Origin of the sequence: Paenibacillus sp. FSL P4-0081 (genome assembly GCF_000758565.1) — a bacterium.
GTDB classification, from domain to species: Bacteria; Bacillota; Bacilli; order Paenibacillales; family Paenibacillaceae; genus Paenibacillus_AQ; species Paenibacillus_AQ phytohabitans.
Genome location: NZ_CP009280.1, coordinates 7,292,501 through 7,350,171 on the forward strand (window position 1 = coordinate 7,292,501; position 57,671 = coordinate 7,350,171).

The window sequence follows — 57,671 nt, forward strand, 5'->3', positions numbered from 1 at the left end:
TCTTCTCCCGGATATACGCCGATACCAAATGAAGCATTTCACGTTTCTGTTGTTGTGAGAACGAAAGTATGGATTCATAGCTGTCTCTCAGCAGCTTATAGAACCCCCCGGGTGAACAGGAGCAGTCTGCATACCGATCGTAATCGCCTTCAGCTGTAATCGGGACAATCTGATCGCAGAACAAGCAGTGTTTTTTAAGCATAACAATTTACCACCTCTTATGAATAGCTATCATCCTACCTTACCAAGATTGTTATGAAAAGTAGACAAGCAGATGTTTCCTTAAATGGAATAGTCCCTTCCCCGCCCAGCCGGATTTGCTCCCATAAGCTGCTTTCCAAGCTGAATCCCGCCTTTACCACGCTGGAGAATATCGCCCAGGCCCTGAAGTAGAACATCTCAGTTCCACCAAAAACGTACGGATGTCGATTGTAGAGTTTCCTCCCGGTGCCATGATCGGGGATGCCCCTCATGCGCATGAAGGACAGGAAGTGCATGTGGTCATTAGAGGAAGAATATACGCCGAGCAAGGGGAAGACGGAGCTGAGTTTGCTGAGGGTGATTCCTTTAGCTGGAACGCCTGTACACCTCACTTAATCAAAAATATTGGCGAGGAGACAGCAATCGTGCTGATCTCCATCTATACAGAGAATGAGAATGATCAGGAGCTTATATGATGTAAAAGCCCGCTCCCAAGCCAGTTAGGCCACGGGTGCGGGCTTTTGCCAATCAACAAGATGTAAATCAAGGCCGCTTACATAACTATATTACTGCTGTAAAAAAATCTTATACAGAACCTGAGCAGCTTCTGCTCTGGTTGTCGTCCCGCCAGGACTCAGGCTTTCATTCCCCCGCCCGTTGACGAAGCCCCTCTTAACCATTGCAGCCATATCGCCCGCTGCGTACTTTGCTACATTAGAGCCATCTGTAAATTTCTTGAGATCCTCAGCTGTACCGGCCTGCAGGGTTCTGCCTGCTGCCCGCAAGGCCCGCATGGTCAGCACAGCCATATCCTGTCTTGTAATTTCCGTGTCCGGCTGGAAGCTGCCGTTCGAGCCCAATGCGATTCCAAGCACTTTGGCGATTCCAATTTCATTATAATAGCGGTCTGTACGCTCAACATCACTGAAGTTTGTGCTATATTCCGCAGTAAGCTCCAGTGTCCTTACCAGCCAGGCCAGATACTCACTTCTTGTAATCTTGTTGCCGGGATTGAAGGTTGCCTCAGATGTTCCTTCAATGAAGCCTTTGGACGCCATCGTTTCAACCGCTGCCGCATACCACGAATCCTTGATTACATCATTGAAGCTCTTCCTGGTATACACAATTGCATATTCACCGGCATTTGCCGCTGTAAATACCATGACCTGCCCGGCAGCATCGTATTCAGCATTGTCGATCTGAACAAGCTTGCCGTTTGCATCAATATACGATACAGCTAAATATTTGGCGTTTGCCAATTCTTCAGCACCTGAAGCATATGGCAGTCTGATCTCTGCCGGTGCATTCAGGTTATTGGCTGCTACTGCCACCCCATCCATTTGGACAGCCCATTCAATAACAGGTCTGCTGCCAATCATGGCTTTTGCCGCTGGATCAAGATTGGAAGCATCCGCCCGGCTAAGTGTCAGTTCCACACCCTTGGCGCCCGCTCCTATACTCTTCAGCATATTGGAGGGCACTATAATTGTGCCGATTTCCGTAGCAACTTCTATCCTGATATTGCCTATAGCAGAGGCTAGTGCAGCTGCGGGAAGCTCAACCACATAGGCACTTGCTCCCTCCGCTTCCGGTATTTCCACTCTAACCGTCTTAACATTCCTGCTGTCTGCTTGCGCATGCTCCAGCGCCTTATTAATATCAGCCTGCCGGATTGTGGCCACTTTGGCTATACCGGATGCCGGATCCGCCTTTGGTGCCTCAACCTTAATCAAATGTCCTTCGACTTTGATGGTTACAGGAGTGGGCGATGGTGTCTTGACCGGTGCTGCAGCATCCGCTGGTGCAGATGTAGGCGCCGGTTTTGGCGTTGGTGTAGGGGTTGGCAATGGGGTTGGATCCGGCGTTGCAGTCGGTCCAGGGTCTACAGCAGGATTGCTGATGACGACTGTAAGGGATGGACTCGCATAATGAGTTGCCGTTTCCTTCATTCTCACTTCGTAGGTTCCGCTGCCAAGACCTGTAACCTCTACACCTGTGATGGCCGTCCAGCTGCCAGCGTCTCCTCCCTCTCGCCGGTATTCCATCGCCGGATTCACACCGGTGATCTTGCCGTCCTTAGCGCCGCTTGCACTGACATCCACACCTTTGACCTCTGTCCCGGCCGGCGGATTCTGTTCCTGCTTGGTTCCGTCAGGAACTACGATCAGGATCACAGAGCTTGGATTGCTGGTGTCCGTCCCGGCGTACCGGAGCTCATAACTCCCGGCTTCCAGACCTTCAATGCTGGTTCCGCTGACCGGGATGAATAGGCCGCCATCCACCCTGCGGTATTCCATATCGGCAGTCACATGGTCAATCTTCCCGTCGTTGCCGCCTGCCGCTGCAGGCGGCGTAATCACCAGGCCATCTGCTGATGGGGCATCTCTGTCTTCCTTGGCTTCATTGCGGATGTCCACAATTACCGGCGGGCTTGCTTGCAGCCCTTCTGCCGCCGCGTACCGGATCTGATAGCTGCCCGGCTCCAGATCACCGATACTTGTACCGGTAACAGGCACATAGTTCTCATCGCCAAGCTTCCGGTATTCCATGGTGCCGTTTACGCCCTCGATGATCCCCTTTGCTCCGTTATCCGAATTGGCGTGCGTGATCACCCACCCTCTTGAATCCGGTGCGTCCTGTTCCTGTATCTGCCCTTCCGGAATGATAACTTCCTTATCCAGGCTGGCACTCAGCGAACCGGTCTCCATATACCGGACATAATATTTGCCGGCGGTGAGGCCCGTAATCTCGGTTCCAGTGATTGCAGTATATTCTCCTGCGCCTTCCTTCTTATACTCCATTTCTGTGGTCACACCAGTCAGCTTGCCGTCATCTCCATGGAGAATAGATGGTGCAACCCCTGCGGGAGTTACCGGTGCAGGGCGATCAGGATTGGATGCGGCCTGTATAACCTCCCATTCCCACAGGCCAACGCCGTTATCGCCTGCCGCGGATTGCTTGGTCAGGGTAACCCGCAGTGCCTTAACCTCCAGTACGGAATCAAACGTATACGGGTTCGAGGATTCCCCCGGAGTATGGTCAACCACCTTGATGCCACCGGTTACCGTACCGGCTGTCACCCATTCATTGGTGACACTATCAAGCGGGATATAGGAATACACAACCTTAGTAGGCGGCATGATCCCGCCCGCATCAGACCACAGCACCAGGTTGGAGCTTTGGATGGCAGCACCCTGCGGCCATTCATATTGCACCCATTCCTCTGCACCTTCGTGGCCCCATGTTCCCCAGTGCGGGATGCTGCCGCTATCTTTCTTCCCGTCATTTACCGCAGCCAGACTCTCCCACGGTGAGGTGTAACTGGAAGAAGGATTCGCCAAGAAAGCCATATTGCCATCACGCGGACTGAGCAGACGCAGATCGGCCAGCAGTTTCTCAAGTGCCTGGGAAATTTCCCCGGCTGTGGCATTCATATTCTTGATCACAGCGGAAGCTTCCGCCTTCGCTGCATCAACCGGCGCAAGACCCGGATCTATAAAGTTTGAAGCATTTAATGTATTTACATAGTTATATACCTTAACCAGCTCTGACTTATCTGCCGCCCCTGTGTATCCGTATACCTTCCATTCCAGAATACCGGAGCCATTAACAGAAGGCTTCATGTCGATGCGGACCCCTGTAATATAGCCAGGCTCAAAGGTGGTTGTATTGTATTTATTAAGCTCGTTGCCAAGTCCCTTCAAGCCCCTCGGGGTATACCATTTCCCGTTCTCATCGCGAAGCATTAACTGCATATCCTTCGGACGGAAGTTTCCGCCGCCGTCCTGGAACACATAGACATCCATGGAAGAGGCCAGGAATGGCTGATCCCATTCATACGTCACCCATGCCGGATCTCCTTCTCTTCCCCAGTTATGCCATGCGCTGTTCACGGCACCGCGGTTCGGTGAGAAATCTGCCGAGCTCTTAGGGTCAATGCCGTTATTCATCGCTTCCGGATACCCGTCGCCGCCGGAGAAGCTGGCAGAGGCTTTGGCTGTCGGCGCCGCATTCTGCAGCCCTGTATTCACGACATATACGGTGACCCGTACCTCCAGCTCACTGCCTTGGACTGTACCCTTCGCTTCGAACTGGCCTGTACCCGCATAGCTGCCCGGATCAATTGCCTCCCAGGCAATTTCCCTCTCACTATATCCGTCCCCGGACAGAATATTCACCTGTCCGGGAAGTACCGGGGCGGTATCCTTCCTGGTCACTACACTGAGTGCACGGTAGGCATCAACGGTATCTTCCTTAATCTCAATCGTTACATCCTTGCTGGCTGACTTGTCTCCGTCTGCCGCAGTGAAGGTAAACACATACGTGCCTGCCTTGCTTACACGGGCATAAGCCACTGCTTTGTCGCCGCCTACAAAGGAAATGTCCGCTGCGCCATCCGGCTGTTGCTTAACAGCCCATGTATACGTCAGCTTGGACTCAGCTTCCGCACTGTGTACCGGATCTGGAGTTGCCGCGCCGGACAACACCACAATACTGTTATTGGCAACATCCTGGGCCGCAGTCACCTGGCCAATAGCCGGAGGCTGTTTCTCCGGCGGTGCAGCCAGCTCGAAGGTCACTTGGCCGGAACCGCTCTTCTGCCCGTCACTCACACTAAGCTTAACCGTATACGAGCCTTCTTTGGAACCGGTAGCCTGTGTAATGCTTGCCTTCGGATGATTGAAGCTCAGCTTGCCGCCTTCAGGCGTGCTGACGACTTCCCATGTGTAGGTCAGTTTCCCTTCCGGCGCGCCGTCATCGGTCACAATCCCGTTCAGCATAAATGGAATCAGTGCCTGCGGAGTTTGCGTCGCCAGCTCTGCAGTCATCTGCGGAGCTGCATTTTCGCCACCGGCTGACTTTTCAATGGTCAATTCAGCACTCGCCGCCCTGTCCATCTGGAACATCGCCACGCCTTTATTGCTCTTCACATAGAACTGCCCGGCAGCTGCGCCATTCAGCTTGAGGTTATAATAGCCATTCTCCATTCCTGATCCGTCGAACGTAATCCGCGAAGCATGCTCCTTTTCAGTAGGATTCAGGAGCTGCAGCGTAAATCCCTTGCCGTCTTTTTGAATTTGTGCACGTTCAATTTTATCGCTTTCCAGAGCCAGATAGATGTTCTCGTCGATCAGATTGATCCGCTTACCGAAACCGTCCTTAGGCGTAATGTGGTAGCTGACGCCATCGTCAGTGACCTGAGCGCCATATCCGAACAGTCCGAATACCGGATCTGTCACAATATCGGAGCTGATGCTTAGCAAAGAGCCATAGAGGCCTTCCTCAGATTCACCGGAAAAATCATTCCAGCCGTTATGCATGACGCGCGAGCCGCCATCGTATACGTCCTTGGTGCCGGTGCCTCCTTTATACATCGAATATCTCCAGGAGGTGCTGCCAACAGAATCCGCCGTGATTTGCCCCATGTTGACGGCATTGAAGTTCGAAAGCTTCGCCGCATAGTTGCGCTGCTGCGCAATCGCGGTCTGCTCCACGGACCTGCCGTCATCCTCATAGCGGAGCCAGTCATCCATAATGTATCCGGCTAATGACGCCGTATATTGGAAATTCCACCAGCCTTCGCCGCCGCGGAAGACCGGCACAGAGTAATGGAACCAGGTAGGCTGAATACCGCGCATGGCACGGGTTTTCCAGTCGGCCATTTCCATACTTGCCTCAGCTGCTTCTGCACGCCCGTCCGCAGGGTAGTAGGTACGCAGCGCCTTAGCTGCAGCATAGGCCCCTTCCTCGCCGGTATTATCATATTCAAATTCCGACCCGTAAGGATAATTGGCGTAAGTCATATTCCGTCCCTTATCGAGGGCAAACTTCTTCTGCAGATTGGCTGACTCGGCCGGCATTCCTTCTTCTTTCAGGGCTTCAATGATATCCGGAATCTGCTGCTCGCCATAGAAGCCGATGGCTCCGGTGGAAACACGCTTATAATAGATGTTATAAGCCTTCTCCAGATAGAACTGCGGAGATTCCCGGTACTCGATCAGATTGGGATACGCCTTCTGAATCCGGTACATATTGAAGAATCCGGTCGCTTCCATGATCTCGGAGAACGTTCGTGTATAAGGCTTGTCTTTATCGGTGTACGCACCGGAATCCTTCAGCCAGTTCGCAACGATATAACTGTCCTGCGTATTCTTCATGAACCGTTCCCACATGAAGTCAATCAGGTAATTCTCAATGGAGCGGATTTCATCGGGATCCGGAGCAAGGTAGTTCTTCATGGTCATGAAGTTGATGTTATCATGGCTCCAGTCATCTCCCCAGTGGCTTGTACTCAGGTCAATACCGCTTGTAAGATACCAGTCGAAGTAGTTGCCGTAAGTCGCACTTTCCGGGTCCTTGTCCTGTGTTTGCCCGGCCATAAACCCGGAATGGGCTTCAGAAGTGGCATCCAGCTCGGCCAGAACATTGAATTCATACTGGGTGAATTTATCCACCCATTCATTACCGGCCTTCAGCTTATACTCCACACGCACGCTGTTATTGCCGATGGAGCCAAACTGAAGGGAATAGATATGATGCTGTTCGCCATTCACAATCTTGGTCTCCACAAACTGGGACGATTCTGCGTAGCCCGCATTCCCGTCTGGAAGCCCGCGGCCGGTCCGGGAATTATCGACCATATCCTCCCTGCTCTTGCCGGGCTTGATATCCGGGATATGCGCTTCGTCAAACGGGTCATTCTCGTCCACATTCTGAATATCGATCGACTGTACGTCAACGATACTGTCATCATAGTGCAGATCCAGCTTCACAGGCATATTGATCGCTGTCTGGAAGCCCGGCACCGCTACGGCATCAATGATGCCTGACTTGTACAGGATGGACCGGAGGTTAGTCTCGCGGTCTTCCATCGAAGTTGAACGGTTATTCGGACTTTGGGCACTTTCCTGCGGCGTGTTGTCGCCGGCCCGCACCGCTGAGAATTTGAACTTATACGTCTTCTCCTCATCCGGTCCCAGCACCAGGCTGGAAGCATCGGTGAAGTATCCGCGGCCGGTTTTCTGGATGTCCTTGGAGTGGATATACAGAACATTCAGCCCCGGATACCAGCCACCGCTGTCGCCTGTCCAGTTCGCGAATGTATCCGCAGCACGCTGTTCCCCTGCTTCATTCATCCAATAATCTACATACTCGATGCGCGCGCCGCTATCCGGCACCGGGGTGAACAGCATGAAATTCCCTTCCCCGCTGGTGCGGATAGCATAGGAATACCCGCTGTCGGCGCCAGCGAAATTATGCACAGTCACACGGTCATCATAGGTATCAGATAAGGTCTGGTATTTATTATTCCAAGGCATTGGCAAGCCGATATCCCCGAATTCGATATACTGGCTGCTCTTGTTCTTCACGGTAATTTCCCATAGCAATGAACCGTCATCCGTCTCCATATCGAAGACAGACTTCACATCGAAGCCTTTCATCACCCGCTGGGCGGTAGAGTCCAGGTTCTGTCCGATATAATTGACTTCGACCCTTTTCCCGTCTGCTGAAGCCGTTTTGTCTATATAGGGGTTATCCGGATTGATGGCCGAATATTGCGTAGATCCCCCGGCGGCCAGTGTTTTATTGGTGTCTACTTCTACGAAGCCATCCCTGTTATCAGGAAATACTTCACTGGCACCGGTACGGTATGAAAAGAGCATTTCACCCATCCACTGGTGCTGGATCCCATTTTGCGGCGATGTAGTGTTAGGCAGCACGAAGTTGATTGGTTCCCCCTGTTTATTGGCAGGGTTATTGTTAATATACAGCTCCTCAATTTGTCCCAGATCTCCGACTTTGGCAGACAGGCTGGCATTGGAGATTTCATCCTTTACTGCGGTCACCGAAGCCGAAGGCGAAGCACTAACCTCCAGAGGCAGCGTTTGAAAGACCAGCAGCAGCGCGATCGCCAGCGGCCTCATTTTCTTAGAAATGATGGTCATCATAACCTCCTGTATACATGTCGTATGAACAATCCTTTGTACAAGGGGAACGGACTAATTCTTTAAGCCGGTAAGGGTAATACCCTCTACGAAATACCTTTGACCGATTAAGTAGAAAATGACGCCCGGAGCGAAGGATAAGCAGGTTGCAGCCATCGTTAAAGACCAGTCGCTCTTCAACTGGCCCCGGAAATTGGTAAGTCCAAGGGCTATCGTATATTTATCGCTTGAATTAATATAAATCATCTGCTGGAGCAGATCATTCCATAGTGTGATGAAGATAAACAACGCGACGACGATCATAGCCGGCTTGATGGCAGGCATGATGATATTGAACAGGATGCGGAAATATCCGGCACCGTCGATGGTTGCTGCTTGATCAAGCTCCCGCGGGATCGACATAATAAACTGGCGGATCAGGAAGATATTGAACGCACCGCCGCCGCAGAAATACGGAAGTATCAAAGGCCAATAACTGTCACTGAAGCCCAGCCCCCGCGTCCAGCCGATATAGAGGGGAATAAGCGTAACCATCGCAGGCAGCAGCATGGACCCCACACATAGTGCCCAGATCAGGTTTTTGCCGCGAAAACGCAGTCTTGCAAAGGCATATCCGCAGAGCGTAGCCGTAAATGTACCTGCCAGACAGGAAGGGACGATAATCACCATCGTATTCCATAGGTACTTCCAGAATTTAAATACCTGCAGGGTCTTCTCATAATTGGAGAACAGCCAGTTGTCCGGGATCAGCGAAGGCGGATATTTGTAGATCTCAGCGTTCGTCATAAGCGATGTGCGGAAAATCCACCAGATCGGGAAGATAGCCAGGATGGCGAAAAGGATGACGATGGCAAAAGTTATAATGTTCAGGGTTCTGTCTCTGCGTTTCCTGCTTCTAAGTCTGCCGTATGCCGCTGTGCTCATTTGTCATCGCCTCCTTCATTGTAGATCCACCGGCCCGATGTCTTGAACAACACTGTGGTAAAGACCGCCAGTATGGCAAAGATAATCAGCGTCGTTGCGCAGGCATAACCCAGCCTGTAATTTACAAATGCCTGATCATACATCAGATAGGTCAGGAACCGCGAAGAGTTGCCCGGACCGCCATTCGTTAACGCCAGCGCAGGTGTTACAACTTGAAGGTTGGCGATCAGGCACATCAACAGGTTGTAGAAAATAATCGGTGTCATACACGGAATGGTAATGTGCCGGAAGCGGTGCCATCCGCCCGCACCGTCCATTTCCGCTGCTTCATGGTAGACCACCGGAACGTTCTGCAGCCCCGCCAGAAAGATAACAATCAGGTTCCCCGCCAGCCAGACTGAGATCAGGGAGAGAGAAGGGACGACAAAGCTGGAATCAGCGATAAACAGAATTTTGTTCAGTCCCAGCTCAGAGAGGACATAGTTAAAGAATCCGAAATTCCCCTCGTACAGCCAAGACCATCCTACGTAAATCGCTGCAGCCGGCAGCACATAAGGCACATAGAACACAGCTCTGAAAAATCCCCTCGCCGGAATTTTCCGGTTCAGCAGCAGCGCAATAAACAGGGAATAAATCATGCTTCCGGTTACAGATAGCGCTGCAAAATAGATCGTCGAGATAATCGAGTCTTTAATGTAAGGATCGGTGGTGAAAATTTTGATGTAATTGTCCAAGCCAATGAACACAGGGCTCTTGAGTCCGGTCCAATTCGTCAAGCTGATGCCCAGCACACCGACAAGCGGCAAATACGTCAGGAAGATTAATCCCAGAAAAGCAGGAATCAAACAGATATAAGCAACACGCGCCTCGGCTGAAAAAATCCGGGAACGCCGCTTCTGCAGTGGATTAATGGTTTTCATCTTAATGGTTTCCATACCTTGCTCCCCACCTCATGGTTAGGGGGATAACCACCGCTTCCAGAATACCGGCGGTTATCCCCCTGCCCTATTATTGATTGCCTGTATGAGCCGCCTTCAAAGCCTCCAGATTCTTGGAGATCGCATCCTTGGCCGTTGTCTTACCGGTCCAGACATCTCCCAGTATTGATCCGAGCAGCGTATTAAAGTCCGTTGTATAGTTCGTATAGAACCATGCAGCAGGTCGCGCGGCAGGAGACTGCGCATAATCGACAACGGCTGACTTATATTCGTCATACGGAGGGAAGTTTGGATTCTCTACCCATTTGCGGGTAAGTGCTTCATCCTTATACCATTTATCCAGCGTTGGCATCCAAATACCTGAAGAGATGAGTTCCCAGTTGTTTTCTTCGGAGTTGTACCATTTCAGCCATTCCATCGCTTCTTTGGGATGTTTGGTTTGGGAGAATACCACATTGGCACCGCCTGTGCTGATGGTGATTTTATCCTTCATATATGGCAGTACAGCTACGCCATAGTTCAGTCCTTCTTCTTTTGCCGTATTCAGGCTGGTTCCTACATTCCATTGTCCATTAGTTGCCATAGCAACAGTACCGGCAATAATCGTGCGCTGGATTCCATCATCGGTCTGTCCGACGGACAACGGGGCAACATGATCCTTCAGGTACAGATCAGCTACCCGCTGAATAGCTTCAATGCTTGCATCCTCCCCGACCTTAACCTCTGTGCCATCTTCGGAGTAGAAGCCCCCGCCATTACTGAGTGTCCAGGCTTCCAGCTGCCACGGAAGATTCTCCACAGAAGCCCCAAACTGGACGATGCTCTGTGCATTGAAGCCATCCTCACCGGGATGCTTGCCGTTCTTATCATTCGTCAGCTTCTTCGCGGCATCTACGAATTGATCCCATGTCCAGGCCTGATCCAGTGCAGATGGAGGATACGGTACGTTCGCTTTATCGAACATGTCTTTATTATAGTAGAGCAGGAGAATTTCATTGGCCGCCGCATAGGCTACGGGCTTGCCCTGATATTTGTAGGCCAGGCTGTCCAGCGGCTTGCTGTCGCTTCCCTCGTACATGGCACTTACATCATTCAGCATCCCTTCAGAGGACCATTGAATGACTCCGTCTTCCTTCAGCATCCCTGTATCCGGCAGCTGTCCGGCTGTTGCAAGCGTATTCAATTTCGTCATGTAGTTCTCCCAGGGAATCGCCTGCACCTCCACTTCAATTTTATCCTGGGAAGCATTGAACCGGTCTGCCACCGCCTGGGTTGTATTCCCTTCAGCTGCGCTGCCCCACATAGAGTAAATAATTTTGACCTTTTCGGCAGATGCTTCAGGTGCTTTGGTAGCTTCTGATCCGGGTGACGATGTGCTTGTGTTATTGTCTGTATTAGCCTCATTGCCCCCGCATCCAGCTGCACCTACTAATAGTGCAGTCAGGATAAGACCTGCCCCTAGTTTCCTTCCTGTTCTCATAGCCTCTGATCTCCCTTCGAAATTAGCTTGAATTTGTATGTCTATCCATTTAACCCGGGCTTTAAAGTTAAACGTTTAACATAAAGTCTAAAACCATTCGAATAAAGTGACTTTTCAAGACATTCTTTACGCTGTTAACCACTCACCGTATAAATAACGCCAGTTTATTTTAAAGCCAATCTTTTAAGGAAGCGCTTACTTTATTATATCACCCGTAGTTTAGATTGAAAAACGACTATTTCAACCTATATTTATGAATTTTCAATCAGTGTAATTAGTTAAACGTTTAAATTTATGCTCGTTCAAACTTCCCCCCGGTAAACAATACACTCTTGAGGCTTTCCCCTGCCGTTGAAACGAATGACAGCCCTTGCTCCAGCATCACATATCTGGCCGGATATGCAGCATAGCTTGTAATCTCCCAGCCCTTCTCTGCCGGCTCAATCAACCCATTTACACATCGCAGCTCTCCTTCGCTATCTGTGTACAGATAGGTGGTTGAGCCAAAGCCGAGCAGATATGCGACGAGCTCCTCTCCCATATCCCAGTCGTCCCCTTCAATATTGGAGAACAGACTGCTGAATAACGGATCACTCGACTTCTTAAATATGGATTGGCCAAAGCGGTTACGGGAAAGCTCCGGCATATTTAAATTCGGGGCGGCAATGCTATACGTAGAAGCTGCCTCACCGGGCTTAAGCTTGCGGGTTGTTGAATGTACATTCCAATCATAGCAGTTAAACATCGCCATTGTTGCCCGGTAACCGGCTTCCAGCAGGCGTGCATCTCCAATCGTTTCATAAGAAGACCGGGCGGCACCCGCTACCAATCCTCCCCATAACGAATGCGTCATGAAGGATAAGGCCTCCCACCAGCGGTCCGGAGCATTGGCTCTATAATCATTGCTGAATCCAATATTGGCAATAATCAGCGGGGCATACCGTTCAGCTTCATCTGTTAAACCAGCCAGGCATAAGGCTTCACAGGTAAGTCCAAAACCGGCATTATCATAGAAATGCTCCGTCACGGCTCCTTGATACGCCTGCGCACCCTGCTTCAGCCCTTCCACCAGCGCTAACCATAGTTTGCTAAGCTTATCATGCCAATACGTTAATGCGTTCTTCCTCAGGTCCGCTAACAAATCTGCAATATACAGAATGAATACCCCTACAAGCTGCGATTCTTCCTGCTCACGCTTATTCCGGTGACACTCCGGGTCCAGCCTCATAGACATGACCTGAGCGGCCCAGGTCAGATACATTTCCGGACTTCCGTAATATAAATATGATTGATCAAATTTGGACAATAAATAATACACGTGGCCGATATAGTCAAAATCATATATACGGTAAAAGGACCCGTAAAGCGGTTTGGGATGCAGGAAATCCCCCTGTTCAAACCAATGGTATTTTAGATCAAGGAAAGCAGACAGCTCTACTTTTCTGACTTGTGCCGGTACAGGGGGCGATAGAAGATTCTTCATCAGAATGAAAGCTAATTTACCAAGCGATTCTCCTTGATTGGATAAAGGCAGAAATGAATAGGGACGGGTTACTGAGGCTGTATTAAAGCTGTTGTCACATAACCATTCGGCCCGTCTCTCAAGAATCTTATGAACAGGCTCGAGGACATTGCCGATTAGCACATCACATTTGCCGTTACTGAGCTGAGCAACCAGCTTGATCTCCCCCGCTGACTTCAGCGGCAGAACTGCGCGTAACCGATTAGATTTTGCTGCGGGAACGATTGTGAATTCACTTGAGATATCCGTCTCGTTAACAACGCCTGCTTCACCGGTTGCGCTATACATTTTTACCGACTGCAGCGTTTCCTGTTCCGGCAATTCTACTTCGGCAATAAATTTCCCTTCAGTAGTAGTAACGGACGAGTAGGTCCAGCCCGGATGTCCGTACTTGAGCGCTTTAGTATAGAAATCCGCCTGCCCATTAAATGTTGTAAACACAAATGACCATTCTCTTTCGCCATAAGGCTCTAAGGTGACAGGTGCGTAGCCGCCATAGATCCAATCACTGTCTGCCGACTGCTCAAGCGAGCTTCCATCCTCAATAAATGACAACCTGTGGTAGAGCATTCCATCCAGTGACGGGGAGACCTGTTCCAGAAAACGATTGACATAACTGCAATATGTACCAAAGGCAGCAATACGTTCCCCCGTACTGTATATAGCCAGATGAGGTGCCTCATTACTTCTGCGTACTGCTGCAAATTTGCTGAAATCCCCGCCGATATGCGGAAATACTGCGCAGGAATGCCTGATATTCCTCATGACATCACGATCACGGAACATGATATAGGCCAGAGAGAACCAGCTGTGAAATCCATTGATTCTGATGGCTGCTGCAGCTGGATTTGAACAACGGATCTTCCATGTCCATTCTCCATTGTTATTCAGCAGATATTCATATTGAACTTTAAATTTATCATGCACAAAGGTTACAGTAGCCGATGTATCACCTGCAACTTCAATGTAGGGCTGCAGGTTAGCGCTTTCAATCCGTTCATCATTAACCATAGCCGTCCACTGTCCAAAAGGCTTATGCTCCTGAGCGTAGCCGGCCTCCTGGACATAACCTGCATCAATTACCCAGTTCATCCTTACGGGATCATCTGTCATACGGAGGGATTCGACCGTTCCTTCTGTTGAGAGGTTTACTTCAAACGTATCATTACGAAGCAGTCTCAAGTTCTCACTCCTATCGGTTTAATTTAAACGTTTAGATTTCGGGTTAATATTACCACAGTGTAAAATTGCCAGCAAGCCATTTATCGCTGCTGCAGGTAAAGAGACTGTCCACTTCATGTGAACAGTCTCTTCCCGCAATTATTATTTAATAGAGGTTCTTGGCCCGGCTACAGAATCCCGCTCAATCAGTTTGCATAACGGAGGTTCCTCTATTGTCTCCTCATTTCCGCTAATCCTATTACATAGAGCCTTCATCGCCAATATTCCCATATCATGCAGCGGTAAATCCATCGTTGTAATTCTGGGATTCAGATAAGCGCTGAATTCCCGGTTATCAAAGCCGACAACCGACAGGTCCCTAGGTACGGAGATCCCGCGTTCAGCTGCAGCTCTCAGGGCACCGGCAGCCATCAAATCGTTCATCACAAGAATAGCCGTAGGCGGATCGGGCAATTCCATAAGCTCACCTAATAGCTGATAACCCGACTCTCCCCCCCAGTCGCCTACTTTGATAAACTGCGGGTCGAAATACAGCTGAAATTCCGTCAATGCTTTGTAATACCCGTTAAACCGCAGTCTCGAAGGGATCGAATCCATTAAGCCGCTGATGACCGCAATCCGGGAATGCCCTTTGCTGACTAAATACTGGATGGCATCATAGGAAGCCTGTTCATCATTATACTGAATAGAACACTCATTCTGCGCGTAGCAATACGTATAGACAATCGGCTTGTCATTCGTATGAATTAATCCCGTTAAATCACGGGGATGCACGCCAATATATACGATTCCTTCAACCTGATTGGATACCAGGTCTGATACCGCATTTTGTGCATGCTTCTGGTAGGCAGCGGTATCCGCATAATTGTAGCCTACCTTTTTTTGCAGCCGCAGGTTGGTTAACAGGATATGCATATCATGTTGCTCCGCATAATCATTTATTCCATCAATAATTTCCGGTGTATTAAAGACCGTTATGTCTTCCGCAATGACTCCGATCGTATTCGTTCTTCTGCTCTTTAGGCTTTGGGCAATTGCATTAGGCCTGTAATTAAACTCTTCAATTACCTTCAAGACCCGCTCTTTCGTCTCAGGCTTCACATTACGGGTACCATTCATCACATATGATACTATCGCGGTGGATACATTTGCGCGCAAGGCAATATCTTTAATTCCGATTTTCTTCATACCTTCACCCTATTTAAACGTTTTACATTGCGCACACATTGTATCATTAACACGACTTGACATTCAAATGTAATTTTAAGCCATGCAGAGTCTAGCCCTCCCCCGGTGTTCCGAAACATTCCGGCCCTCCCTTCAGAAATTCTTTAGAATTCTCCTACCTAATTCCTCAGAAATTTTAGTTAGTATTTCTGTATCGAAGTGAGCGAAGGAGATTCTTGCTGGCTAAGAACCCAGAAATCAATAGAGGAAAATCATATGGGAGTAAACGAAAATCACTTATTCTTACGAAGCTTTATCCAAGATCCAAAACAGGTGGGCAGCGTTACACCAAGTTCCCGATTCCTTGCACGCAGCATGGTAAATCAAGCACCTTGGTATGAGATTAAGGCAGTTGCAGAGCTTGGATCAGGCACAGGTGCGATTACCCGTATAATGAATACTAAGGTAACGAACACAACTAAAGTCCTGCTGTTTGAGATGGATACCACGATGAGGAATAACTTGAAAGCGGAATATCCTAACTATTCATGCCATCGTAATGCTGCTCATTTAGTAGAAACAATGAAAAATTCGAATATTGATGAGCACAGATTTATAAGTCCCTCAAACCTGGAGGATTATTTATCGCCTTTCAATATTCACTTCAAATGAAGAAGCAGATGGGCAGGAGGCGCTGGATGCTATAAAAACAACACCTGTCCAACTGGTCATTCTGGATGTCATGATGCCTCAAATGGATGGTATCACAGCCTGCCTCAAAATAAGGGAAATATCCAATACTCCAATCATTATGCTATCCGCCAAGCAGGAGGACATTGATAAAATTACCGGTCTGACTACCGGGGCAGATGATTACATGATCAAACCGTTCAATCCACTGGAGCTATTAGCCCGTGTAAAAGCCCAATTACGCCGTCAGTCCTTAACCGGGAAGGATGAATTCAATTCGTTACTTATCATAAAAAACCTGATCATCGATAAAAATAAACATTCCGTGAAATTAAACGGACTTGATATTTCTTTGACTCCAATTGAGTTTGCCATTGTAACTTTGCTTGCTACCCGGCCGGGACAGGTTTTTAGTTCGGAACAGATTTATGAGAGTGTATGGAAAGAGCCCTATGGATATTCTGACAATACCGTAATGGTTCATATTCGTAATTTGAGAGAAAAAATAGAGGAAAAAAAAGATCCAGCTCAATATTTTAATCAGAATGATACTAAGCTTAATTATAGCCGTTGCTATGAATAACACCTTTATTCATTTCGTCTTTAAGGTTGGAAATGGTATGGAAACGGAGTGGCTGGTAAATATATTTCCTTATTTTATTACTCCCTTCTTTACAGTCATATTCATTTCTACTTTTTTGTTGTTAACAAAGCGTATTGTAAAAGACTTAAAGATTTTGGAGAGAGGGCTTCAGCTGATTACCGAAGGTGACTTGAACTATCGGGTACCGGTTAACCGTCAGGATGAGCTTGGCCGGGTAGCTGTTAACATCAATCTAATGACCGAGCGTCTGCAACAGCAAATTGAGAAAGAACGGGAAGTTGAACAATCCAAGATGGAGATGATTACGGGGATTTCGCATGACTTACGTACACCTCTTACAAGTATTATTGGATATATTGAACTTCTTCGTGTTCAGAACACTTATAACAAAGCGTTTCATTTGAAGAAGCTGCTGGATGATTTATTTGAATACACCCGGCTTACTTCGGTTGACTCCCGGTTAAATCTAAGGAGAGTTGATTTGGCACAGCTATTGAATCAATTATTGTTTTAATTTGAACCGTTAGCTGAAGAAAACAAAGTATATCTTATCAAGGACATTCCTGTTAACCCGGTCGTTACCTTCATAGACATTGAAAAGATCGCCAGGGCCATAGATAATTTGCTCATGAACGCCTTAAAATACTCCTACACCCAGGGCAGCATTCATGTACGGCTAATAGCTGATGCTGAATACAGCATGATCGAAATTGAGAATAAAGGGACCCCTCTATCAGAAGAACAAGTGGACCGGCTATTTGAGCGTTTTTATAAGGTTGATTATTCAAGAAAAAGCGAGGGAATCCAAACGGGAGCTGGTCTCGGCTTGTCCATTGCCAGAAATATTGCCGAGCTACACCGAGGCGCTTTAACACTTAGACATATCCGTGATGTATTCACATTTCAATTAAGGTTGCCAATGTGAGACGACTATTGTGCTATTTTTTATCGAAGGATAACTGGGCACTATGCCATCTGATTACTCCAGAGAGCGCTAATCCATAGCATCAGCCTGTTTACTCCTTAAGAGTGACCAGCAGCACCTTGACGGTTGACTCCTGACTATCAGCATACCAGACTCTCGCGGCGTGCATGCTGCCCGCCTCCCCGTCCGGTAATTCCATGATAGCGCTGAGTTCTCCGGGCTTTTTCTCCTCATACCTGCTGATAATCTTAAACTTCAACAGACCATCCTTCTCCACACGAACATACTCAAAAAATATCCGCGTCGCTGCATCGATTGAAATCCTGTGATTCTCGGTTATGTACTGGGGTAATCCACTGTTCTCCTGGTCACTGGCCATAACTGTTTCAGATTCCGTCGATAGTTCAACATAATGCTCCTCCACCGCTGCCAGACTGCCGCGTAAATCCCCTTTGGTATATACATCTATCCCATCCAATTCAGGTTTATCCTCGGTTACATACTCTACTCCTGTATCCAGAAATGGCAGTAGTTCAGGTTGGACCAGCCCGACCGCCACGATCCCGCTGATACCTGAGATCAGATAGAAGACGACAATCGCCCCTAATATGCGTTGCCGCGAATGTAACACCAGGCTGATCCCCTTGTAGATAGCTGATCCCATCAGCCCGCCTGCAAAATTCAATATTATATCATCAATATCGCTGCTGCCCAGAGCCAGGACATATTGAATAATTTCTAAGGCCAGAGGAACGCTCAGCAGAATAATTGCTTTAGCACCAAACGATTTGCTGCTGCCCTGATAAGAAACCAATAATCCCAGCGGAATAAAAATAACGATGTTCCCCAGTATATTCGCAGCCGCCCTCATCCCGCCTGTTGTTCCATTATGGATAAACCCGGAAATCGTGTGGAAGGGAATGATATTGATGCTTCTCAGATTATTATCCATGTCAAACATAGCGGTTACCGGAATCGTCTTGAATAGAATAATTTGTATAACTGACAGCGCATAAGCCCCAAATAATAGAACCATTACAAGCTGCAGTACCCAGCCGCTTTTCCGTGTAGCTCTCATCGCATATCCTCTTCCCTTCCAACTAGAGCGGTTGCTTGGATATTTAACAATAATTCTGCGGCCTGCCTGACCTCTGCATACCCGATACTGTTAAGCGTATCCGTAATCTGCTGCATATCAAGCTCGTAGGAGAGCAAAGGGGAGCCAAGAATGAAGTGTTCCACACATTCCTCCAATAACCCGTGCACATCCAAACTGCTGTGAAATTCACATGAGCTGTAATAATCCGCATACTTTTTCTTGTTTTTTTCAACCATACACCCAATATTGGGATCATTGACCAAACTGCAAATCGCCGTGTTAATAACTTCGATAATTTGGTGCGGAGACTGTACTCCCCGGTAAACAACCCTAAATTTGCAGAACTGCTGTAAATTAATGAAATTGATGAACATTGCTGCGAAAAAATCCACCGGACAACCGACAGACCTCAAAGCTTCGCTACAGACGGTATCCAGTTGTTCAACAAGAATATTCCGCAGCAGATCACTCTTCAGGGTAACCTCCACCTGGTCCGTGTGCTTCATGTAAATCTCAAGCAGGTTCATATCCCCCACAGTAAATAATTGTTTGGTTAACCGTTGACTCTGGGGGGAAGGATATTCTGCCGGCATGCCAGTATCTCTTGAATCCTTATGGCTTTTGTCCGCACAGAATAACTCAGAGAATATGGCTATGATCTCTCGCTGTATCTCCGTGTGATTCACCGCCCCAACGACGAAGACCGCCATTCTGTCCGGTTTGTACCATCGTTTGTGAAACGCGGTAACCTGTGTGTGGCTTGTATGCCGGACGCTTTCTGCATCGCCTGCAGGTATCCTTGACTGATAGAAGGCGTGTTCGAAAATAGTCTGTTCGGTCTCACTTTTGCCGGCTTGGCTCCGGGAATGAATTTCAGCCGCTATATCTTGTTTGATCGCTTCCAGAAACTCGCTTCGGATATAGATCCCTTCAGCAATCTGCCGCAGAATGAATAAACATTGCCGGATACTGTCTTCATGATTGCGGCAGCTAAATACATACACTGTCCGGTCAAAATCAGTCAATCCATAACTCGTATACTCCAGACACTGCTTATAATAACTATATTTATCAAAGTTCATATTCATGTGTTCAACGATATGAGCTATTCCGTTCTCATCTTCCCGCTGCTGCAGTGATCCTGTCTTCAGCACCAGACACAACTGAACCTCTTCAGCATCCAAATCCGTCTCCCGTACACCGTAAACCAGCCCATTGCTCAGCGTACCTGTGTTAATACGATCCTTCATGGACAAACAACCCTTCATTGTACATTTCAGCCTGAAATTTATATAGACGCGCATATTCGCCGTCATACCTCAGCAGGCTCTCATGGTCCCCGCTCTCAATAATTCCTCCATCCTTAAGCACAAATATTTCATCCACCAGTCGGATGGTGGAGAACCTGTGTGTGATTAGAATTGTTGTTTTGCCCGCCATCAGGGCTTTGAATTTCGTGAATAGCTCATACTCAGCGCTTGCATCCAGTGAAGCTGTCGGCTCATCCAGGATAAGAATACTGGAATCTGCCATGAAGGCGCGGCTGATGGCAATTTTTTGCCATTCCCCGAGCGACAATTGGGTAGCATTGGACCATTCTTTATTGAGTCTTGTGTTATATTGCTCGGGAAGCTGTTCTATGAACCGGTCCGCTCCAGCCTGCCGCGCGGCTTCCTGTACCCGCGCGAAGTTATCCGCGTCGTCAATTTCACCAACAGCAATATTTTTCTCAATAGTGAAGGGATATTTGATGAAATCTTGAAAGATGGCACCTATATGCTTACGGTAATTCTCACTTGAAATCTGTTGTAACGGAATCCCCCCCAATCTGATTTCTCCCTTGGTAGGCTGATATAATCCGAGAATCAACTTGATCAACGTCGTTTTCCCGGAACCATTTAAACCTACAATAGAATAGCTTTTACGCACAGCAAGGGTCAGGTTCACATCCTTCAGCACAAACTCTTCGCTGCCCGGATACTTGAAGTAGACGTGATCGAATTGTATGGTCTCAAAATTAACCGGGAAGGGATATTGTTCTGTATCAGAGGATTCCGGGCGTTTCTTCTCTAATAAAGAGAACAAATTCTGGATATACAGCCCATCTTCATACAGGGAAGAGAAAGAACGGAGAATGCTTTCCAGTGAATTCTGAAAATTGGAAAGTGTATTCACAAATAAAGATAAATCCCCGATCGTTAATTTCCTGGAGATCACCGTGATCAGAATATATATTTGGAAGCTGTAGGAGATTACATTCTCCAGCAGATTAGTAATACTGCTTTGAATGGAGAAATTTCTTCTTATTTTTTTATCTTCTTGCAGATAGTTGTCGAAATCAGACAGAATCACTTTTTTAAAGTACGGGTTCAGCCGGTTCACTTTAATTTCTTTAATATTCTCATAGGTGGTAAGTATGGATTTAAGATTGCCCAGCAATCTTAAGCGCTCGAACCGTTTCGTATAAATAGCGTAAAATTTGGCAGACATCTTGATGTTTAATAACAGAGAGGGAAGACAGGCAAAGAAACTTACCACAAGAACAATAGGCCCGAAATTCAAAAAAATCACTACAGCTCCTGCCATAGATGATACGTTCTGCAAAAAGGTAATCAAGGTTCTAAGAATATTCATCGAATGCTGCGATGATTCGTTATTCACTTTCTGGATATGGTCGAATATCTCCGCATCATCAAAATCAGCCATTTCCATTTCCGCTACTTTATCTAAAGTTAATTCAGTAATGTGTTTATTCATATAATCCGCTTGGTTAGATTCGAAGTATTTGCATATATTGTAAATCACATGGTTGAATTGTGTATATAACATATGGATCACGATCCATAATACCGGAGTGGATATGTTACCGCTCTGCAACGCCACAACAACACTGTCCAGGAAATACTTCCAGATTACCGTAGTGACAGGAACAGCCAGTCCCGCAACCAGATTAAATATAAATAAGCAGATCAGGGTAGTAGAAGAGCTGCCCCATAGGAGCACAGTAACCTTCCCCAGCAGCCTGCAGTAATCCCGGCAAATCTTAAACTTGGCAGATACTACACTCATACTTAATCTCCTATGGTAAAAATTATTAAACAGAGCCCCTACCTCATCTCAGGAATAGTGGCTCTGTTTCATATGATGCTGTGGAATAAATTAGGCCTGACGCGCTACTGCACTGTTAGCTGAACTATTTTCGCTTCCTCCAGAACATTGACAGTTACAATTTCCGCCATCAAATTTTGCTGCAAAGAACGAAACTACTGCAAACCCAGAACAAATACAGCCTGACATAGGGTCCATGCCATAGAATGCTTGTGAATCCATTTTGGTTGTTCTGCCTACCGGATTAATCAGTTTCATCTTGATCACAACTCCTCAGGTCATTGAAATTTATAGGAATAACACCCTGCCTGTCGTCACATGAAGAGCGTTATTGCTACCATGTTTACCACAATTACGATACGGTTAGCTCATTGAAATACTCCAGTTTCTCAGGACTCTTCTCGATTAATTGATGATACCGTTTCAGCGACATTTTCATGGAGGCCCTTTCGCCGTAACATTGAGATTGTTTCTTCTCCTCATCCAAGCCGTTTTCCTGATAACAAGGCGCATAACAGATACTGCACAGGCGGGCTGCCCAGCAATTGGAGCAATGCTTAATAGATTTTTCTGTGTATTCTTCGAAGTAATATTTATTTAAGGCATCGATATCAATTCCTGCCTCCACATCCCCTATATAGGGTGAATTAGCCATTTTTTCGCACACCTTAAATTTACCGTCAGTGGTTACATAGAGCCTTCTCCGGCCGGGAATACAGCATCCATTCATGCGGATTCCCAATAAGGGTTCATCGGTAATCACTCTGTTGTGAATTCTCAGCAATTTATTCTGGCTTAGCTCTTTGGCCAGGCCTCTTTCATCCTGATCAGAATCCAGCGTATATTCAGCCCATTTGCCTAATGGATCGGTTCGTTCATCATCACTATAGAACTCCCCATCCCCTAGAGTTGTCTTCACATGTCCCAGCTTGGACCAGTCAAGCGTTCCCGTATCGACATATGAACAATCAATTTTAGTGTCCTTGGGCAGCCACTCCAGCGTCTTGAAGAAGTCATTCACCTCATCAAACCGTGGCTTACTGTAGGGCGGACAGAGAACCGCATTAATCCCCAGCTTATGCCGCGCCTTCCCCTCGAATGCCTTAACTAACCGTTTAAGCCCCCGTAGAGCCTGATGAAACGAACCCTTTCCCCCCACCGTTACGCGGAAGTAATCATGAACATGCTCCGGTCCATCCAGGCTGCACAAGACCGAACACTGATCCAGCGTTGCCAGATAAGCAGCAATTTCATCAGTGACCAGTGTTAAGTTGGTAGTGAAAGAGACAGGGATGTTCACACCAGGCATAACGGATTTGCTATATTCGATGCATTGCTTCATCAGCTTAAAGTTAACCAGCGGCTCCCCTCCGTAAAATGTAAGCGCCAGCTCTTTGCCCACGTTATGCGAGATATAATCGAGCGCTTTCCGGGCAACCTCCCAATCCATGTCCTGCTTGGAGAAATTGCGGGTGTCCACGTTATCTTCCTGATAAAGACAATATTTGCATCTCAGATTGCATTTCTCAGTCAGTTCTATAATGATTTGTTCAATGCCGCCCTGTATGATCCCCGGCAGCTCAGCTTTCTCCGGTATGACAAAACTTTTGAATTCAGGCGCCTGCAGGATTTTTTCTTGCTCCACCAGCAACAATATAGTATCCAGTGCCTTCGTCAACGCTCTCTCCTCCAGCTCCAGTCCGGTTATTTCAGCAGGGTCTGAGGTATTGAGCAAACATGCAAGCACCGCATATTCCGCGGGATCACAGGCAAATACTTTACCTGTCCCCGTATCATAGAAATACTGATTGTCTTCTGTTTCAAAGACGGTTCCTAAACGGGACCAATAAGCCGTATGTAAGTTTTCCAAGAAAGCAATTGCGTTCTTTGTTTCATAGCCCATAGTGAGATAAATGCCTCCTTCATAATCATGGGTTTTTGGTGAATTATTTCACAATATTAAGCTAAAACCATCTATTCATTTGCGTAACACTCTGTTTTTCTATTATTAGCGCATATTACTTCTTAAATAAAACATTTTTGTGCGAAATTGTATTTTTTGCAGCTATCTACATAATTCAGATACTCCTTCTTCACCTGCTGCTTCACACGGCCTTCCGACCCTATACATATCGTTTGCCCATCGGATAATTGAAAGAAATCCCCACGCAGTTCCTCAATATGAACAAGATTAATCAAGTGTGACCGTGAAGCGATAATGAAATTCGGGTTGTTGATCAACTTCTTATAATAATTCAAGGTATACTGCAGCAGCTCATAATTTCCGTGCGGAGTGGTCATAATAACCCTCCTGTTTTTTTTGTACAGCTGAATGATATCCCGTTCACGCACGCTGATATAATCATAGTCTTCATTATTAAGGTACTTGAACCTGATCAGAGGCTCCCCCTCATTCCGGCTTCCTCCAATCAGGATATCTAAGCTGTGAATGGCCTCGGCCACCCCACTTCGCAGATTATTTTTAACAATCCACCTGTAAGCCCCATATTTATATCCTTCAACGGCTTGGTCGCAGCTGGTTGAGACCAGAATCAGAATATAATCATGATCTCTGGCATTGAGTATTTCGGCTGTGCGAAAGACTTGCCCGGAATCACTGTCTATTCCCAGAAAGATAATATTACAACTCTTATTCCGTACCTCAATATTACCCAGTATAGTTTGTGGATCACTCCATTTCTCAATACTGTATTCGCACTTCATCTTGCCCAAAATTCCGATTAGAGTCTGTTGCAGTTTCTCCAGGAAACTATCATTTTCATCATAAAGCACTATGTTATACATACAATTTCACCTCTAGTATCCATTTTAGAGATCCCTATATTTATTATTTATACCATTTTTACTCAAAAATGCAATTAGATATAACACCAAGTGGGGAATATCTCCCTATATTTCGACTGCAAGAAACCAAAAAAAATCCTGATGACTCAAGGGTTTCTTGAGCATCAGGACTACATGTATAGGTCCGTTCCAATGTCTAACTCATATTTTTCAATCTACTTTCCGTGGTTCCCCCGCTGCCGCATCCCCTCAAACAACAAAATCGTCGCTGCCATCGCCGCGTTCAGCGATTCGGCGCGGCCGGCCATCGGGATGATGATGCTCTTGTCGACAAGGGCTGCCGTCTCCGGCGAGATGCCTTTACCTTCGCTGCCGATCAGCAGCCACTGGCTGCCCTGGAAGTCATGGGTGTAACAGGAATCCTCACCCGTCAGCGAAGTGCTGACCAGCAGCGCGCCGCGTTCCCGCGCCTGCGGCAGAATCGTGCCGAGATCTCCCTCAACTACCGGGAGATGGAACATCGAGCCCATCGTGGAACGGATGGTCTTCGGATTGAAAAGATCGGCGCAGCCTTGGCCGAGGATCACCCCGTCCGCACCTGCCGCATCGGCACTGCGGATGATTGTGCCCACGTTGCCAGGGTCTTGGACCCCGTCCAGCACAACAACCAGACTATCCGGCTTCGCCAGGATGGCCTCCACGCCCTGCTGTTCCTTGCGCACAACCGCAAACACCGGCTGCGGTGTATTCGTGCTGCTGCACTTCGCAATCACCGCTGCTGACACGCCAATTACCTCCATGCCCTGCACGGCCTGAAGCAGAGGCTTCAGCTCGGACGGCATGCCTTTATCCAGATCAAAGGCCAGGCATTCCACATCTGCTTCCGCCTGCAACGCCTCCTGCACCAGATGGATGCCTTCTACGATATATTTACCGGACTTGTCGCGGTGCTTCTTCTCCTGCAGTCCAGCCCATTCCTTCACCCGCGTATTCTGCGGCGACATAATTTCCATGAGGTCCTACCTTTCTGTTGCTTGAAGATTCCTGATCTTAAGTATGCTACCTTAACTGTAGTTAGTACAACTAAAAACAGCCTTTACGCAGCAAATCCCCGTTTAACTGCACTCTGTACAATTAAAAGTAGCGGTTGGAGTAAAATTCCGCCATTTGTGTGATTTTAGTTGTACCAGATACATCTATTTGCAAATAACGTATTAATTCATTTAAAATAACTGCACAAAATACAACTAACCCTACTACCTGTACTTGTATCTGTACTTGAACCTGGCCTGTACCTGTAATCACTCATCCATACAGCCCTATTGATAAGCCATTTCCAGCTTCGTCAGGTTGTCCTTACGGCCGACGATGACAAGTACATCGCCCTCGCTCAAACGATCTTCCGCTCTGGGGGAAATATTCATTTCCTCACCCCGGCGGATAGCCATCACGTTACAGCCATATTTGGCACGAATGTTAAGCTCCTGCAAATTCTTGCCGAGCATCGGCCCGGAGACTTTCATATCCAGAATGCTGTAGTCCGGCGACAGCTCTATATAATCAAGGATGTTCGGCGAGGCCAGATGATGCGCCACCCGCATGCCCATATCCCGTTCAGGGTAGATTACCTTATCTGCACCGATTTTACTCAACACCTTGCCGTGCAACTCGCTTTTGGCCTTAACCAGAATTGCAGGTACGCCAAGATCCTTCAGGATCAGCGTGGTTAGAATACTGGCCTGAATATCCTCGCCAATCGCGACAACCACCACATCGAAGTTACGGATACCGAGTGCACGCAGTGCCTCTTCATCGGTCGAATCCGCGGATACGGCATGAGTAACAATATTCGATATTTCCTGGGTGCGCTGCTCATCCGCATCAATGGCCAGTACATCAAAGCCCATACCGCTGAGCGCCTTGGCTACACTTGAGCCGAAACGTCCCATTCCGATGACGGCATATTGTTTTTTTGCCATAATTGTTGTACCTCCCGCCCGCATTTTGCATCTCAAACAGTATAGCATAAGCCGTTATAAACTTGAATTTTCAGCGCTGCCGCAGGGCACCTTATTAAAAGCCTATGCTAACAAAACCTAAGCCCCTGCTCCCGAAGCCAGTTTTGCGAAGCTGAGCCAGGAAGCCTATGCCAACAAAACTTAAGGAGGTCGATTATGCCAGTCACCATTGATTTGCGCCAGGCTATTGTACACAAGATTCACGGACAGACCGAAGAAGGTCTGCGGGAAGTGATCGAGAACTCCGTGGACGGGCCGGAAGCCGCGCTTCCCGGACTCGGCGTTGTCTTCGAAATGATCTGGAAGGACCTTGATCCCGCCAAGCAGGACCGGGTGCTCTCCATGCTGCACAGACATCTGGAGAAACTCACGCCAGGGTCCATCACGTCCTAAAGAGGTTCATTCCGCCAAAAACCTCCGCCTCCACATGTGCAGCTGCACAGTGGATCGCGGAGGTTTTTTATAACAAACAATCGATAAGCGGTCAGCTTATCCTACTTCAACAGTACATCTCAAGGCGCGGTTTCCAGGAATTTAGCCGTCGGATTCTTCTCCATGGCGGTCCGCATGGCGTATTCGTTCTCGAACAGCACTACATAATTCCCCTTCTTATCGGTAACCAGTGTGGAGTTGATCCGGAATTTGCTTGCATCCGGCTTGGTGTCATCCACAATCCAGCGTGCGAACTGGTAGCTCATCCGCTGCAGCTGGACATCTACGCCGTACTCGCCCTTCATGCGGTACTCGAACACCTCGAACTGCAGCTGTCCGACGACGCCCAGCAGGATATCATCGAAGTTAACGGTGCGGAATACCTGGATCATGCCCTCTTCAGTTAACTGGTCAATGCCCTTCTGGAACTGCTTCGATTTCAGCGCATTCTTAATGCTCACTTTGGAGAAAATCTCCGGCGAGAAGGTCGGCAGCTCATCGAATTCGATATCCCCTGCCTGACTCAGCGTATCGCCAATCCGGAAGATACCCGGGTCGAACAGACCGATAATATCACCCGGATACGCCTCTTCTACAATATCGCGGTCCTGGGCCAGGAACTGCTGCGGCTGGGACAGCTTGATGTCTTTGCCGGCACGCACATGCTTCACGCTCATGCCGCGCTCGAACTTGCCGGACACAATGCGCAGGAAGGCAATGCGGTCACGGTGAGCCGGGTTCATGTTAGCCTGGATTTTGAACACATAGCCGGTGAATTTCTCATTTGTCGGTTCAACAGATCCAGCTGTACTGCGGCGTGGTTCAGGCTTCGGTGCAAGATCCAGGAAGTTATCAAGGAAGGTCTGCACGCCGAAGTTGTTGATCGCACTGCCGAAGAATACCGGAGTAATCTCTCCGCGGAGTACTTTCTCATAGTCAAACGGATCGCCCGCTACATCCAGCAGCTCCAGATCCGCACATAATTGGTCATGCAGGTATTCTCCGGCCATCTCGCGGATGATCGGGTCGCGGTAGCTTTCCACTTTTTGTACTCTGATCACGGAATGATCGTCGCCCTGGAACAGCTCAACCTGATTCTTCATCCGGTCGTATACGCCGCACAGCTCACGGCCCATGCCGATCGGCCAGTTCATTGGCACAGAGCGGATACCCAGTACATTCTCCAGCTCTTCCATCAGCTCAAAGGGATTGCGGCCTTCACGGTCCAGCTTGTTGATGAAGGTGAAGATCGGAATGCCCCGCTTGGCACAGACCTGGAACAGCTTGATCGTCTGAGTTTCCACACCCTTGGCTACGTCGATCAGCATGACCGCACTGTCAGCCGCAGTAAGCGTACGGTAAGTGTCTTCACTGAAGTCCTGGTGACCCGGGGTATCCAGAATGTTCACCCGGTGATCCAGGTAATCAAACTGCATGACGGAAGAAGTGACCGAGATTCCGCGCTGCTTCTCAATTTCCATCCAGTCACTTGTGGCGTGCTTGCTTGCCTTACGGGCTTTAACTGTACCTGCCAGACGGATAGCGCCCCCGAAGAGGAGCAGTTTCTCGGTCAGCGTTGTTTTACCCGCATCGGGGTGGGAAATAATCGCAAAGGTTCTGCGTTTGTCTACTTCACTCTGAAGCTTGTGGTCCGGTGCCTTATTCATTACACATATCCCTTCATATATAAATTCATCCATGCTTCTGCTTCAATTACCGGATTTCATCAAATCGGTGCACTACTCATTCGTCCAGATCCTTTCACGTAGAATTCATCGTTACATCGTTGAAGTACGGTTTATAGGATATTTTATGGCGCCTTGCCTAGAAATTCTTTATTTTGAAAGCATCCTTTTTAGTATAGCAAAATCCGGCAAACATTATCTACAAAAAAGCTCCGCAAGTCAAATATCTTGCAATATTATGTACAGAAACTCCGACTTTAGCGCAAATTCGGCTGGCAGGTCCGCAGGAAATCCGTTATTCCGCAAAAAGATCCCCCTGCAGCGTATGCAGAGGGATCTCCAACAGTTCTCTTATTCAGGGCTTAGCGGTTAACCTGCCATACCACATTGTCTTCATCCTGGCCGTTGACCGGCCACCAGTGGAAGCCTTCGCCAGCCAGCAGCTGATCGGCTTCGACCGGCCCCCAGGAACCGGCAGGATAGGAAGCGAGATCGTTGCTCTCTTCCTTCCATGCCTTGGCGATACGGTCCACGAAGGACCAGGCAGAGGACACTTCATCCCAGCGGGTGAAGTAAGTGGAATCCCCGCGCGCAGCATCATGCAGCAGACGCTCATAAGCTTCCGGCGAATTGATGCCGATCATGCAGCTCTGGCAGAAATCCATCGCCAGCGGCTGAATTTCCGATTCGGAGCCCGGCTTCTTGGCATTGATCTTCACGTAGATGCCTTCCATCGGATTCACACGGATTACGAGCAGGTTCGGCTCCAGATTATGCTTCTGGCCCAGATAAACATTGGTCGGCATTCCTTTGAACTCTACAACCACTTCCGTAGTCTTCACAGGCAGACGTTTGCCGGTACGGATATAGAAGGGAACCCCTGCCCAGCGGAAGTTGTCTACAAATACACGGGCTGCGAAATACGTCTCCGTATTCGATTCCGGGTCCACCTTATCTTCCTGGCGGTAAGCCGGAAGGGTCTTGCCCTTGTAGAGCCCTTGCGTGTATTGACCGCGCACTACGTTCTCGCGAACCTCTTCCGCAGTAGCGTAAGGACGCAGCGAACGGAGCACCTTCACTTTCTCATCACGGATATCTTCAGCCAGCAGACGGCTTGGCGGTTCCATAGCGATCATTGTCAGCAGCTGCAGAATATGGTTCTGGCCCATATCGCGCAGTGCTCCGGCATGATCGTAATACCCGCCGCGCTCTTCCACACCCACGGTTTCCCCGAGTGTGATCTGAATGTTGGCGATATGCTTGTTGTTCCATAGCGGCTCGAAGAAAGCATTGGCGAACCGGATCACTTCAATATTCTGCACCATTTCCTTACCGAGGTAATGGTCAATCCGGTAAATCTCTTCTTCCTTGAACACCTGGCGGATTTGCTCGTTCAGCTGTTCAGCGGATTCCAGATTGTAGCCGAATGGCTTCTCGATCACCAGACGGTTCCAGCCCCGGGTCTGCAGCATGCCGCCAGCCTTCAGGTTGAAGGAGACACTGCCGAACAGTTCAGGTGCAAGCGCCAGATAGAACAGGCGGTTGCCCGGAATATGGAACTTCTCTTCGAGCGCTTCCGTCTGGGCATTCAGCTCACGGAAACCGTCGATATTGTTGATGTCCAGAGACTTGTATTCGAAATGCTGCACGAACTCGTTCCATTCCGCAGCATCTCCTGCCTGGTAGCGGCAGAACTCGCGGATGGATTCCTTCACATCTTCCCGGAATTCATCCTGGGTACGGGGACGCCGAGCCACGCCAATTACCGCAAAATCATGTGTCAGCTTGCCTTCACGGTACAAACTGTAAATCGCCGGGAAAAGCTTACGCCGGGCTAGATCTCCGGTTGCCCCGAAGATAAAGAATACAGCACCGGGTGTATGCAGTGCATCAAGGGTTTGATTTTCAGCCATGGCTCCTCATCTCTCTGTATGTAATATAGTTGACATTCATTCTCAGCGGCGGTCATGATATAAAATACGCATGACGGCGTGATGTCATTTTATCATAATTGCACTAAGGATGCTATCACATTCCTGACAGTTTTTCTCGGGATTTCGTAATTTTCCATTACTCTTTCTTATGCTTTCACATGTTCCCGCTTATACTACCGATATTATACCGCCCCGCCAAAAGCTCCGCAACGTGGAGCCGCTGCGGAGTAAGCCCGGAAATCTCCGGCTTCAATATTCGATCGTAATCAGCGGAAGTCCGAGGGTCACACGGTTTCTGTCCTCATTCCCGTCCCTGTGCACCGCCAGCTGGAGCGCAAGCTCATGTCCGCCGCTGCTGACGGTGCGCTGCAGGCCGGGCACGCTATACGAACGGCTGGATGTAGTTTCATCTGCGTAATTCTCTTCCGCATGAATGCCGGGGAGCTGCGCTGCAAGGTTCTGCTCTGTGGCCAGGAGCGCGCCCTGAGGTCCGCTCTGCTCCTTCGCCGGAGCCTGCAGCGAGACGTTCCACTCTGCCGCAATACCCGCCTGAAGCATCGCCTTTCCCGCGTCTCCGGCTGCTGCCGGAAGCTTGGGCGAGCCCAGAAGATCCGCCGTCTCGAAGGTGACGATGCAATAACTCCGTCCGCCGCCGAGCTCGCTCCAGAACAGGGAGACCTGCGCTCCTCCGCTGAGTTCTGCGGAGGAACGTAAGGTTAGATGCCCGTCCTCATCAGAGGAGCTGACTTCACCGAGTCCAAGCCGGGAAGACAGGTTCTGTACAGTAGCGTCTGCCGCAGCTTCTCCGCTATATTCTCCCTGCCACTTCAATACGAGCCGGAGCGGAGCCCCGGGAGCAGATACCTCGCGGCCGAGTGTAGTCAGCAGCGCCAGAGAATCCTGAAGCTCTCCCGCACCGGCCGTAGAAGCAGTGACCGCAGACACAGCAGATACTTCCTGTAAGCCATTTCCTCCGGCTGTCCCCGCGCTGCGGAAGCCGCTAAGCAGCATAACCGCCACACACAAGCCCGCCAGCACCAGTATCACTCTGCTCTGTCCTCTGTTCCCCACTCTGCATCTCCCTCTCAATCCGTTCTAGTAATCTACTAGACAGGATATCCAGCTTCAGAGAAAGATATACCCCGCTGAGAGAGACTGTCTGAGACTCCCGATCCGGCAGCTGCATAGTTCACTCGGAATGTAATGAGATTTTAATCATTTCTATAGAAGTATTTATTAGTTTATATTTCCATTAATAGGATTCATATTATAAACATAGAAGAGGTACTCAATCAGCATGCTTAAAAAGTGGTTTCACCGAAACAGCGCTGACTTCCGGCTTATCAACGATCTGGTTGTCCCTATGCTTTTCCTCCAGATCCTCCAGCTTCTCTTTCAGCTCGGCGACCAGGCGATTATCGGCAGGCTTGGCGTTGAAGAATTTGCCGCAGTGGGCATCGCCTCATCTTTTATTTTTCTGATCACCGGAACGATCGGCATTCTATGCGCAGCCTTCAACATCATCGGCGGAAGATTCTTTGGCAACAATGATATTCCTAAGTTTGGCCAAGCTTTTAATACAAGCATGACAATGTCCATCATGATCGGCATCCTGTTCGAACTGCTGCTGTTAGGGACTGGCAGATGGATATTGGGCACGGTCTATGATCTGAATTTCGCACCTGCCACTCATTATTTGTATATCAGCGGAATGACCATGGGCATGAATATGGTTCTGTTTAATTTCTCAGCCTATTTCAAGAACATCAATCAAGCCAAGCTGTTAACATTCAGTTTCGCGGCAGCAGGCATCGTGAATATATTCTTCGATTATGTGCTCGTCTTCGGCAAATGGGGATTTCCTGCGCTGGGTATGAGCGGCGCCGCTGTCGGCTCTGTCGCGGGCTATGGTGCGAGCATTATAGTCTGCATCTATTTTTTCCGCAAAAGCAGCTTATTCAGCTTCTCTCTTCAGATCAACTGGCCCATTGCCAAGCAGCTGCTAAAACTCTATTTCCCGATGGCCCTTCAGGACCTTATAGAATACACTTTGTTTGCAATGGGCATCATGGCGATCATCTCCAGAATGGATTCTGAATTCATCGCGTCATACACCGTTGTGACAACTTTGCTTGAGATCATTATGATTCCCATGTACTGCTTCGCGGGCAGCTGTATGACAATTACCGCCCAGGCCTACGGCAAGCAGCAAGCAGGGTACACCAAATATTCGTATTTGTCACTCCAGCTTATGTTAATGATCAGCATTCCGCTAACCTTGATCGTGATCTCCTTCTCCTATCCGCTTATCGCCATCATCACAGACAAGGCCGTTGTCATCTCACTAGTGGAACATGTTCTTCCGCTGGCGCTGGCGCTGAATCTGATGAACGGGCTGCAGATGATTATGCGCTCTACCCTGCAGGCGATTGACCTGGAGAAGTGGGTGCTTGTGTACTCGGGGGTGGTGTATGCAGTATCCCTGGTGATCATTTATATATGTATCCGGAAGCTCGAACTAACCGGTGTCTATCTCGGGTTTGGGGTTAGTTATCTGCTCTTATCCTTAGGTTATGTATACAAACTGCAAGGACGTGAGCCTTACGCGCACGCAAAAACACTTTCAAGATAACTCCCCGTCCCTCCCGGGCCAGGGCTGATTTCTCTTGAAAGTGCGTAATGGCTTCTATGGTCTAAGGCTTTATTCCGCCAGTCCATTCTTATATGCGTAAATAGCCGCCTGGGTCCGGTCTTCGACGCCCAGCTTGGCGAGAATATTCGTGACATGGAATTTCACTGTCTTGATTCCAATAATTAATTGATCGGCAATATCCTGATTGGACTTGCCCTGGGCCAGCAGCTTCAGTACTTCCATCTCGCGTTCGGTAAGTTCCTTGTAGGCCGGAGATTCACCTCTGGCATTCGAGCGGAACCGGTTCATCATTTTGGAAGCCACTTGTGATTCCAGCACGGACTGCCCTCTTGCGGCAGCCCGGATTGCATCGGCGACTTCACTGGCCCGCGAGGTTTTGAGCAGATAGCTGAACGCGCCGGCTTCAATGACCGGATACATTTTCTCATCATCCAAATAACTGGTCAGCACTATAACTTTGCAGTCCGGGTACAGCTTCAGCAGCTGTCTTGTTGTTTCGATCCCGTCCATACCGTCCATCACCAGATCCATCAGCACCACATCCGGATTATATTCCTGTGCCAGCCGGATTCCTTCTTCGCCGCTTCCGGCTTCACCTACAACTTCAATCCCATCCTCGGTGCCAAGCACCGCAGCAAGTCCGATCCGGACCATTTCGTGATCGTCCACCAGCAGGACCTTGATCGCTTCCGCTTCCTCCATCTCCATGGTTACCCTTGCCCCCTATTCATTGACTACCGGTACGGTAATATCAATCCGCATTCCTTTGCCCGGAGCGGTGATGAACTGGATCGAGCCCCCGATCTCTGTTATCCGCTCCTGCATATTCGAAAGTCCGTAGGATGTCTGCTTGCTCTCATCCATCTCAAAGCCGATCCCGTCATCGCGCAGCGTCAGACGGACCGTATCGCCGCGGCGGTGCAGGCGGATCTCCAGCTTCTCCGCTTTGGCATGGCGCAGCGTGTTCGAAATCGCCTCCTGCACAATGCGGAACAAATGATTCTCGACGCCTTTGAGCAGCTGCACGCCCTGATCCATCTCGAACACAATATCAATCGGAACCTTGATCTTCAGTTCCTTGATCAGCTCCTGCAGCCCCTGCTCCAGCCCCTTGCCTTCCAGATATACCGGCCGCAGGTGCAGCAGCAGTGCCCGCATCTCCGACTGGGCTACGGCGGACATCTCCTCAATCAGCGCAATTTGCCGCTGCGCCTTGTCGAAATCCTTCTCCAGCGTCCGGCCTACAGCCGTTGCCGTCATCGAGATCGCGAACAGCTGCTGGGATACGGCATCATGCAGCTCGCGTGCCAGCCGCTGGCGTTCCTCGATAATCGCCGTCACCCGGGCTTGCTCGGCAAGCTTGGCATTATTGGTGGAGAGCCGCTGCAGCGTAGTCACCTGATTCTCCCACTTGCCGCCGATCCGTCCGAGCTGTTCCCCGAGCCGGCCCAGCTCATCATGGCCCAGATCCGGCATTACCGGGGTGAGGTTGCCCTTCTCCCAGGCTACCAGTGTCGCCCGCAGCAGCTCCAGCTTGCGCTTGCTGCGGAAGCCCTGATAGAACCCGTACCCGATGCCGAAGGCCATCGGCAGCAGAATCAGCGTCATTGCCGTTCTCACGCCGACCTTCCAGTCCTCAAACGGCTGTAATAATCCATATGTATACATAATGTATGTAATAACAAGCAGCATGATCAAAGAGAACAGAGCCCCCTCGCCCATACTGCGCGTTACCATGTTACTGCTTTTTTTGCCCATGCCCGGGAGCCCTCCCTTCCATCTCTCTGCTCATATGCTGTATTCATCAGGGAAACCGTATGTCGAGATCACCCATCAGATATGAGATATTGAATTTCACTTTATGCTCACTGCTGTCGTAGTTGGGTGACTTCCAGTTCAGCCGGTTCAGCATCCCTGTGTCCCGGTGACTGCCGGATTCAATAGAGCCGAACAGCACGAAGGCTTCGATCTCTACCCCGTAATCCTCGGACATCAGAATATCCACATCGCCAAAAATACCCTGGAACAGCATAATTGTCTCTTGTTCTTCCGCCATCGCCAGCGAAAGATCCACATCCGCCTCACCCAGCACATGCCAGGCACTGAGGCTGCGCATGACCCACGGCGAGAGATCCCAGTCGAATCTGGAAGAGAAGCTTTGCTTCTGCATAAACCCGGCCTTGCGCTGCATTCTTTTGGATTTGACAAAGAACATCCCCAGCGAAATCAGGCAGATTCCAAGCACCAGCAGCAGATGGTCCAGCAGCAGCAGCACCGCGCCGATCCCCAGAAGCTTATACCCCTGCTTCACCTTGCCTGACGTTGTCCGGTAAATCCCCAGCAGCAGGAACAGGAGTGCGACAATGGAGAAGAAGCCGATCCATTTGCCAAAAATCATCAAGCAGCCGACACCAATCAGTCCGATGGCAATCAAACGGTTCCGTTTATCCATTCCGCACCTCCTTAAAGTTTTGCCAAGCAGAAACAGCTACGCCGTCTTTTAAGGGACGGTGCGTTTCAGCGAGAAATAGAAGGATAAGTTATCATGCCAGCATATAAATTCTTATATTTGAAGCAAAACTGACTTCGTAAGCATAATCTAAGTTTTGCCAAGCTGACTTCGCAAGCCTCAGCTTATCTGCAGCTATAACCGCTTCCCGCTACAAAAGCCATACCGGTATGGAGAATCCATACCGTATGGCTTTACCTTGTTCAGCATATCATATCTGCCTATTCTTTAGGAACAGGCATTATTCTTCTTTTTTATCAAGTGAAGGAGCTGCCGGAGCAGAATTCAGCTTGCTCTTCAGTGCTGCGAGCTGTTCTTCCACTTTGAGCTGCTTCTCAGGATCTACCGGCTTAGCATATGCGGTTGCCGAAGGGCTATACGGAGCACGCATAACATCTGCTTCCGCTTCAAGCTGCATGATCTTTTCTTCCATGCGGTGGAATCCAAGGGATGCACTTCCGCTTTCAATGGAATGTACACTGCTGATCTGGGACATTTGCTTCTTGGCTTTGGCCATTTGAGCGCGGGAGACCAGTTCATTACGTTTGTTGCGCAGCTTGTAGAACTCATCCTTCATATCATGAAGCTGCTGCACCAGTTCCTTGGCTTGAACCTCAGCCTGGGCGTGAAGCTCGCTGTATTCAACATGCTTCTGGTCGAAATAAATCTTCTCTTCCAGCAGCTTGCGGGTAACTTCCTCCTGGCCGTTCTTAAGCGCAAGTTCCGCTTGTGCTGCACGCTGTCCGGATACCTTAGCAGCTTCATCCACACGCTGCTTCATACGGCGTTCGTTGGCCATCTGCTTCGCTACCGTTACTTCAGCCTCATGAATCTCAGCCTCCATATCGCGCAGATATTGATTCAGCATTACGATTGGGTCCTCTACCTTATCCAACATGTCGTTTACCGACGCTTTAGTCATATCTTTAATCCGTTTGAATACTCCCATAATTTACACTTCTCCCTTCTCGTATTTAGACAGTTTTTGTTTGAGCTCTTCTACTTCTTTTTGCAGTGCCTTCTTCTCAATATCCTTCATCATGGCATCCAGACCGGAATCGGGGGCCGTGTAAGCGCCCGCTTTGTCATAGCCGGGATTATAGCCAGGCTGTCCGCCGTATGGGCCATATCCTTGTTGTCCCTGAGGTCCCTGCGGTCCGCGGCCATGCTCAGGTCTGCCTGAGTAAGGACCGCCATATGGGCCGCCCGGCGCACCGGGTCCAGGTCCGAAGGGATTATACTGGGTAGGCTCCTTGGGAATTACCATTGCTGCGATAAGGTACACCAGGATAGTGGCTCCTCCGCTAAAAGGAATGCTGACCACCAGCAGAATTCTGAACAGTGTGGAGTCGATGCCGAGTGTCTCGGACAATCCGCCTGCCAGCCCTGTCATTACCCTGTCTCTGGTTGAACGGTACAATCGGGTCATAGTACTACTCCTTTCTGCCATCATTGTTCAGCTTCTCCTTCAGGCGGGCCATTTCTCTTTCGAGCACGGTCGCCACCGTCTCACCGGCCTGCACTGCGTATTCCTGTCCCATCCGCCGCAAATCGCTCAGGCTTTTGGCTTCCAGCTCCCAATCGGTCATCTTGTCCTCCAGACGGCCGAACATCTTGGGAACATCACCGCCGCCGTAAGCACTCGCTCTTTGATTCATGCGCTGCTGCAGCCGAAGTGATTCCATCCGGGCTGCATAGAACTGGCGTTTGCTGTACACTGTCTGATACTCAATTTTGAGTTCATTCAACTGGTTTTCAAGCTCAAAGAGTGATTGCTGGCTGGTTTCCAGCAGCCCGCTGTATTGCTCCAGCTTTTCCTCGTGGATAATTTTCTCCTGCAATGCCAGTTTGGCGAGATGATCTTCGCCGGCCTTGAGCGCGAGGAGTGCCTGCTCTTCACGTTTGTTTCTCATGGCGGTTGCCTGATTCACCTGCTGCTGCAATTGCTTCGTATGGGAAGCGTACTGCTGGTACAGCCGCTCAGCCTCCCCAATTTCCTCACGGGTTGAATGTAGAAATTGATCAATCAGCTTCACGGGATCCTGACTCTGCTCCAGGCGTTCATTCAAGTTGGCTACGGTGATATCCCTCATTCTGCGAAAAACACTCATGATTTCCTGTTCCCTCCCTGCTTCTAATTAAGTAATTGTTCTACCTCTTAGTATGTTCTGCTCCGCTTACCCCGGAGTACCGAGATGCCCCACACTACCAGCGCCACACCGAGCAGCGGTCCGATAATCCAGGAAAGCTTGGAGAGCAGGGACATGATACCGATGAACATTACCACCCAGCCGATAATCTTGCGTCCGCTCTTAATTCCGTAGTATCCGAGAACCACCAGCAATACCGGGAACAGGATGCCGAAGATGCCGTGAATCAAATGAGGCAAAATCCCTAACAGCATTACCGCTCCAATTGCAATCAGCACAATCGCAAGTCCGTTACCTTTTCTTTGCATTTTTTCTCACCGCCTTTCGCTGATCTCTTTCTTATAACCTTATTCTAGGGTAAACCGCAGATTTTCAAAACAGACTGTGGACGGTTTTATGTACTGGACCTTAGTCGGGGACTTATGCACGACCGCAGACTGCGGGGCTCGGGAAATAATTCATCTTGCATAAAGCTACACAACTATTGTTGGACTCTACATTATAATGAAGACTTTTGTCGGATAATGTCCAGAATATGTCCACTTTACTGTGATAGAGTGTGATATATATCATTTCAAATCAAATGGAGGGATTGAATGCAAGTATCCATTATCATATTGGCCCAACATCTTCGATTACTTAAATCATGCCTGGCCAGTATTGAGTTATTTACGGAAGCCCCCTATGAGCTGATTGTGATTAACGATGGCGGCGGTGAAGAGATCAGCAGCTATTTAACTCTCCATAAAAAAGCGCGCTCCTTCTCGTCCAAGGAACGTATCGGCGTGTCCGGAGGATACAATCTGGGCGCATCCTTTGCGGCTGGTGAATACCTTGTATTCATGCGTGACCATATGATTGTGTCTGAAGAATGGCTGTCCAGCCTGACCGGCTGTGCCCGGCAGCACCCGCAGGCGGCGATGATCGGCCCTGTCAGCAATGATGTTAGCGGCCCGCAAAGACTTCCGGTGATCTGTACAGAGATGGAGCAGCTGGATCATATCGCCAGATCGTTCGCACTATCCAAAGCCGGACAAGCCAAGACCACAACCCGGCTGCTAAGCCATCTGCTGCTTATGCGCCGTGATGCCTTCGGTCAGCTTGGAGGCTTCGATGAACAATTCGGACTGGAATGCTACGAGGATGACGATCTATGCTACCGTGCGCTCCAGGCAGGATACAGTCTGCAGATCGCCCTGGACTGCTTCGTGCGCTATATCCAGCCTCCACCGCTGTTCCCGGAATCACCCGGCTGGTACAATGCACAGCTGATTGCCAATAAAGAAAAAGCCCGCAGGAAATGGGGCCTCGATATTACAAGTGCTCTATATGAAATGAAACGCAGCGTCACCGTGAGTCTCTGCATGATTGTCAAGAACGAGGAAGCCACTCTTGAACGCTGTCTGGACAGTGTCTCAGGACTGGTGGATGAGATCATCATTGTGGATACCGGTTCAACAGACCGCACCAGGGAAATTGCTCTGCGCTACACGGACAAGGTAGCTGATTTCACATGGGTCAACGATTTTGCCAAAGCGCGGAATTATGCCTTCAGCCTGGCGACACAGGATTACCTGCTCTGGATGGATGCTGATGATATTCTGCTGCCTGCAGATGCCGAGAAGTTCAGCACCTTGAAGAGCGCCTTGGAATGGGATACGGATGCGGTATCCATGAATTACAATCTGGCCTTTGACGAGCACGGTAATGTCACCTCCAGCCTTACACGCAACCGCCTGGTCAAACGGGAGAACGGCTTCCGCTGGATCGGTATCGTCCATGAATACCTGGAGGTTAGCGGCAAGGTGCGACGTTCGGATATTTCCATCACCCATGGCAGAGTCCACGGGAATTCTGACCGTAACCTGAATATCTACGAGAGCCGTCATGCGGCCGGGGAGATTTTCTCCACCCGGGATCTGTTCTACTTCGCCAATGAGCTGAGGGAACATAAGCAATGGGACAAAGCCATCTCTTTCTATGAAATGTTCCTGCAGCAGGTAGACAGCTGGATCGAGGACCGGATCAATGCCTGCGGAAGCCTCTCCGATTGCTACCGGGAGCTTGGCAATGAACAACAGGCCAAAGCTAAAGCGCTCCAGTCTTTCTCTTATGATCTGCCCCGCGCAGAGAATTGCTGCCGGCTTGGCAGCCTGTACATGCTGGAGAACGACTTCAGCAAAGCCATCTTCTGGTACAAAATGGCGAGCGAATTAACCAAGCCGCTGGACAATTACGCCATTCTCCAGCATGCCTGCTGGAGCTGGCTGCCGCATCTGCAGCTCTGTGTCTGTTATGACCGCATCGGCCAGTATGAACGGGCCAGTGCCCATAACGAAATGGCTGCGGAACACATTCCTTTTGACAGCAAAGTGCTGGCGAACAGAGCCTACTTCACCGGCCTGGGCGCTGCAAGACAAACATATACTTTAGGGGGAACTACTCGATGAAAAAAGCAACAACCCGCTATACAGAAATCGCCCATGGCAGCGAAAACTCCAAAAAGGATATCAAACCCGCTTTAGTAAAAACCTCAATGGCGGTTATGGTGCTTAGCCAGGTAGCAGCCGTGCTGCCCAGTGCCGGATTCGGCGGTACAGGCATTGCCTCCGCAGCTGAAAAGAAAGGCTTCAATGATGTAAGCAGCAGCTCGTGGATGTACAAATATGTAATGAAAATCGCCGCTTTGGGGTTTGCGGAGGGAGATACCACCGGGAACTTCAATCCAAAGGCGCCGCTGACTCATCAGGAAGCTGCAATTATGGCTGTCCGTTTCCTGGGCACAGAGGAGCCTTCCGGCACTTCGGCCAGTTCTTCGCTTGAAGTCAGTGATTGGGCAAGTGCCTGGGTGCAGACCGCTATTAATGAAGGTTTAATTAAACCTGAAGAGGAAGCCGCTTCGGGCTGGGGAACACAGAATGCCAGCCGCGAGTGGCTGACTAAACTTGTGATCCGTCTGCTCGACAAGGAGAATGAAGCACTTGCCCTGGCCAGCGAACCACTCCCCTTCAATGACGAGAATCAAATTTCCGCCTGGGCTACCGGCTATATCAATGCAGCTTCCCAGTTAAAAATAGTCCAAGGCTTCGAGGACAAAACGTTCAGACCTACCGCTGATGTGACCCGTGCCCAGGCGGCAGCTATTTTCAGCCTGGCGGAAAGATATGCTCCGGCCCAATCCGGAACTGTTGCCCGCGGCACTGTCGTCAGCCTGACTGGCAGCCAGATTGGTGTACTGACAGAAGCTGGTCAAGTCGTGAACCTTAAGATTGACAGCACAACACTGATCTTCGGCACTGGCGGAGCTTCCGCTTCTGATATAGCCGCCGGGCAGCCCATCACGGCAATCTACAGTAACGGCGCAGCTTCTTATATTGAAATCGCCGACATTACCAAGGCAGAAATTACGCTGCCGGCGCCAAAAGGCGAAACCGGAGCGACTGGTGCAGCAGGCCTGGTGGGTGCTACTGGGGCGACTGGCGCTACTGGGGCGACTGGCGCAACGGGTACAACCGGGGCAACTGGCAGCGCTGGCTCCTCAGGAAACCAAGGAGCAATCGGGGCGACCGGTGCGACGGGGTCTGCCGGTCCTGTCGGTGAAATAGGCGCAACAGGTGCAACGGGCCCGGCAGGTGAGACCGGCGTAACCGGAACCACGGGACCTACCGGGGCAACGGGGCCTGCCGGGGCAACGGGGCCTGCCGGCGAAGTCGGCGCTACTGGAGCGACGGGTGCAACCGGCCCAGCCGGTGAAGAAGGCGCCACTGGGGCTACCGGCCCTGCGGGCGAAGAGGGAGCTACTGGGGCAACGGGGGCAACTGGCGCTACTGGAGCCACTGGGGCTACCGGCCCTGCGGGCGAAGAGGGAGCTACTGGGGCAACGGGGGCAACTGGCGCTACTGGAGCCACTGGGGCTACCGGCCCTGCGGGCGAAGATGGAGCTACTGGGGCAACGGGGGCAACGGGCGCTACAGGAGCCACTGGCGCTACTGGACCTGCGGGCGAAGATGGAGCTACTGGGGCAACGGGCGCTACAGGAGCCACTGGCGTTACAGGGCCTGCGGGCGAAGATGGAACTACTGGGGCAACGGGCGCTACAGGAGCCACTGGCGTTACGGGGCCTGCGGGCGAAGAAGGAACCACTGGCGCTACTGGTGCTACTGGCGAAGATGGAGTCACCGGCGCTACTGGTGCCACTGGCGTAACTGGCGCTACCGGGGCGACTGGTGCTACCGGTGCTACCGGTGCTACCGGTGTTACAGGAGCCACCGGGGCGACTGGCGCCACTGGTACTCCAGGGGCTAGCGCAAATGCCTATATCCCGTTTTCTTCAGGAAACCCTGCTACTGTAACTACGATAGCAGGCGGTTTGCCAGGCACTGGCGCACTGATTGGCTTCGGAAGCTCAGTAAGCGGCGTATCCGTTACCTCAGGAACTATTGATTTAACCGGAGCAAGCGGCACAAATCTCAATTATGCCTTTTCTGTACCAAGTGCCGGAACCATTACATCCCTAAGCGGATATTTCAGTACAACACAAGCACTTTCTCTGGTGGGAACTACGGCAACTATTACAGCCCAACTGTACGCGAGTACAACGCCCAACAATACATTCGTGCCTGTACCTGGAACTGCAATGACATTGTCTCCCTCGCTTACAGGAATAATATCCGTAGGATCCGTCTCTTCCGGTATAATTACAGGCCTATCTATTCCTGTTACAGCACAAACGCGCCTGCTTATGGTATATTCAGCATCCGCGGCAGGTCTCAGCCTTAACAATACTGTTCAAGGATACATGAGCGGCGGTCTCAATATTTCGATGCCGGCAACTGTACCAACACCTCCCTGATAATTCATTTTATTAATTAAAAGCTGATTCTTAGCAGATATTCTGCTGGGGATCAGCTTTTTTTACTGTCCCTTCCAAATTATACGGCATCATATTCTCTTGCAGGATCTCCCAGTCATGGCCATAATATTGAGATAACGCTTCATCCACACAAAGGAGTTACGCCCATGAAGACACTGCTGATCGTTGAAGATGACCGAAGCCTGAACAAGGGAATCGCCCTGTCATTGGCTCAAAATGACTTAATTATAGAGCAGGCCTATTCTGTGGCGATGGCTGATCAGATTATATCCTCAACCCAGATAGATCTCATTCTGCTGGATGTGAATCTTCCGGACGGAAGCGGACTCGATTACTGCGAGAGAATCCGCCGAACCTCACAAGTGCCGATTATATTTCTGACAGCCAACGACATGGAGCCGGATATTGTTACCGGCTTTGCGCTGGGAGCTGATGACTATATTACGAAGCCATTCAGTCTGATGATTCTGCGGGCCCGGGTAATGGCCGTCCTGAGAAGGAGCGATGCACCTGCCAGTGACAGGATCGTTATCGGACCGCTGGAATTTGATTTTGGCAAAATGGAATATTTCAAGAACAGCCGCCCCCTGCTGCTGAGCAAGTCCGAACAGAAACTGCTGCGCATACTGGTAGTGAACAGAGGCAACATTCTGACCCGAGAGCAGCTGATCGACAAAACGTGGAGCCAGGAGGCTGTCTTCGTGGATGAGAACGCATTGACGGTAGCGATCAAAAGATTGCGGGCCAAAATCGAAGCTGAACCCTCCTCGCCCCAATATATTAAGACCGTTTATGGTTTAGGGTATACATGGACAGAAGGGCCGACTCTATGAAGGGACAAGAACGACTGCCGCATACCCGGCTGGTAAATCTGGGGTTTGCTGCGGCTTTTATCATTCTGGTGCTGGCTTATGTGACTTGTATTATATTACTGGATACCACTGGCTCATCCATCCTCGGACTCTCCCTTCTGTTTATACTCTGCATGCTGATCCTGGGAGGGGCCTGGTCCTGGTCGCTCAGGCATCAGCTCACTTCTTTTATGGGACAGGTAGAGATACTGGTAGACAACGCTACTCTCGGGCGTGAGCCAAACTATAATTATGAAGAAACCCTTCTCTCCTCCATAGAACATAAATTAATGCGGTACATAGAGATTGCCAGAGTGAACGGACAGAATCTGGAGACGGAAAAGAATAAAATTAAAGAACTGATCTCCGATATCTCCCATCAGACCAAAACACCGTTATCCAATATTATGATTTACAGCCAGCTGCTTGAGGAAAATCTGGTGCATGATGAGCATGCGCTCCCGCTTGTTCTCCAAGTTAAAAAGCAGTCGGAAAAGCTCGACTGGCTGATCCAATCCCTGGTCAAGCTGTCCAGACTTGAGACGGGCATGATTTCTTTGCACATGGTGTCTTCTCCTGTGATCCGCGCCGTTTCTGAAGCAGTTTCGCAGATTTTCATCCAGGCAGAGAGCAGCTGTATCACTATCAGTATAAGCTGTGAAGCCCACATCACCGCGCACCATGACTCCAAGTGGACAACCGAGGTGTTATTCAATCTGCTGGAGAACGCCGTGAAATATACAGGAGCGGGAGGCAGCATCCATATCACCGCTGAAGCGAATGAGATGTTTGTACGCCTGGATATCGCAGATACCGGCCGGGGAATCTCCCAGGAAGAGCTGCCCCAAATCTTCAAGCGGTTCTACCGGGGAAATAATGTGCGCGATATAGATGGCGTGGGAATAGGACTATTCCTGGCGCGGGAGATTATCACTGCACAAGGCGGACATATGAAGGCTGCATCTGTGCCCGGGCAAGGCACTGTGTTCTCGATCTTCCTGCCGCTATGCTGAATATGTCCATTCCGTCAGATTTCAGACACTCTCCTGTTAGATTTGTCTGATACCTTGAAGATGTGAATAAGAACATACGCACAGGAGGAATATAACATGCCTATTCTGCGAATAGAGAATCTCAAGAAATATTATGGAAAAGGAGCGCAGACGGTCAAGGCTCTGGATAACGTATCTATGAATGTCGAGAAAGGGGAGTTCGTGGCAATCGTCGGCACGAGCGGCAGCGGAAAAAGTACACTGCTGCATATGCTCGGAGGTCTGGACCGGGCCACAGAAGGCAAGGTGTATGTCAACGGGCATGATATTTTTCAGATGAGTGATGAGAAGTTAACCATTTTCAGGCGCCGCTCTGTCGGATTCGTCTTCCAGAGCTATAATCTGGTACCGATCCTGAATGTGCTGGCAAATATCGTCCTGCCCATTGAGCTTGACGGAGGCCAGATCGACCAGGAGTATCTGAACCTGATTATCACGAGTCTGGGACTGCAGGAGAAGACCCGCAATCTGCCTGCTGCACTCTCCGGCGGCCAGCAGCAGCGCGTGGCCATCGCAAGAGCGCTTGCGACCAAACCTTCCATTATCCTTGCTGATGAACCCACCGGCAACCTGGACAGCAAGACCAGCCAGGAGGTGCTTATCCTGCTGAAACAGCTCAGTGTCAAATTCGACCAGACTATTGTTATGATTACGCATAACGAAGCCATCGCCCAGATGGCGGACCGGATCATCCGCATTGAGGACGGCAGGATCGCCTCAGGATTAACGCAGTCACCCGGGGAGGGCCGGTTATGATCGCTACAAACAACCGGAAGACCGTGTTCAACCTGGCGATGGCCAGCCTGCGGGCCAACCGGTTGCGAAATTTGGCGGCCATCTGCGCTATTGTGCTGACTACACTGCTTATTACTTCCATTTTCACTATGGCTCTGAGTATCAACCAGTCTATGCAATATGCACAAATGAAAACAGCCGGAAGTGACTTCCACGGAGGCTTTAAATACCTTACTCCGGAAGAAGCAGCTACGCTGCGGAAGCATCCTTCAATTAAACTATATGACTACTCGCTTAGTTCCGGCAGATTGGGGAATAAAGAATTTAAGCATGATCCCGTTGAGGTGCTGCAGATTGATCAGGTCTACGCGGATCACAGCTTTATCGTGTTCACAGAAGGAGGATTGCCTACTGGAGAGAATGAGGTTGCCCTGAACACCTGGATTCTGGACAAGCTGGGGGTGCAGCCCGAGCTCGGCAAGGAGATCACGCTGCAGATAGATATTGGTGAGCGGATGATCAGCCAGAAGTTCACTTTGTCAGGCTATTATGAAGCGGACAAGGAGCTTGCGATGGCGGGACTGGCCTTTGTCTCGAAAGCTTTTACCGATAAAAACCTCTCAGACATCGATCCCGTACAATCAAGAGACAGCGGCTCCTACGTTAATACCTCAAATCTGAGTGTCATGTTCAGCAATTCCTTTCATATTGAGAGCAAGCTTAACAAGGTCCTGGCAGACACGGGAATTACGGCTCCTATCGGAATCAATTGGGCTTATTCCAGTGTATCTTTGGCGGAAAATGCAGTGAATATCATTCCATACGCCGCAGTTATCTTCATCATTATGCTTAGCGGCTACCTGCTTATTTATAATATTTTTTATATTTCGGTGGTCCGTGATGTGAAGTTCTACGGCCTGCTGAAAATGATTGGCACCACCCCGAGACAACTGCGGAGAATCATCGCTATTCAAGCCAGGCTGCTATACCTCATTGCCCTGCCGTTCGGCCTTGGCTTCGGCTATCTAATCGGCAGATGGGTTACACCTCTGACCACTTCGCTATCCGGAGAGTTTAAAGGAAGTTCGCTTTCGTCCAGTCCATGGATATTTGCAGGCGCAGCCCTCTTCTCCTTCCTGACCGTGTGGATCGCAGCGCATAAGCCGGGACGGCTGGCAGCGGACATCGCTCCCGTGGAAGCTGTTAAATTCTCAGGCGTTCAGAATGGCGGAGTGAAAACTCTCAGGTCCTCAAACCACGGGGCCAAGCTACACCGTATGGCGTTCTCCAATCTGTTCCGGAGTCAAAAGAAGCTGAGCCTGATGTTATCTTCGCTTTTCTTAAGCATTCTGCTGTTTAATACGATATTCACCGTAATCTCCTCCATGGACGTCAATAAGTACCTCAGCGCCTACATTCATGGGGATTATATGATACACAACAAGGGCATTATCCAGCAGGAGGGGGAACGCTCAGTCAATGAAACAGAGCTGTCCGAGGAACTGTGCAGGCAGCTGAGTCATATAGACGGGGTGAACAGTATCGATAAAGTCTATTATAGCCTGCTCACCGTTCCTCCGGATGATATCATCCGCGCTTCACTGAAGTCGTCAGCCAATCCACAGGGCATCCCTGCCCGTGTCCACGCTCAGCTCTTCGGACTGGATTCAGGCTGGTACGATCTCGCAGAACAGGATGTGCTCGAAGGGGAATTCAACCGGGAGCAATTTGATTCCGGGGACTTCATACTGGTGACCCAGACTCTTACAGAGCCAGGCGCCTATGCAAGCTACTATCATCCCGGAGATAGGATCAGCTACCCCGGATTGAAGCAGAGCTACGAAGTGATGGCCGTGCTGAAATATGACGCTTTCTTTGCGGCAACCACCCAAACATATTTCGGCAACGGCTACAACGCCTTCCTGCCTGCAGCCAAGCTCCGCCAAGCCACTTTGGAGAGCGGGACTCCAGCAGACATCCTCTCGCTTACCCTGCATGCAGATCCCGCCAAGCTTGATGAAACGGGGCAATTGCTCAGAGAGGGCATCCGCCCGCTGGATGCTCTGCAGCTGAAATCCAGAGAAGATTACAGAGAGGAGTTAAGCGATAATATCCGTATTTTTGAGATTATCGGCTATGGCCTGAGTCTCGTAATCGCCCTCATAGGTCTGCTCAATTACATTAATTCTGTCCTTACCGGGGTGATCGCCCGCAGGCATGAATTTGCCGTTCTGGAGAGCATCGGGATGACTAAGAAGCAGCTCAAACGGATGCTTGTTTACGAAGGATTGTATACTGTACTGCTCACCGCTCTGCTTACCTCTACTATAGGCGTGCTGCTGACTTACTGGATCGCCAGGAATATTGCCGCGGGTATGGCCTATATGGAATTCCGCATGATGTGGCTGCCGTTCATTCTGGTCATTCCGGTACTGGCTGTTTTGTCTTATCTCATCACAATAAGTGCCTACAGACCGCTCGCCCGCAGCCCGATCGTCGAAAGGCTGCGTGAAATGGAATAAAGGCATGCTAAATAGCCGGATACTCTAACGAGTACCGGCTGTTTCAGCAGTTATTTGGCGAAGGTCCGCGACACCCAATCGCCCAGAATATCCTCACTGAGGAATGGAGCCAGCGGCAGGAGTGCTGCCGCACCTTCTTTATTGAAGATACGCTCAGCTAGTCCATTCAGCGCCTCTTCACTGAGGAACGGAGCCAAGGGGAGCAGCGCTCCCGAGCCTTCCCGCTCAAAGACTGCCTCTGCCAGCTCATCCAGTAGCTCTTCTTCGAGGAACGGAGCCAGCGGGGGGAGCGCTCCCGGACCTTCTTTGGCAAAAGCGAGCTTGGCGCATTCCTCCAGCCCCTCCTCACTTACAAACGGGGCAAGCGCCACAAGTGCATGTTTTCCTCCTGCGGCATAAGCTTGTTTGGCAAGCTCGTCCAGCCCCTCCTCACTCATAAACGGGGCCAGCTTCAGCAGCGGCTGAATCCCCTCCCGCTCAAACACCTCCACGGCGCATTTATCCAGCGTCTCTTCGCTTAAGAAGGGCGCCAGTGCCAACAGATCGTCTACTTCCGCACCCACCTTCACATGCTCAAACGCTTCGCCGATCTGTTCATTTTGCAGCAGCGGCGCAAGGTCCGAAAGCTCTTGTGCCGTGCCTTCCCCCCGCTGGAAATAATCCCCCGTGGTCTGATCCAGTACACTTTCGATAATCCGGGAGCTTCGCCCTTGTTCTTCTCCGAGGATCTCGCCGATCCCTACGCCAAAGATTTCCGCCAGCTCCGGAAGCTTGGAGATATCCGGCATACTTGCGCCCCTCTCCCAGTTGCTGACCGCCTGATAGCTGATCCCCAGCTTATCTGCGAGCCCCATTTGCGTAAGCCCGGCGGCTCCTCTCAATCTAACGATATTCCTGCCCACCTTCAACATGTCAAACATGCTTCCACCCCTTCGGCTAAGATGCTCTCAGTGTACCGACCGCTGCTGTTTTTGTATATCAAGCGCTGCTTGAGTTGCCGCCTGCTGAGGCTTGCCGCGGAAAATAGTCACCAGAACGACCGCTGCAATAATGATCACGGCTGCAATCAGTGTATTCAAGGTAAGCTGTTCACCGACCAGCAGCCAGCCAAGCAGTACCGCCACCACCGGATTAACGAAGGCATAGGTTGAGACGAGAGACGCGTCAGCATTCTTGAGCAGCCAGATGTAGGCCGTGTAGCCGACGATGGAGCCGAAGACGACCAGATAACCGAGTGCCAAATATGAGCGCATAGAAATGCCGGAAATATCGAGCTTGGACCAGTCGCCGGTGAAATAGGAGAAAATCATCAACAGCGCTCCTCCCGTCAGCATCTGTGCTGCCGTTGACATCAGCGGGGAATCCGGCATTGCAGCACTGCGTGAATACATCGATCCGACTGCCCAGCTTATGGAAGCTATTAATAAGGTAATAATACCGATCAAATCGGTGGCGGTCCCCGTATCTCCCTTCCCCGGCTGGAAGACCAGCACAGCAATGCCCAGCAGCCCCAGTACAATCCCGGCGATGACACCGGTATTCGGACGTTTGCCGCCGCGGCCAAACCAGCCCATCAGCATCATCCAGACGGGAACGGCCGCAACGATCAGTGAAGCGATGGATGAAGATACTCTTTGCTCTGACCAGGCCACCACACCGTTGCCTCCAAGCAGCAGCAAGGCGCCGACAATCGCCGAAGACCGCCACTCGCGCCCGGCCGGACGCTTCGCTCCGCTTAATCTGGCAATCATATAGAGCACAGCACCGGCTGCAAAAAACCGTACTCCAGCCATCAGAAAAGGCGGCATCGTCTCAATCGCAATCTTCATGCCGACATAGGTGCCTCCCCAAAACAAATAAACGCACAATAGCGCAATACCAACCACGTACACCGGATTCACTTTCTTCTTCTGCGGCATACCGCTACACCCCCTTCAATCCGTCCTCATATATAGTAGATAAAATAAAAGTGGTCGAGGTTTCCTTAACGTCAGGAATACGGAGAATCTCGTCAAGCAGAAGTGTAAGCTCCTCCGGCGAGGTCACCCTCACCTTAAGCAGCATGCACCACTCTCCCGCCAGCCGCTGGCATTCGATGATGCTCACGCCCGGGATTTGGATGCGGATAATCTGTTCTGCCGCCTCCTTAAAGCCCTGGCTGACCACCTTCACGGAGATCATGACCTTAATCTTCTGGTCCAGCTTGCTCCAGTCCACAATTCCCCTATAGCCCTTGATTACTCCGCTTTTCTCCAGCTTGCCGACTCTCTGATGCACAGACGGCCGCGAGATATGCAGCAGTTTGCCGATCTCTTCATGGGACAGTCTTCCGTTCTCTTCCAGCAGCTTTAGAATTCTGATATCGAGTTCATCCACAACACCGCCTCCTGGGCAAAATTATAGCATGATTTATATGAATAATGACTAATCGTTAGTGTTCATCAGTAAAATCAAACGTTTCGTAAGATAAACGGGAAATAATATCGTTAATCGTTAGAATACCGGCTCAAATCTATCATGAGAATAACGAATCGTAGGTGCGTTTGATACGAAAAAACCCAAGTTTTGAGCCGCCAGCTGGAGAAGCTGGCTTAGGCCGCTGCTTGAGCAGGATGATGCTGGGGGATATTTGATATTTGCTGCGAAACTCCAGACTGGGGCGGAACGGAGAGAGAGTAAAATAACCAGCTGGCTGCATGAGTAAAACAAACGAGTTTGAAAAGGCTGGGTTGTACTGAATTCGGCTTAATCGAACCCAGTTTTCGACCCCAAACCATAACTCAACCGGACTGAGAGGACCTTATTTTACGAAAAGGACTGCTTTGTCCGGGCAAACGGACTCAGAATCCTCTATTTACTTCCGGACACACCAAAACAAGGGTCTTTGAGACATTTAGCGGAATCTGAGTCCGCGCAGGTTAAATAACAGGGTATTTTCGCCAAATAGGGGATTGTCAGTCCGGTTCCCGCAGGATATCGGTCTCCACCACAGTTGTGTTCCCGTGTCACAGAGGAACTGGAGACGCAGAGTTTCATTGCTCCGTCCACAGCGACAGCGATCAGCAGCTACTTCTGTCCAGCGTCAGCGGCTTACGCGTCCCCCGAACTCAGCAGCTACTTCTGTCCAGCGTCGGCGGCTACGCATTCCCCGAGCTCAGCAGCTATTCCCTGCCCGGCAAGCCGCCGCCGAACACCGTTCCTTCCGCAAGCCCCGACACGAACTGCTGCAGCCAGACATAATATTCAGCGGCATGCTTTAGCTTGTCCAGATCCTTGAGGCAGGCCTGCCGTTCCTCCTCCGGAGTGTCCTCCGCATCGATAAGGGCCTGCAGTTCAGGCACCGCCGTCCCCATCGCCTCCTGCATCACATCGATCTCCCGCTGAAGCTTCAGCGTGAAGAAGTTCCGGAAGGCCTGGAAGAAATCCGTCTCCGCCGCATATAGCTCCTTCCGCTCACGCTTCTCCTCCAGCTTCGTAACCATCCGGGAGGCGATCAGGGAGCGGACACCGTAGCTCATATTGCTTTTGCTCATATTCATGACCTGCTTCATTTCTTCCAGCGTCATCGGCTTGTCCTCAAAGAACATAATTCCGTACAGCTGCCCGAAGGAATAATTCGCTCCATACAAATCCATCGTCTGCGCTATCGCATCAATCATCGGGCCGAGCAGCTGCTCCCGAGGCGAACGATGTGGGTTGTCCTCGCCAAATGCGGCCTGCTTCATCAGGGTAGCACCTCATTTTCGCATAGAATTGTTCTCTCTACATTACACAAAACTGAAGCTTTGCGGCAGACTTACTACAAATTTTACACAAATTCCGAAGTATGTTTACTCCCGCTTGACCACAAGCCTCGTCCATGAGTGTACAATTTTTTTTGAACAGAGGAACTGTCCTCTGCATTATACCGCACCAAACAATGTAGATGGAATGGGGTATTGGGACGAAAATGACACGTTCAAAACTTATTAGCGGCCTTAAGCCCGTGCTGTTCACGCTGCCGGCAATGATCCCGTTCGCCCTGTTCTGGCTGGCACCGCTGCTGTATGTACTGTATCTCAGCTTCACGGAATGGGATTTCATGAGCCCGGAGAAGACCTTTGTCGGCCTGCAGAATTATACCGACCTGCTCAGCAATCCGGCTTTTTACCAGGCCTTAAGAGTAACCGTGCTCTTCTGTGCGGGCAGTGTGCTGCCGATCATCCTGCTGGGACTGGGCCTTGCCCTCCTGATGAACCATAAAACAACCCCACGAAGTGGAGCTTTAGCTTCGAGGTTTACTCAGGTACTTCGCGGGGGCCCCACGTTCAACTTAAAGGGCTCTGCCCTGTATCAGGTGCTGCTGTTCTCGCCTTGGGTCACACCAACCGTTGCCGTATCCATCGTCTGGTCCTGGATATATGAGCCTGATGTCGGCCTCGCCAATACAGTGCTCGGCTTCTTCGGCCTTGAGCCGATCGGGTGGCTGCAAGACCCCAAGTGGGCGCTGATTGGCGTGCTGCTCGTAACGATCTGGAAATCAGTAGGCTGGGCGATGATCTTCTATCTGGTGGCGCTGCGGAATGTGCCTTCAGACCTGCTGGAAGCCGGGGAGCTTGACGGGGCAAGTCCGGTGCAGAAGTTCCTCCGCATCACGCTGCCGCTGATCTCGCCGACCACACTGTTTCTGTTCGTGGTACAGCTCATCTCGGCGCTTCAGGCCTACGATCAGATTAATGTGCTGACGCAGGGCGGCCCGTCCGGCTCTACCCGCACCTTGCTGTATCTGTATTATCAGTCCGCCTTCGAATCGTTCCAGATCGGAGAGGCTTCCACTGTAGCTGTCGTCCTGGTCTTCCTATGCATGCTGCTGTCGGTGTTCTCTTTCAGCATCAGCAAGCGGACCACCCATTACCAATAGCAGTTATCTGTTCTTATCTTTCGTACAAGGAGGTCTCACCGCTTGCGTATGCTCACACGGCTCAGCGGACCGGCCCGCCAGATTTTTTTCGCCGCGCTTGTTCTGCTGATGGCCTTTCCGTTCTACTGGATGGTTACCAGCGCACTCAAAACCAATGATGAAATCTGGCGCTCCCCGCCCACGCTCTGGCCTGAGGTACCGCTCTGGGGGAATTTCGCCGCAGCCTGGAACGAGGCCCCCTTCGCCCGATATATGGGCAACAGCATCTTCGTTGCTGTCTCCATCGTCATCCTGCAGACGATCAATTCCGGGATGATGGCGTATGCGCTGACGCATATGAAGTTCCGCCTGAAGGGTGTTTTTGCCGGAGTTATTCTGTTCGGTTACATGGTTCCGGCTACAGCCGTCTATCTGCCCGGATATCTGGTATTGTCCGAGCTGCATCTGCTGAACTCCTATGCCGGCCTGATTCTCTCTAATTGTGTAAGTATCTTCTCCATCTTCCTGATCAGACAAGCCTTCCTGCAGGTGTCGCATGAGCTGGTGGAGGCGGGTGAAGTGGACGGCGCTTCGCATATGCGGATTCTCTGGACGGTGCTGGTCCCGGTTACGCGGTCATCCTTCGCCGTACTGGCGCTGATTACCTTCATTGATCAGTACAACAATTATTTCTGGCCGATGCTGATTACCAAGGACCCCAGCCTGCAGCTGGTATCAGCCGGTCTGCGCAGCTTCTTCGTGGAAGGAGGTGCGTACGGACTGAAATGGCCGCTCATCATGGCCGCCAGCGCCTTCACGATTGCCCCGCTGCTGCTTGTCTTCCTGCTGGCGCAGAAAACGATTATGCAAAGTGTCAACATGACCGCAGGCTCCAGTAAAGGCTGAAATCTAACACTTCCAAACAAAGAGGAGAATGATGATGAACGTATTCAAAAGGTTGTCTGCAGTATCCATGATTGCCGGACTTTCCGTACTCACTGCCTGTGGCGGTAATTCTGCTTCGGGCAATGTTACGGCAGCGGACGGTGCCGCCACAGTGCCTGCCGCTAATGCTGCTCCGGCTGGAGGCGCACCGGTAACTATTGAATTCTGGTATGGACTCGGCGGCAAGCTCGGTGAAAATATGGAATCGCTCATTCAGAAATTCAATGCCTCCCAGCAGGAGGTCATCGTCAAGGGCATTGTGCAGGCAGATTATACAGAAACCGAACAGAAGCTTCAGGCAGCGATCGCTACCGGGCAGGTTCCGGCAGCCGTGCTCTCCTCCAATATAGACTGGGCCCGCAAAGGCTACTTCGCAGCGATGGATGAACTGATTGCCGGGCAGCCGGATTTCAATCAGGCGGATTTCGTCCAGACCTTCCTGAGCCAGGGCCAGGTTGACGGCAAGCAGTACTTCCTCCCGATGTATGGAACGACGCAGGTGATGTACTACCGTAAGGATGCTTTTGAGAAAGCCGGCATTGATGCCAGCCAGATTAAGACCTGGGAAGACCTCGCTGCAGCTGCCAAGAAAATGACAGTCACAGAAGGCGGCAAAACCAGCTTCTACGGTTGGGAGCCGATGTGGGGCTCCGGCAATATGATTGACGCTGTACTCAGTAAGGGCGGCAACATTCTCAGTGAGGATGGCAAAACAGTTACGATCGACTCTCCTGAATGGATCGAGACCTGGGACTTCTTCCGCCAGTCGATTCATGAAGACAAGACCATGCGTATTCACTCCGGCGGACAAGGCTGGGAGTACTGGTACAAGACGATTGACGATGTAATGAAAGGCCAGGCGGCCGGATATACCGGCTCCAGCGGCGACCAGGGCGATCTCGACTTCAGCATCGTCTCCGCGATGGAGCAGCCGGGCTGGGCCGGAGTCGGCGAAGGCAAACCTGTGGCTCAGGCAATTATGGCTGGTATTCCTGCCAAGGCCGTAGATGCCGAGCAGCAGGCCGCCATGAAATGGCTGGCCTACTTCACGAACTCCGAGAATACCGCCTTCTGGTCCATTAACACCGGGTATATTTCCGTACGCCAGTCTGCACTCGAAGATCCGGCATTCGTCACATTCAGTGAGACTAATCCGCAGATCAAAATTCCGTTACAGCAGGCATCCCACGCTTCTGCTCCCTTCCAGGACCCTACGGGCGGTAAAATCAACGATGCCCTGACAATTGCTGCGGACAAGGTGCAGATTGAGAATATTCCGGCTGCTGAAGCCCTTAAGGAAGCGCAGCAAACCGCCCAGGCGGCATTGGATAAACTGAAATAACCGGCAATTCATGCTCTAAATACTTCAGGCAATGAACTATCAGATACAGGAGGACGGCAGCATGCCTACGCTCATTACCCCGCACGGGGAGCACCCCATATCAGCCATTTTGTTCGACAAGGATGGCACCCTCCTAGAGTTCGTCTCCCTCTGGGGCAGCTGGGGCGAGTGTTTCCTCGCCCGGTTCTCCCGGCAGCTGGAGGAGCACGGCCTTGAATTTCCGGCGCAGCACCTGACCTCGCTGCTCGGAACCGTTCACGATGCAGAAGGCAGAATTATTGATTATGACCGTAACGGCCCCCTGGCCATGGGAACCATGAACGATCTCTATGCCATTCTGTCCTGGCAAGGCTATCTGCTTGGCTTATCCTGGGCAGAGTCGATGGAGCTGACTGACCGCTGCCGCCAGGAGGCGGATGCGTTAATGGAGCAGAGCAAGCCAGTGCTCCCGCTCCCCGGCCTGCTACATTTCCTTGAAGAATGCGCAGCCGAAGGAATTCCGCTGGCCGTAGTCACTGCCGATGAAACCGCAGCGGCGGAGAATCACCTCCGCTGGCTCGGCATCCGCGGGTATTTCAGCGCCGTGATCGGCACAGATCAGGTGGAGCGCGGCAAGCCCTTCCCCGACATGGCGCTGCTGGCCTGCGAACGGCTGGGGATACAGCCGGCCGAAGCTGCCGTGATCGGCGACACGAACGGCGATATGCGGATGGCCAAGGCCGCCGGGGCGGCTGTGGCCATCGGGATTGCCGGCAATGCGGCAGCCGGGCGGACAGCTGCTGCAGCTACGGCCAGAGCAGGTGCAACCAGCAGCCCGGCCGGCGTGAATACAGCGGCTACAGACCTGGCTGCCGGCAGTAGCCGTGCGGCAGATACACGGCCTGCACGCAGTCTTTTGCCGGATGCAGATTGTCTGGTGCAGTCTTATGCGGAGCTTGGTATAGGAAGGATCGCACGATGAGGGCCGAGGGGGCCTTAGCCTGGGTGTTTCTCGCAATGGCGATTGTGTTCGAGCTCTCCGGCACCCTCTCCATGAAACTATCCCACGGCTTCACCCGGCCCTGGCCCTCCGTGCTGATGTTCCTGTTCTACGGGATCAGCTTCACCTCGCTCAATGTTGCCCTTACCTCCATCAAAGTTGGAGTTGCTTATGCGGTATGGTCGGGGGCAGGCATCATCCTGATCTCCGTGGCGGGCGCGCTTTTTTTTGAAGAACGGCTGACCTTGTCCTCACTCTTGTGGGTGACTGTAATCGTAGCCGGAATAGTGGGATTGAACATTAGTGCCAAAGGGCATTAGCAGATTATTCATACATCATCAAAGGAGGCTCACCCTGCGAATGAACACAAGCGGACATGGCGGACAACCTCCGCTGTTAACCTTCCAGATTATTACCGACACCCATGTCACGGCCGATCCGGCACATGAATACAATCTGAATTTCGAACGGGCACTGCAGGATTTGGCCGCCCATGCGCAGGGCAGCAGCGGAATTATGCATATCGGGGATATCACGGATCATGGCTTCGCAGAGGAATATGCGGAGGTCCACCGTATTCTTCAGCTGCATCAGGCATCGCTGCCTGAGATCCGCTTCACCTTGGGCAATCATGATGTGGGCCTCGGCCACTGGGAATCCCGCCTGGCGATGTACACTTCCCGTATGGGTATGCCTGGTCCCTATCATGACCATTGGACCGGCGGGTATCATTTCATCTTCCTTGGAACTGAGGAGGGTCTGCCCACGTTCTGCAATCTGTCGGACGAACAGCTTAAGTGGCTGGACCGTAAACTCGGAGAACGGGCACCGGACAATCAGCAGCCTGACGGGCAGATGGAGCTGGAGCTCGGTGCAGCCGCGCCGCCGGATCAGCCGGTCTTTCTCTTCCTGCATCAGCCGCTGAAGGATACGGTGGCCGGTTCATTGGAGTCACAGGAGTGGTATGGCGTTACACAGGATAAGGAGCTGCGCTCCATCCTGGCGAAGTATCCGCAGACTCTGCTCTTCACCGGGCATACCCACTGGGAGCTTGAGGCCGGCAATACGATGTACCCCGGCAACGGGGAGACAGCCACTATGTTCAATGCCGCTTCTGTGGCCTACCTCTGGACGAATGCGGATGAGCACAAGACGGGCAGCCAGGGCTTCTATGTGGAGGTCTACGCTGACAAGGTGCTTGTACGGGGACGCGATTTCACTACGGGAACCTGGATTGAAGCGGCTCAATACGAGGTTGTTAACACCGTTAATGTACTTGGGCAATCTTCTGAAAAAGTCCATATTAAATAAACAAGCTTCCTTATAAAAGCTGCAATAAAAACAGCCTTCTCCGTCAATAAGGAGAAGGCTGCTGTGCGTAAAGGCTGCAAAACTATACATCCGTTTGCGGATGCAGTTTATTTTCAATCAAAAAGCAGGCAGCGCAATATCCGCGTAATTATCCTCAAGGAACTTCTTCACTTCCGGGCCGCTGATCGCCTTGGCCAGCTTCTGGATCGC

Annotated in this window: 46 protein-coding genes and 2 pseudogenes (2 of these 48 running past the window's edge); 18 read left to right on the forward strand and 30 right to left on the reverse strand. The window is 50.5% G+C overall.

The window, feature by feature from the left end; translation table 11 throughout:
• On the reverse strand, positions 1-202 hold the 5' portion of the coding sequence (locus P40081_RS30905) for a hypothetical protein (RefSeq protein WP_042139906.1). Its footprint begins 680 nt before the window's first position; 202 of the gene's 882 nt are visible here — the first part of the coding sequence; the start codon lies at positions 200-202; its stop codon lies off the left edge, out of view.
• Positions 203-419: 217 nt separating this feature from the next.
• Here P40081_RS30905 and P40081_RS39600 point away from each other — a divergent pair.
• A pseudogene (locus P40081_RS39600) lies at positions 420-677 on the forward strand (cupin domain-containing protein); the annotation flags it as partial.
• A gap of 90 nt (positions 678-767) precedes the next feature.
• Here P40081_RS39600 and P40081_RS30915 read toward each other — a convergent pair.
• The 6 genes from P40081_RS30915 to P40081_RS30940 form a co-directional block, all read right to left on the reverse strand.
• Complete coding sequence (locus P40081_RS30915; RefSeq protein WP_081970265.1) at positions 768-8,150, reverse strand: DUF5695 domain-containing protein; 7,383 nt, start codon at positions 8,148-8,150, stop codon at positions 768-770.
• Positions 8,151-8,201: 51 nt separating this feature from the next.
• Positions 8,202-9,071 (reverse strand): carbohydrate ABC transporter permease, encoded by an 870-nt coding sequence (locus tag P40081_RS30920; RefSeq protein WP_042139908.1) that lies wholly within the window; start codon positions 9,069-9,071, stop codon positions 8,202-8,204.
• Positions 9,068-10,006, reverse strand: coding sequence for a carbohydrate ABC transporter permease (locus tag P40081_RS30925; protein ID WP_231575227.1), 939 nt, complete (start codon positions 10,004-10,006; stop codon positions 9,068-9,070). Before P40081_RS30925 ends, P40081_RS30920 begins: the two co-directional genes overlap by 4 nt.
• Positions 10,007-10,079: 73 nt before the next feature.
• Complete coding sequence (locus P40081_RS30930) at positions 10,080-11,489, reverse strand: ABC transporter substrate-binding protein (protein ID WP_042139909.1); 1,410 nt, start codon at positions 11,487-11,489, stop codon at positions 10,080-10,082.
• Positions 11,490-11,781: 292 nt separating this feature from the next.
• On the reverse strand, positions 11,782-14,193 hold the full coding sequence (locus tag P40081_RS30935) for a hypothetical protein (protein WP_042139910.1): 2,412 nt from the start codon (positions 14,191-14,193) through the stop codon (positions 11,782-11,784).
• Positions 14,194-14,334: 141 nt separating this feature from the next.
• On the reverse strand, positions 14,335-15,381 hold the full coding sequence (locus P40081_RS30940) for a LacI family DNA-binding transcriptional regulator (protein WP_042139912.1): 1,047 nt from the start codon (positions 15,379-15,381) through the stop codon (positions 14,335-14,337).
• Positions 15,382-15,636: 255 nt separating this feature from the next.
• Here P40081_RS30940 and P40081_RS30945 point away from each other — a divergent pair, with 255 nt between their 5' ends.
• The 3 genes and pseudogenes from P40081_RS30945 to P40081_RS30955 all read left to right on the forward strand — a co-directional run bounded on the left by P40081_RS30945 (position 15,637) and on the right by P40081_RS30955 (position 17,579).
• Positions 15,637-16,032 (forward strand): hypothetical protein, encoded by a 396-nt coding sequence (locus tag P40081_RS30945; RefSeq protein WP_052422102.1) that lies wholly within the window; start codon positions 15,637-15,639, stop codon positions 16,030-16,032.
• Positions 15,998-16,633, forward strand: coding sequence for a response regulator transcription factor (locus P40081_RS30950; RefSeq protein WP_042139914.1), 636 nt, complete (start codon positions 15,998-16,000; stop codon positions 16,631-16,633). The genes P40081_RS30945 and P40081_RS30950 overlap by 35 nt, the downstream gene beginning before the upstream one ends.
• Positions 16,596-17,579: pseudogene (locus P40081_RS30955) on the forward strand (HAMP domain-containing sensor histidine kinase). Before P40081_RS30950 ends, P40081_RS30955 begins: the two are co-directional and overlap by 38 nt.
• 91 nt (positions 17,580-17,670) lie before the next feature.
• Here the strand turns inward: P40081_RS30955 and P40081_RS30960 are convergent.
• The 8 genes from P40081_RS30960 to P40081_RS30990 all read right to left on the reverse strand — a co-directional run bounded on the left by P40081_RS30960 (position 17,671) and on the right by P40081_RS30990 (position 26,594).
• Positions 17,671-18,657 (reverse strand): VanZ family protein, encoded by a 987-nt coding sequence (locus P40081_RS30960; protein WP_042139915.1) that lies wholly within the window; start codon positions 18,655-18,657, stop codon positions 17,671-17,673.
• Entirely contained in the window at positions 18,654-19,928 is a 1,275-nt protein-coding gene (locus tag P40081_RS30965) for an insulinase family protein (RefSeq protein ID WP_042139916.1), read from the reverse strand. Before P40081_RS30965 ends, P40081_RS30960 begins: the two co-directional genes overlap by 4 nt.
• Positions 19,912-21,747 carry an ABC transporter ATP-binding protein gene (locus tag P40081_RS30970; protein ID WP_052422103.1) on the reverse strand — a complete coding sequence of 612 codons (1,836 nt, stop codon included), beginning with the start codon at positions 21,745-21,747 and terminating at the stop codon, positions 19,912-19,914. Before P40081_RS30970 ends, P40081_RS30965 begins: the two co-directional genes overlap by 17 nt.
• 90 nt (positions 21,748-21,837) lie before the next feature.
• Entirely contained in the window at positions 21,838-22,044 is a 207-nt protein-coding gene (locus P40081_RS38855) for a hypothetical protein (RefSeq protein WP_144026189.1), read from the reverse strand.
• A gap of 94 nt (positions 22,045-22,138) precedes the next feature.
• Positions 22,139-23,689 carry a radical SAM protein gene (locus tag P40081_RS30975; RefSeq protein WP_042139917.1) on the reverse strand — a complete coding sequence of 517 codons (1,551 nt, stop codon included), beginning with the start codon at positions 23,687-23,689 and terminating at the stop codon, positions 22,139-22,141.
• 122 nt (positions 23,690-23,811) lie between these two features.
• On the reverse strand, positions 23,812-24,591 hold the full coding sequence (locus tag P40081_RS30980; protein ID WP_042139918.1) for a LytTR family transcriptional regulator DNA-binding domain-containing protein: 780 nt from the start codon (positions 24,589-24,591) through the stop codon (positions 23,812-23,814).
• A 215-nt stretch (positions 24,592-24,806) separates the two neighbouring features.
• Complete coding sequence (locus P40081_RS30985; protein ID WP_042139919.1) at positions 24,807-25,604, reverse strand: TrmH family RNA methyltransferase; 798 nt, start codon at positions 25,602-25,604, stop codon at positions 24,807-24,809.
• A 306-nt stretch (positions 25,605-25,910) separates the two neighbouring features.
• Positions 25,911-26,594, reverse strand: a complete 684-nt coding sequence (locus P40081_RS30990) for a potassium channel family protein (RefSeq protein WP_144026190.1) — start codon at positions 26,592-26,594, stop codon at positions 25,911-25,913.
• 171 nt (positions 26,595-26,765) lie between these two features.
• Between P40081_RS30990 and P40081_RS30995 the strand changes: the two genes are divergently transcribed.
• Positions 26,766-27,002 (forward strand): small acid-soluble spore protein SspI, encoded by a 237-nt coding sequence (locus P40081_RS30995; protein WP_042139923.1) that lies wholly within the window; start codon positions 26,766-26,768, stop codon positions 27,000-27,002.
• 119 nt (positions 27,003-27,121) lie between these two features.
• Here P40081_RS30995 and P40081_RS31000 read toward each other — a convergent pair whose 3' ends face one another.
• The 3 genes from P40081_RS31000 to P40081_RS31010 all read right to left on the reverse strand — a co-directional run bounded on the left by P40081_RS31000 (position 27,122) and on the right by P40081_RS31010 (position 31,731).
• Positions 27,122-28,708, reverse strand: a complete 1,587-nt coding sequence (locus tag P40081_RS31000) for a peptide chain release factor 3 (RefSeq protein WP_042139924.1) — start codon at positions 28,706-28,708, stop codon at positions 27,122-27,124.
• A gap of 380 nt (positions 28,709-29,088) precedes the next feature.
• Positions 29,089-30,639: a glucose-6-phosphate dehydrogenase gene (gene zwf, locus P40081_RS31005; RefSeq protein WP_039307355.1), complete on the reverse strand. Its 1,551-nt coding sequence runs from the start codon at positions 30,637-30,639 to the stop codon at positions 29,089-29,091.
• A 270-nt stretch (positions 30,640-30,909) separates the two neighbouring features.
• A complete protein-coding gene (locus tag P40081_RS31010; RefSeq protein ID WP_042139926.1) occupies positions 30,910-31,731 on the reverse strand; it encodes a YwmB family TATA-box binding protein in 822 nt (273 codons plus the stop codon).
• Positions 31,732-31,957: 226 nt separating this feature from the next.
• Here P40081_RS31010 and P40081_RS31015 point away from each other — a divergent pair, with 226 nt between their 5' ends.
• The gene (locus P40081_RS31015; RefSeq protein WP_042139928.1) at positions 31,958-33,292 is read left to right on the forward strand and encodes an MATE family efflux transporter; all 1,335 of its coding nucleotides are present in this window, start codon (positions 31,958-31,960) and stop codon (positions 33,290-33,292) included.
• A 69-nt stretch (positions 33,293-33,361) separates the two neighbouring features.
• On the opposite strand, the gene P40081_RS31020 is transcribed toward P40081_RS31015, so the two are convergent.
• The 7 genes from P40081_RS31020 to P40081_RS31050 all read right to left on the reverse strand — a co-directional run bounded on the left by P40081_RS31020 (position 33,362) and on the right by P40081_RS31050 (position 38,280).
• Positions 33,362-34,015: a response regulator gene (locus tag P40081_RS31020; RefSeq protein ID WP_039307403.1), complete on the reverse strand. Its 654-nt coding sequence runs from the start codon at positions 34,013-34,015 to the stop codon at positions 33,362-33,364.
• A 21-nt stretch (positions 34,016-34,036) separates the two neighbouring features.
• Positions 34,037-35,071: a sensor histidine kinase gene (locus tag P40081_RS31025; RefSeq protein ID WP_039307348.1), complete on the reverse strand. Its 1,035-nt coding sequence runs from the start codon at positions 35,069-35,071 to the stop codon at positions 34,037-34,039.
• A 46-nt stretch (positions 35,072-35,117) separates the two neighbouring features.
• Positions 35,118-35,765: a cell wall-active antibiotics response protein LiaF gene (gene liaF / locus P40081_RS31030; RefSeq protein WP_039307347.1), complete on the reverse strand. Its 648-nt coding sequence runs from the start codon at positions 35,763-35,765 to the stop codon at positions 35,118-35,120.
• Between the two features lie 298 nt (positions 35,766-36,063).
• Positions 36,064-36,771 (reverse strand): PspA/IM30 family protein, encoded by a 708-nt coding sequence (locus P40081_RS31035; RefSeq protein ID WP_039307345.1) that lies wholly within the window; start codon positions 36,769-36,771, stop codon positions 36,064-36,066.
• Positions 36,772-36,774: 3 nt separating this feature from the next.
• Positions 36,775-37,251, reverse strand: a complete 477-nt coding sequence (locus tag P40081_RS31040; protein ID WP_042139929.1) for a PspC domain-containing protein — start codon at positions 37,249-37,251, stop codon at positions 36,775-36,777.
• A gap of 4 nt (positions 37,252-37,255) precedes the next feature.
• Positions 37,256-37,933, reverse strand: coding sequence for a PspA/IM30 family protein (locus P40081_RS31045; RefSeq protein ID WP_042139930.1), 678 nt, complete (start codon positions 37,931-37,933; stop codon positions 37,256-37,258).
• Positions 37,934-37,980: 47 nt separating this feature from the next.
• The gene (locus P40081_RS31050; protein ID WP_039307338.1) at positions 37,981-38,280 is read right to left on the reverse strand and encodes a LiaF transmembrane domain-containing protein; all 300 of its coding nucleotides are present in this window, start codon (positions 38,278-38,280) and stop codon (positions 37,981-37,983) included.
• Positions 38,281-38,568: 288 nt separating this feature from the next.
• Between P40081_RS31050 and P40081_RS38005 the strand changes: the two genes are divergently transcribed.
• The 6 genes from P40081_RS38005 (at position 38,569) to P40081_RS31080 (ending at position 48,005) form a co-directional block, all read left to right on the forward strand.
• Positions 38,569-40,422 carry a glycosyltransferase gene (locus P40081_RS38005; protein WP_081970271.1) on the forward strand — a complete coding sequence of 618 codons (1,854 nt, stop codon included), beginning with the start codon at positions 38,569-38,571 and terminating at the stop codon, positions 40,420-40,422.
• Entirely contained in the window at positions 40,419-42,824 is a 2,406-nt protein-coding gene (locus P40081_RS38010) for an exosporium glycoprotein BclB-related protein (protein WP_081970273.1), read from the forward strand. The genes P40081_RS38005 and P40081_RS38010 overlap by 4 nt, the downstream gene beginning before the upstream one ends.
• Positions 42,825-42,991: 167 nt before the next feature.
• Positions 42,992-43,678, forward strand: a complete 687-nt coding sequence (locus P40081_RS31065) for a response regulator transcription factor (RefSeq protein ID WP_042139931.1) — start codon at positions 42,992-42,994, stop codon at positions 43,676-43,678.
• The gene (locus P40081_RS31070; RefSeq protein WP_042139933.1) at positions 43,675-44,709 is read left to right on the forward strand and encodes a sensor histidine kinase; all 1,035 of its coding nucleotides are present in this window, start codon (positions 43,675-43,677) and stop codon (positions 44,707-44,709) included. The genes P40081_RS31065 and P40081_RS31070 overlap by 4 nt, the downstream gene beginning before the upstream one ends.
• A 96-nt stretch (positions 44,710-44,805) precedes the next feature.
• Positions 44,806-45,504 (forward strand): ABC transporter ATP-binding protein, encoded by a 699-nt coding sequence (locus tag P40081_RS31075; RefSeq protein WP_042139934.1) that lies wholly within the window; start codon positions 44,806-44,808, stop codon positions 45,502-45,504.
• Positions 45,501-48,005 (forward strand): ABC transporter permease, encoded by a 2,505-nt coding sequence (locus P40081_RS31080; RefSeq protein ID WP_042139936.1) that lies wholly within the window; start codon positions 45,501-45,503, stop codon positions 48,003-48,005. The genes P40081_RS31075 and P40081_RS31080 overlap by 4 nt, the downstream gene beginning before the upstream one ends.
• Before the next feature lie 50 nt (positions 48,006-48,055).
• Here the strand turns inward: P40081_RS31080 and P40081_RS36840 are convergent, their stop codons facing one another.
• The 4 genes from P40081_RS36840 to P40081_RS31100 all read right to left on the reverse strand — a co-directional run bounded on the left by P40081_RS36840 (position 48,056) and on the right by P40081_RS31100 (position 51,730).
• Complete coding sequence (locus P40081_RS36840) at positions 48,056-48,925, reverse strand: helix-turn-helix domain-containing protein (RefSeq protein ID WP_052422104.1); 870 nt, start codon at positions 48,923-48,925, stop codon at positions 48,056-48,058.
• Positions 48,926-48,952: 27 nt separating this feature from the next.
• Positions 48,953-49,924: an EamA family transporter gene (locus P40081_RS31090; protein ID WP_042139938.1), complete on the reverse strand. Its 972-nt coding sequence runs from the start codon at positions 49,922-49,924 to the stop codon at positions 48,953-48,955.
• A 4-nt stretch (positions 49,925-49,928) separates the two neighbouring features.
• Positions 49,929-50,381 (reverse strand): Lrp/AsnC family transcriptional regulator, encoded by a 453-nt coding sequence (locus tag P40081_RS31095; protein WP_042139940.1) that lies wholly within the window; start codon positions 50,379-50,381, stop codon positions 49,929-49,931.
• Positions 50,382-51,166: 785 nt separating this feature from the next.
• Complete coding sequence (locus P40081_RS31100) at positions 51,167-51,730, reverse strand: GbsR/MarR family transcriptional regulator (protein WP_042139941.1); 564 nt, start codon at positions 51,728-51,730, stop codon at positions 51,167-51,169.
• Between the two features lie 224 nt (positions 51,731-51,954).
• Between P40081_RS31100 and P40081_RS31105 the strand changes: the two genes are divergently transcribed.
• From P40081_RS31105 to P40081_RS31130, 6 genes are all read left to right on the forward strand, one after another.
• Entirely contained in the window at positions 51,955-52,905 is a 951-nt protein-coding gene (locus tag P40081_RS31105; RefSeq protein ID WP_042139943.1) for a carbohydrate ABC transporter permease, read from the forward strand.
• A gap of 48 nt (positions 52,906-52,953) precedes the next feature.
• The gene (locus P40081_RS31110) at positions 52,954-53,790 is read left to right on the forward strand and encodes a carbohydrate ABC transporter permease (RefSeq protein WP_042141662.1); all 837 of its coding nucleotides are present in this window, start codon (positions 52,954-52,956) and stop codon (positions 53,788-53,790) included.
• A gap of 34 nt (positions 53,791-53,824) precedes the next feature.
• Positions 53,825-55,171, forward strand: a complete 1,347-nt coding sequence (locus tag P40081_RS31115; protein ID WP_042141664.1) for an ABC transporter substrate-binding protein — start codon at positions 53,825-53,827, stop codon at positions 55,169-55,171.
• Between the two features lie 61 nt (positions 55,172-55,232).
• Positions 55,233-56,132 carry an HAD family hydrolase gene (locus P40081_RS31120; protein WP_052422105.1) on the forward strand — a complete coding sequence of 300 codons (900 nt, stop codon included), beginning with the start codon at positions 55,233-55,235 and terminating at the stop codon, positions 56,130-56,132.
• Complete coding sequence (locus tag P40081_RS31125; RefSeq protein ID WP_042139944.1) at positions 56,129-56,470, forward strand: DMT family transporter; 342 nt, start codon at positions 56,129-56,131, stop codon at positions 56,468-56,470. The genes P40081_RS31120 and P40081_RS31125 overlap by 4 nt, the downstream gene beginning before the upstream one ends.
• Positions 56,471-56,510: 40 nt before the next feature.
• Entirely contained in the window at positions 56,511-57,461 is a 951-nt protein-coding gene (locus tag P40081_RS31130; protein WP_042139946.1) for a metallophosphoesterase family protein, read from the forward strand.
• 117 nt (positions 57,462-57,578) lie between these two features.
• Here the strand turns inward: P40081_RS31130 and P40081_RS31135 are convergent, their stop codons facing one another.
• A protein-coding gene (locus P40081_RS31135; RefSeq protein ID WP_042141666.1) for a MetQ/NlpA family ABC transporter substrate-binding protein crosses the window boundary here: on the reverse strand, positions 57,579-57,671 show its 3' end. 732 nt of this gene lie beyond the right edge of the window; 93 of the gene's 825 nt are visible here — the last part of the coding sequence; its start codon lies off the right edge, out of view; the stop codon is at positions 57,579-57,581.

What these genes read in the sequence shown, in the direction of transcription:
- P40081_RS30965 (WP_042139916.1), bottom strand. Translation starts at nt 19,928, where the DNA reads ATGAAGGATCGTATTAACACAGGTACGCTGAGCAATGGGCTGGTTTAC.
- P40081_RS31070 (WP_042139933.1), top strand. Translation starts at nt 43,675, where the DNA reads ATGAAGGGACAAGAACGACTGCCGCATACCCGGCTGGTAAATCTGGGG.
- P40081_RS31000 (WP_042139924.1), bottom strand. Translation starts at nt 28,708, where the DNA reads ATGAATAAGGCACCGGACCACAAGCTTCAGAGTGAAGTAGACAAACGC.
- P40081_RS31075 (WP_042139934.1), top strand. Translation starts at nt 44,806, where the DNA reads ATGCCTATTCTGCGAATAGAGAATCTCAAGAAATATTATGGAAAAGGA.
- P40081_RS30920 (WP_042139908.1), bottom strand. Translation starts at nt 9,071, where the DNA reads ATGAGCACAGCGGCATACGGCAGACTTAGAAGCAGGAAACGCAGAGAC.
- P40081_RS38010 (WP_081970273.1), top strand. Translation starts at nt 40,419, where the DNA reads ATGAAAAAAGCAACAACCCGCTATACAGAAATCGCCCATGGCAGCGAA.
- P40081_RS30945 (WP_052422102.1), top strand. Translation starts at nt 15,637, where the DNA reads ATGGGAGTAAACGAAAATCACTTATTCTTACGAAGCTTTATCCAAGAT.
- P40081_RS30980 (WP_042139918.1), bottom strand. Translation starts at nt 24,591, where the DNA reads ATGTATAACATAGTGCTTTATGATGAAAATGATAGTTTCCTGGAGAAA.
- P40081_RS31050 (WP_039307338.1), bottom strand. Translation starts at nt 38,280, where the DNA reads ATGCAAAGAAAAGGTAACGGACTTGCGATTGTGCTGATTGCAATTGGA.
- P40081_RS36840 (WP_052422104.1), bottom strand. Translation starts at nt 48,925, where the DNA reads ATGTTTGACATGTTGAAGGTGGGCAGGAATATCGTTAGATTGAGAGGA.
- P40081_RS30925 (WP_231575227.1), bottom strand. Translation starts at nt 10,006, where the DNA reads ATGGAAACCATTAAGATGAAAACCATTAATCCACTGCAGAAGCGGCGT.
- liaF (WP_039307347.1), bottom strand. Translation starts at nt 35,765, where the DNA reads ATGGATAAACGGAACCGTTTGATTGCCATCGGACTGATTGGTGTCGGC.
- P40081_RS31025 (WP_039307348.1), bottom strand. Translation starts at nt 35,071, where the DNA reads ATGGGCAAAAAAAGCAGTAACATGGTAACGCGCAGTATGGGCGAGGGG.
- P40081_RS31045 (WP_042139930.1), bottom strand. Translation starts at nt 37,933, where the DNA reads ATGAGTGTTTTTCGCAGAATGAGGGATATCACCGTAGCCAACTTGAAT.
- P40081_RS30915 (WP_081970265.1), bottom strand. Translation starts at nt 8,150, where the DNA reads ATGATGACCATCATTTCTAAGAAAATGAGGCCGCTGGCGATCGCGCTG.
- P40081_RS31125 (WP_042139944.1), top strand. Translation starts at nt 56,129, where the DNA reads ATGAGGGCCGAGGGGGCCTTAGCCTGGGTGTTTCTCGCAATGGCGATT.
- P40081_RS31130 (WP_042139946.1), top strand. Translation starts at nt 56,511, where the DNA reads ATGAACACAAGCGGACATGGCGGACAACCTCCGCTGTTAACCTTCCAG.
- P40081_RS31080 (WP_042139936.1), top strand. Translation starts at nt 45,501, where the DNA reads ATGATCGCTACAAACAACCGGAAGACCGTGTTCAACCTGGCGATGGCC.
- P40081_RS30995 (WP_042139923.1), top strand. Translation starts at nt 26,766, where the DNA reads ATGCCAGTCACCATTGATTTGCGCCAGGCTATTGTACACAAGATTCAC.
- P40081_RS30975 (WP_042139917.1), bottom strand. Translation starts at nt 23,689, where the DNA reads ATGGGCTATGAAACAAAGAACGCAATTGCTTTCTTGGAAAACTTACAT.
- P40081_RS31020 (WP_039307403.1), bottom strand. Translation starts at nt 34,015, where the DNA reads ATGGAGGAAGCGGAAGCGATCAAGGTCCTGCTGGTGGACGATCACGAA.
- P40081_RS31015 (WP_042139928.1), top strand. Translation starts at nt 31,958, where the DNA reads ATGCTTAAAAAGTGGTTTCACCGAAACAGCGCTGACTTCCGGCTTATC.
- P40081_RS38855 (WP_144026189.1), bottom strand. Translation starts at nt 22,044, where the DNA reads ATGAAACTGATTAATCCGGTAGGCAGAACAACCAAAATGGATTCACAA.
- P40081_RS30960 (WP_042139915.1), bottom strand. Translation starts at nt 18,657, where the DNA reads ATGAGAGCTACACGGAAAAGCGGCTGGGTACTGCAGCTTGTAATGGTT.
- P40081_RS30940 (WP_042139912.1), bottom strand. Translation starts at nt 15,381, where the DNA reads ATGAAGAAAATCGGAATTAAAGATATTGCCTTGCGCGCAAATGTATCC.
- P40081_RS31100 (WP_042139941.1), bottom strand. Translation starts at nt 51,730, where the DNA reads ATGAAGCAGGCCGCATTTGGCGAGGACAACCCACATCGTTCGCCTCGG.
- P40081_RS31110 (WP_042141662.1), top strand. Translation starts at nt 52,954, where the DNA reads ATGCTCACACGGCTCAGCGGACCGGCCCGCCAGATTTTTTTCGCCGCG.
- P40081_RS31065 (WP_042139931.1), top strand. Translation starts at nt 42,992, where the DNA reads ATGAAGACACTGCTGATCGTTGAAGATGACCGAAGCCTGAACAAGGGA.
- zwf (WP_039307355.1), bottom strand. Translation starts at nt 30,639, where the DNA reads ATGGCTGAAAATCAAACCCTTGATGCACTGCATACACCCGGTGCTGTA.
- P40081_RS31120 (WP_052422105.1), top strand. Translation starts at nt 55,233, where the DNA reads ATGCCTACGCTCATTACCCCGCACGGGGAGCACCCCATATCAGCCATT.
- P40081_RS31090 (WP_042139938.1), bottom strand. Translation starts at nt 49,924, where the DNA reads ATGCCGCAGAAGAAGAAAGTGAATCCGGTGTACGTGGTTGGTATTGCG.
- P40081_RS30985 (WP_042139919.1), bottom strand. Translation starts at nt 25,604, where the DNA reads ATGGAAATTATGTCGCCGCAGAATACGCGGGTGAAGGAATGGGCTGGA.
- P40081_RS30990 (WP_144026190.1), bottom strand. Translation starts at nt 26,594, where the DNA reads ATGCGGGCGGGAGGTACAACAATTATGGCAAAAAAACAATATGCCGTC.
- P40081_RS31105 (WP_042139943.1), top strand. Translation starts at nt 51,955, where the DNA reads ATGACACGTTCAAAACTTATTAGCGGCCTTAAGCCCGTGCTGTTCACG.
- P40081_RS30930 (WP_042139909.1), bottom strand. Translation starts at nt 11,489, where the DNA reads ATGAGAACAGGAAGGAAACTAGGGGCAGGTCTTATCCTGACTGCACTA.
- P40081_RS30970 (WP_052422103.1), bottom strand. Translation starts at nt 21,747, where the DNA reads ATGAGTGTAGTATCTGCCAAGTTTAAGATTTGCCGGGATTACTGCAGG.
- P40081_RS38005 (WP_081970271.1), top strand. Translation starts at nt 38,569, where the DNA reads ATGCAAGTATCCATTATCATATTGGCCCAACATCTTCGATTACTTAAA.
- P40081_RS31115 (WP_042141664.1), top strand. Translation starts at nt 53,825, where the DNA reads ATGAACGTATTCAAAAGGTTGTCTGCAGTATCCATGATTGCCGGACTT.
- P40081_RS31040 (WP_042139929.1), bottom strand. Translation starts at nt 37,251, where the DNA reads ATGACCCGATTGTACCGTTCAACCAGAGACAGGGTAATGACAGGGCTG.
- P40081_RS31035 (WP_039307345.1), bottom strand. Translation starts at nt 36,771, where the DNA reads ATGGGAGTATTCAAACGGATTAAAGATATGACTAAAGCGTCGGTAAAC.